Raw genomic sequence first — 55,763 nt, 5'->3', positions numbered from 1 at the left:
GTTGTCTTCACCGTTGGTGCTCAGCGGACGTCCCAGCACCAGATAGGACAAGGCCTCTTCCTGACTCATGACCGGCTCGGAGAAGATCTGTGTGGTCGGCTGCTCGGCGCTGCCGCTCAGGCGAATGCCGGCGATCACGTCGTCGGTCTGGCGAATCGCTTCGATGTCCAGATACGGCTGGTCGATCGGGCCGGCAAACAGCAAACGCGCCCGGCGCACCGTCAATCGCTGACCGTAGGCGCGATAACGCCCATCGTTGAGCCAGAGCTCGCCGCGGGTGTCCATGTTGTCGCCGATGTGCACATGACCTTGCAGGTTGGCGGTCAGGCCAAACCCGGCAAAGCTGAGTTTGTCCTGACCGACCACCACATCGATGTCCATCGCCATGGCCATCGGGGGTTTGCCCTCTTCGGTCTGCTGACCGACGATCACCGTGTCATCGGACACCTTGACCGTCGAGGGCGGCAACTCGCGCACGGTGATCTCGCCTTTTGGCACCAGCACCTTGCCGGCGATCGCCAGTTTGTCGTCCTTCATCGAAATCTTCAGGTCCGGCGCCATTTCCAGCTTGGCGTACGGCTCGACGGTAACTGGCAATTGCGTGCCTTTGAGCGCCAGGTCCACCACCAGCGCCTGACCCCAGGCGATGTTGCCGCTCAAGGTGCCCTGCCCGGTCTTGCCACTTTTCCAGCCGCCGTTCAACTGCACGGTTTCGCCGGCAATTACGGCTTGAAGTTGCAGCGCTTCAAGGTCCATCGGCAGTTCAGGCCCGGAAATCTCGCCATCGCTGAGCAGCAGATTGCCGTTGACCTGCGGCGCCAGCAGCGTACCTGCGAGCGTGCCACTGCCATTCAAGCGTCCGGTCAGTTTCTCGACCATCGGCACAAACGGCCGCGCTACCGACAGGTCCAGCCCATTCAAACGGAACGAGCCGGTCAGTGGTTTGTCCTTCGGCAACGGATTGATCTGCGCCTGGAGCATAAGCTCACCGAGCTTGCCGCCGACGAAATTGAGGTCAGTGTCGATGCGCTTGGGCGTGAGTTTGCTGTTCAGTTTCAGGGTCTGGTACGGGAAGTCCAGCCACTGGTCCTTTTCCTTTATGCGCAACGTGCCGCCGCTGGCATCGACGCTGATCTGGCCGTTCGGGCCACTGGCCGGCAGATCCAGTTGCAGGTCGGCGTTGAGTCGTCCCTTCCAGGCGAAATCCTTGGGCAACCACTGCGCCAGGCTGTCGATCGGGAATTGCTTGAGGTGATAACGCAGCTTCGGCTCAGGCATCAGGCGCTGATCCTCACCGCACAGGCTGGCCGGGCCGGACGTCCAGCAGTGAGCGCCAAAATTGATCTTGCCGTCCGCCAGCCGCTCCAGCTTCGCCGGACCTTGCAGCTTCCAGTCTTGACCGCCGGCCTGGATGTCGCCGCTGGCCAGGCGCCCACGCCAATTGCCTTTGTCCAGATTGCCGTCGAGGCCGAGCGCGAGCTTCAGCTTCGGTCCTTGCAGGTCGAGGGCGAGTTTCTGGTTTTTGATATCGCCCTGGCCGCTGGCAGTCAGCGTGCCCAGCGACGTTTCACCGGCCTGAATGCCGCTGCCTTTGAGGTCAATTTTTGCCCGTTGCGCGCTGTCGAGGGTGGCGTCCAGATTCAGGCTTTGCAGGCGATTGTCTTCGAAGGCCAGTTGCGTACCTTGCAGCCCGAGCTTGCCTTGCGGGACCTTGAGTGTCCCGGCGACATCGACGCGACCATTGAGCTGACCGCGCAGTTGCGGCCACAGCTGAGCCAGGCGCGGCAGCTTGATATCGATCTGACCGGCGAGCTTCTGTTGCAGGCTGCCCTTGCCGTTGATGCTGTTGTCGCCGAGGCGAATTTGCAACGCGCTGAGATTCCATTGCTCGCCACCGCCATCGGCTTTGGCCTGGATCACTGCCGGTTGGCCGCGCAGTTTGCCTTTCAAGTCGAGATCAGCGGTCAGGCTGAGTTTTTCATTCTTCATCTCGCCTTTGCTGCGCAGCGGTCCGGCCAGGGTGCCCGGCAACTCAGCGACCCAATACGCCGGGTTGATCGCCGACAGGTCCAGCGCGGTGTCCCAGGCAATGCCGTCGGCGAACTGCAGGTTCAGGTGCCCTTCGGCCTTGCCCTGCCCGGCTTCAAGTTGAATTTGTTGCAGGTAGATTTTCGTCAGGTCACCGCTGAACGGGCTGGTCAGGCTGAACGCCCCGGCCGGGCCGTCGAGTGCGGCTTTGAAGTTGCCGAGGTATTTACCGTCGGTGTAGGAGACTTCACCGTTGAAGCTGCGCAACGCCACTTCTGGCTCGTCGATCAGCGGATAGAGGCTGTGCCACGGGAAATCCAGCCAGTCGATTGTGACATCGGCGCTCAGGCCTTTGCTCCAGTCGAGGTTGCCGGTGAGTTTCAGACTTTGCTTGTCGTTGGCCGTCAGATCCAGTCCGGCAATCTGCGCGCCATTGGCGTCGACCTTGCCTTGCAGCAACAACGCGACGGGGCCTTTTTCGCCAGGCAACGTGGCTTTGCCAAGCAACTGGTAACCGTTTTTCAGGTCGCCGTCGCCGGTGAGTTCCAGTTGGTTGAGTTGCAGGGTGTCCGGCAGATCGGCGCCGGGCTTGAAGCCGTCAGCGGTGATCCGCACCTTGGCCGGCAGGTTTTCCACCAGCGGTTGCAGTTCACCGGTCAATTGCCCGTTCAAGTAACCGCTGCTGTCGGCTTTCAGGTTCAGGGTTTTCAGCAGGTCGCCGTCGATCTTCAGGGCCAACGCCCAAGGCTCGGGGGCCCGCAACGTCAGGTTGCCTTCAGCCTTGAGCGGCCAGTTGCCGCGGGGTTGCAGCAGGCCGGTAAGATTCAGGCTGAGCTCATCACGCTGCAACTTCACCGAGTCGATCTGCAACCCTTGCGCCGTCCAGTGCGCGGCCAGTTGCAACCCCTTGAGTGCTTCGCTGCCGTTGAACAGCAGGCTGCCGACCTGGACATCGCCCAGTTCGATGGCCAATGGCAAGTCCAGGTCCGGAAGCTCGATCGAACCGCTGCTGTCTTCATCCGTGCCCGGTGGAAACTGCAGGCTGACTTGATCGGCCTTCAGTTGCTCGATGCACAGTGCCATGCGCGTCAGGCACAGTGGCGACCAGGCGAAAATGACCTTGTTCAACTCGACTCGACTGGCGTCTTGCTGCCACAACACCCGGTCGGCGCTCCACTGCCCGGCCAAGCGGCCCTGGAAGTTTTCGAGGGTCAACCCCGGGACGAAACCCAGTGCCCAGCGACTGCCCGTTGCCGTGCCCAGCACTGTGGCCACGGTCAGGACGACCAGCATCAGCAGCGCCAGAATCGCCAGCAGCGTTATTTTCAAACCACGATTCACAGCTCAGGCCCCATGGAAAAGTGCAGTCGAATGCCGCCGTCGTCGTCCATCGCATGGGCCAGGTCGAGGCGTATCGGTCCTACCGGAGAAACCCAGCGCACACCGATGCCGACGCCGGTCTCGAGGTCCGGCAGTTCGAGGGTATTGAAGGAGTTGCCTTGGTCGATGAAGGTCGCGACCCGCCATTTTTCGGCGATGGAGTACTGATACTCGACGCTGCCGGCGATCATGTAGCGGCCACCGATGCGGTCGCCTTCGGAGTTTTCCGGGGACAGGCTCTGATAGTCGTAACCGCGCACGCTCTGATCGCCACCGGCGAAGAAGCGCAACGACGGCGGTACCGATTTGTAGCCGTTGGTGGCGCTGCCGCCGACCTGCACCCGACCGAGGAAGCGGTGTTTGTCGAAGACCGTGGTCAAGCCTTTCACCAACGCGGTGCCGTAAAGCAGGTTGGTGTCGGAGCCCAAACCTTCCTTGGCCACTTTGGTCTCGAATTCCAGGCGATAACCGTTGTGCGGGTCGATGCGGTTATCACTTTTAAGATAGGAATAGCTGACGCCAGGCATCAGCAACGTGCTGAGCCCCGAGTCGTCGCCGAGCCTGTATTCCTCGCGCTGCCATTTAAGCGACACCACCCGCTGCCAACCGCTGGGCAGCTTGCTGTGCCACTCGGGGCCGATGGTCAGCAGTTTGCTGAGGGAGTCCTTGTCGGCGATTTCTTCATTCTGATAGCCACCGGCGAACCGCAATTTGTCGGTCAGCGGCGGGTCCAGGGGAATGTCGTAGAACACACCGACGTTCTGCCGGGGCGCCGAAACTTCGGTCTCCCAGCCATAGCTGTGCCCCTGAGGGTTGACCCAGTGCCGGGTCCAGTTGGCCTTGACCCGTGGGCCGACGTCGGTGGAATAACCCAGCCCCAGACCCATGGTCCGTGGTTTGCGCGTTTCGAGTTTGACGTCCACCGGGATCACGTCGTTCTTGGACGCCGTCGGCGCCGCATCCACCCGCACGCTTTCGAAATAGCCGCTCGATTGCATGGCTTGATTGAGCTCCGCGATCAGTTCGGAGTCATAAGGCGCGCCCGCCTTGAATGGCACCATGCGCCGCAGCAGGTCTTCGTCGAACGGCGTGTCGCCTTCGAAACTGACTTTGCCCAGGGAGTAACGCGGGCCGCTGTTATAGATGAGTTCGATGTCGGCGACGCCGGCCCGCGGGTCGACCGACAATTTCTGGCTGCTGAAGTAACCGCTGAAAAAACCGTAGCGCGAGGCCTGGTTCTGAATCAGGCGCTTGGCGTCTTCGTAATGGCCGTGGTTGAGCACTGCGCCGGTTTTCAGTGCAGCGCTTTTGGGTACACGAAAGGATTTGAGGGCGGCGGCCGGGCCGTCGATGCGAATAGTGACGTTGCGCAAATGCACCGGCTCGCCGGGATCGATATTCAGCACCAGACGCGGCGTCTTGCCGCCCTTCACCTCCGTGTCGATCTGCGGCTGGTAATAACCCAAGGCCTGGGCGGCCTTGCGTGCCTGTTCTTCGGCGCCACGACTGAAGCGCAGCAAGGCTTCTTCGTCTCGATCGCCGAGGCTGCCGATATAGCCCTCTATATTGGCCTTCAGTTCATCGTTGGACGGATTGATCCGCACATCCAATTCACTTTGCGCCAGCGCCGCGCAGCTGGTAATCAGCATCAGCACGCCGCTGGTAATTCTTCCTGGAAAATTCATAGGCGCGGATGCTATCACGAGCTTGGGAGCGTGATAGAGCCTGGCGTGCGGTGAAAGTTCTACCTTTATGCCGTTGCTGTTTGTAACACCTGCGGATTGGCGTGGAAAAATACGTGCTCGCGAATCGGTCCTACGGCGACCTCACCAATTTCCTCATAGCCCTGACGCTTATAGAACTCCAGATAACGAGGATTCCCGGTATCGAGGATCACGCCCTCGGAGTGTTCATCCACCGCGCACCAGTTGTGCACCGCTTGCAGCAATTGTTCGCCAAAGTGTTGGCCCTGGAATTGCGGATGAACCCCCAGCAACGGCAGCAGGTGCACCGAATCGGACGGCACGCAAGCCATCACGGCATCGTGATACTCGAGATAGCGTCGGGTGCAGCGAAAACCGGTGCTGAGCACCATGCGCAGACGCCAGGCCCAACTTTCAGTGATGCCCAGGCGACGTTGCGGCGGCGCGATCAGCGCGATGCCGATCAACCGGTCGTTGACCAGCAGGCCGATGGCCGGCAAGTCCTGAAGAAAGTGTTGTTTGACCAGCTCGCGAACGGTGGCGCGGACCCGCTGTTCATAACCGGGACGCTCCGCTTCGAACAGGTAACCGAACGTCGGCTCATGCCGGTAAGCCTGGTACAACAGCGAACGTGCTTCGCGGGAATAGCCGTTGTCGAGCATGTGAATATCGGCGATGACGGTCGAGGTTTCGGGCATAACGGTAGATCTCCCCGGGCGCAGCTCAAAATGGCGGCGCTCTTATTGGTACGAGCCTTTGGGTGGTAATACAGTTCCCCCACAGGTATAGACCAAGGCTGGATCTTCATCGACTGGACTGGCCCCCTTCCTACATGTCAGCTAGCATCGCCCTTTTGCCAGGACTGCCGACCATGAAGATCGTCTCCTTCAACATCAACGGGCTGCGCGCTCGCCCCCATCAGCTGTCGGCGCTGATCGAAAAGCATCAGCCAGATGTGATCGGACTGCAGGAAACCAAGGTTCACGACGACCAATTCCCGCTGGCCGAGGTTCAGGCGCTGGGCTATCACGTGTATTTCCACGGTCAAAAAGGTCACTACGGCGTCGCCCTGCTCTCGCGTCAGGAACCTGTCGCGTTGCACAAAGGTTTCTCCAGCGATGAAGAAGACGCTCAGCGCCGCTTCATCTGGGGCACGTTCACCGACGCCAATGGCGTGCCGGTGACCATCATGAACGGCTATTTCCCACAGGGCGAAAGCCGCGATCACCCGACCAAGTTCCCGGCCAAGGAACGCTTTTACAGCGATCTGCAGCAACTGCTGGAAAGCCAGTTCAGCAACGATCAGCCGGTGGTGGTGATGGGCGACGTGAACATCTCCCCGGAAGACTGCGACATCGGTATAGGCCCGGACAACATGAAACGCTGGCTGAAAACCGGCAAATGCAGCTTCCTGCCGGAAGAACGCGAGTGGATGGCCCGTTTGAAGAACTGGGGCCTGGTGGACAGCTTCCGTCACTTGAACCCGGAGGTGGCCGACCGTTTCAGCTGGTTCGACTACCGTAGCCGCGGTTTTGAGGATGAGCCCAAGCGTGGGCTGCGGATTGACTTGATCATGGCGTCCCACGGGTTGTTGCCACGCGTGAAGGATGCGGGTGTGGATTACGAATTGCGCGGGATGGAAAAGCCGTCGGATCACGCGCCGATCTGGCTTGAACTGAGCTAAAAGCAAAAGATCGCAGCGTTGCGCAGCTCCTACAATGGGTCGGCGTACCCCCTGTAGGAGCTGCGGAACGCTGCGATCTTTTGATCTGTCATCTTTCAGAAACCTTACTGACTTATTCTCCCGGCACTTCCTTTGGCTTATAAGGTGCCGGCATGACGCTGCGCGTGTTGTTCCTGTTGATGCTGTGCGCCTGCCTGCCGCTGACGGCGTCGGCTGGCGCTTTGCCGACGCCCGAGGCTGGCCCGGTGCTGCGCATCCAGGGTTCCAACACCATTGGCGCGGCATTGGGCCCGGCGCTGGTTGAAGGGTTGATGAGCGAACAGGGCCTGCTCAAGGTTCACAGCGAGGCTCCGGACAAAGCCAACGAACTGCGCGTCATCGGCGAAACCGTTCAGGGCCGCCGGGTCGCGGTGGACATCGCGGCCCACGGTTCCAGCACCGGTTTCACCGCCCTGAAAACCGCCACCGCCGACCTCGCCGCCTCCTCGCGCCCGATCAAGGACAGCGAACGGGCAGACCTTGCACGCTTGGGCGACTTTAAAAGCGCCGGCGCCGAGCAAGTCATCGCCATCGATGGCCTGGCGATCATTCTTCATCCGCAAAATCCGTTGAGTGAACTGAACACCGAACAACTGGCGCGAATCTTCAGCGGCGAGGCAAAAACCTGGGAAGAACTCGGCGGCAGCGGTGGGACGATTCATCTCTATGCGCGGGATGACCAATCGGGCACCTACGACACGTTCAAGGAACTGATCCTCAGCCGTCGTGGGAAAACGCTGAGCAACGCTGCGAAACGTTTCGAATCCAGCGAACAATTGTCCGATGCGGTCAGCCTCGACCCGCAAGGTATTGGCTTCATCGGCTTGCCTTACGTGCGTCAAGCCAAAGCCGTGGCGATTGCCGATGGCCAATCCCAAGCCATGTTGCCGCTCAATAGCTTGATTGCTACGGAAGACTATCCGTTGTCGCGCCGGCTGTTCTTTTACCTGCCGCCCAACGGGAAAAATCCTTGGGCCGAAGCACTGGTGGCGTTCGCCCAAAGCAGTAAGGGTCAGGCGATTGTCGCAGCCAATGGCTTTATCGCCCAGACCATCCAGGCCATGACCGTCACACCGAACGCGCTGATGCCCGAGGGTTATCAGGCGCTCAGCCGTCACGCCCAACGACTGACGGTGAATTTCCGTTTCGAAGAAGGCAGTGCGACGCTGGACAACAAGGCCCGGCAGGACCTGTGGCGGGTACTCGACTATATAAAGCAGCACGAGAAAACCAATCGCCAGGTGGCGCTGGTGGGGTTTGGCGACGCCAAAAGTGATCCGGCGCGGGCCGATCTGCTGTCGAAACTGCGCGCCATGGCGGTGCGGCGGGAACTGGTGAAAAGCGGCGTGGTAGTTCGCGAGATTCGTGGTTTTGGCGCCGAGATGCCAGTGGCGGCCAATAGCGCGGATGAGGGGCGAATCAAGAATCGGCGTGTTGAGGTGTGGGTGTACTGACGCCGTGTGTAGCAGCTGTCGAGCTTGCGAGGCTGCGTTCGGCTGCGCAGCAGTCGTAAAACCTGTATGTGCTGTCTCCCTGAAACACCGCATCGTCTGATTTCACGACGGCTTCGCCGCCGAACGCAGCCTCGCAAGCTCGACAGCTGCTACACGGCGGAGATCAGCCGAGCAGTTTCTGCAACTGCGCCGTGGTTTCCACCGCGCCCATGGTCTTGGCGGCATCCAGCGCAGAGACGCCATTGGCGTCCTTGGCTTTCGGGTCGGCGCCCTTGCTGATCAGGTAGTCGACGATCTCCACGCGATTGAACATCGCCGCCATCATCAGCGCAGTGCGACCGTCGAAGGACGAACCCTCCACTTGCGCGCCGCCTTCAACCAGTGCCTTGACCACCGCCAGATCACCCTTGAACGCCGCGCCGGCAATCGGGCTCTGGCCGTTGTCGTTGCGGATTTCCGGGTCGGCCTTGTGTTCGAGCAGGACTTTTACCGTCTCCACATGGCCGTGGTACGCAGCCAGCATCAGCAACGTGTCGCCCTTGTGGTTACGCAGGTTCGGCGGCAGGCCCTTGGTCAATAGCGCTGCCATCATGGCCGCATCGCCCTCGCGCGCTTTGTTGAATACCTGTTCGGCAAATTCAGCGGCTTCTTCGGGGGTCATCTGGCGGCTTTGGTCTGACATTGGGCACTCCACGTTCTGTTATTTGCAAAGCCGACAGTTTCCCGAGCAGCCCCGAGGCTGTCACTTCTTTTTTCTCATGGAAGGCCATAGCCACATTCAATAGCGCTGCATTCAATAACGAAAAGCGCCGCCGTGAATATCCGCCAGCAACTGCGGAGTGACCTGCACGTAAGTCTGGGTCCCCGGCAGCCAGGCGTAGATCGGATCATCGCCGGTTTTGCCGGGGTCGAAGGCTTCGTCCCTGAGGCGGGTCTTCTGGTATTTGAACGTGCCGGTGGTCTCCATTTTCACCTTCACTCGCAAGAACAAAGGCACCGCATAGGCCGGCATTTGCTCACGGGCGAAGGCCAGCAGCTCACTGAAATCCAGGGTCGCCAGGGATTCGGCTGGCGTAATCGCCGCCATCCCGGCACGCCCGTTGGTGTTGCGGATTTCCACGCCGTAGGCCACGGCTTCGGAAATATTCGGGTGTTGCAGAAGGATGTTCTCGACCTCGGTGGTCGAGACGTTTTCGCCCTTCCAGCGGTAGGTATCACCCAACCGGTCAACAAACTGCGCGTGACCAAAACCGATGTTGCGCAGCAGGTCACCGGTATTGAAGTAACGGTCGCCCTTCTCGAACACGTCGTGCAGCACAACCTTTTCGGTCTTCTGCGGATCGGTGTAGCCGTCGAGCGGTGCCTTGTCGTCGATCTTCGCCAGCAACAGCCCCTGCTCGCCCTTGGCGACTTTGCGCATGAAGCCCTTGGCATCCCGAATCGGCGCACCGCTGTCGTGGTCGTACGCCGCCAACTCCCATGACATCAGGGAAAAACCGACGGTGTTATCAAAATTGAGGATGTTGGTGAAGCCGATGTTGCCGTCGCTGGCGGCGTAGAGCTCGCAGATGTGATTCACCGCAAAACGTGTCTTGAACTCGCCCCACGCGCCGGGGCGCAGACCATTGCCGATCATCTTCGTCACGCGGTGCTTGCTGTCGTCGGCGCTGGGCGGTTGATCCACGAGGTAGCGGCACAATTCGCCGACGTAACCGAGGGTAGTCGCGCGGTACTTGCGCACATCGTTCCAGAATTGACTGGCGCTGAACTTGCGGCGAATGGCAAAGCCCGAGGCGCCACTGATCGCCGAGCCCCAGCACACGCACAGCCCGGTAGCGTGATAGAGCGGCAAGGTGCAATAGACGACATCCTCCGGGCGCATATCCAGTGCGATCATCCCGAAGCTCGCGGAGCTGCGCATCCAGCGACCGTGCTTGAATACCCCGGCCTTGGGCAAGCCGGTGGTGCCCGAGGTGTAGATATACAAACAAGGGTCGTCGAAAAAAACCTGCTGACTGCTGGCGGGGTTGGCGCTGGAGCTGTCGGCACTGGCGGTCATCAGGTTGATGAACCCGTCGGGCGCAATGCCCGGATGGCTGAAGGTGTCTCGATCAGCGACGAACCAGGTGCGCGCCGCCTCGATCGACACCCGTTCGCGCACCGCCGAAAACGCCGGTACCAGTTCTTCTCCGACAATGATCGCCGCGGGTGCCACCAGGTTCAGGCTGTGAGCCAGGGTATCGCGGGTCTGCGAAGTATTGAGCAAGGCACTGATCGCGCCGACCTTGGCCACCGCCAGAATCGTCACCAGCAGTTCCGGGCGATTCTCGATAAATACCGCCACCACATCGCCCTTGCGGATGCCTTGGGCAATCAGATGATGGGCAATGCGATTGGCCCATTGATTGACCTGAGCATACGTCAGCGCCACCTCGCCCTGCAGCAATGCCTGGCCATCGGGATTGCGCAACGTCGCTTGCTCGAAGCTCCAGCCCAGGCCGCACGGTTGGGTCGGGTCCTTGACGTTGGCGGCTTTCATACCTTTCACCACGCGAGGAATGGCTTTGGCGATGGAAGGCAGCTTGCGGAGCATCATGCCCCAGGTAATCGTGTCGTTCGGCGTGCGGCTCATGGTTGCTCCCGGTCGATCTTTTTATTGTTCGGGCGGCGTTGATTGAGGCCGAAAATACGTCAGCGGTTCCTGAGCTGTACACGCGGTTTTTGAAATGATTTGTATCCACGTCTGCGGCATTCGAAATCGTGAGCTTGCGCCGGGCAATTGGTTCCATCGAATCGATGTCGACCACGCAAAATGCAGGATGCACGATGGCCATTCATGCAGATTGCACGAAAGTGCAAAAGCACTGAAAACCCAACTTATTGATATGTAAGGATTTTTTAAAAATCAGGTGCTGGCACAATCACTGCAACTACCTCTGCATGCTTGCCATTCAAGAGCTAACGGAGCTGATAGACATGAGCCTGATCCAAGAAAAATTTTCGTCCCTGTTCTCCAACTTCGAAGTGACCACCCAGCCACGTCCGGACGGCGGCATTCTGCTGACCTTGAGCAGCACCGACGGCAAAGTCTTCAAACGCTCGATTTCGTACCAGCAATTGCATGCTGGCGATCAGCTGTCCTGGGTGATCAGTGCCATTCGCCGTGACATCGCCGAACAAGCCAGCGAACTGCCGCAGATTTCCATGCTGCAAAGCCAGCAGCGGTTTGCCCTGCCGACGTATCACTCGGTTTAAATCCTAAAACACTGTGGGAGCGAGCTTGCTCGCGATGGCGGCTGAACATTCAACACTTGTGTTGACTGACAGACCGCTATCGCGAGCAAGCTCGCTCCCACAGGTTTGTGCTATATGCCTTAAAACGTCGAAGGATCGATCCGCTCAAAGCTGTCGACAGTCACATGCCCTGTCAACTCCCCGCCCTCTCGGGCCAGCCCGCACGTCGCCATTCCCGCCGTGCGCGCCGCGTCCAGTTCCTCGACGATGTCGGACAGAAACAAGATCTGCGAAGCGTCCAGGCCAATAGTCTGGGTAATGCGCTCGTAGGACTGCGCATCACGCTTGGGCCCCGAGGTGGTGTCGAAATAGCCACTGAACAGTGGTGACAGATCCCCCGCTTCCGAGCAGCCAAAGATCAGCTTTTGCGCCTGAATCGAACCGGACGAATAAACAAACAGTTTGAAGCCGTGCTGATGCCAGCGTTTGAGCGCGTCAACGGCGTCCGGATAAATGTGGCCTTTCAACTCTCCGGCCTGATAGCCCTGCCCCCAGACCATGCCTTGCAACGCTTTCAGCGGCGTGGCTTTGCGGTCTTCGGCGATCCAGCCCAGAAGGATGTCGATCATTCGCTCGACGTCGGCGTTCGGCTCGTTGGTATCCCGGCGAACGGCACCCAGTTGCTCGGCAACATCCGCACGCTCAGCGTTCTGGCGAACAAAATCCGGCAAGTGTTTGGCCGCGTAGGGAAACAGCACGTCGAACACAAAACTCACCGCGCTGGTGGTGCCTTCGATGTCGGTGAGAATCGCTTTGATCGGCATCGCCTCAGTCCTCAAGACGCGGGAAGCGGCTGGCGATGTCTTCTCCGGTGAAATTGGCCACCCAGCCTTCAGGGTTGTTGAACAGACGGATCGCGACGAAATGCGGATGCTCGCCCATGTCGAACCAGTGCGGCGTGCCGGCCGGCACCGAGATCATGTCGTTTTTCTCGCACAGCACGGCATAGACGTAATCGTCGATGTGCAGGGTAAACAGCCCACGGCCAGCGACGAAAAATCGTACTTCGTCTTCGCCATGGCGATGTTCGTCGAGAAACTTGGCGCGCAATTCGGCTTTTTGCGGGTGATCGCTGGTCAGGCTGATGACGTCGACGGTGATGTAACCGCGTTCGGTCATCAGTTGGTCGATTTGCTCCTGATACGCGGCGATCACTTCTTCCTGACTGGCGCCGGGCTGGATTTTCGCCGTGGCTTGCCAGCGGTCGAAGCGCACACCTTGTTCGGCCAGGGTCGAGGCGATGTCTTCGAAATGCGTCAGCACCTTGTTAGGCAAATCAGGGCTTGAGACGTGGTAAACGGACAGGCTGCTCATCAGGGCAACTCCTTAACGGTTCATGCTTTATGGTTCGAGAGCGAGCGCATCTTCAACTCGCACTCGAACAAAAATTCAAAGGCCTCGATCTGCCGCAGTGCATCGCTCATGCGCGCGCCCCAAGTGTAAAGACCGTGGCCGCGGATCAGGTAGCCGACGCAATCGGGATGGGCCTGGAGCCAAGGCTGCACCTTGGCGGCGAGGCGCGCAATGTCCTGGTCGTTATCGAAAATCGGCACACGTACCCGGGATTCGTGGGTCGACACACCGCTAAAGGCTTTTTGCAGTTCATAGTCTTCGAACTCGATGAAGTCTTGCGGCGTCAGGCGCGACAGCACCGTGGCGTTCACCGAATGCGTGTGCAGCACCGCGCCGATCTCCGGGCGCCAGCTATAGAGCTGGGTGTGCAGCAGGGTTTCGGCGGACGGTTTTTTGCCCGGTTCCAGGCTATAGCCGGACAGATCGGTGGCCAGCACATCGTCGAGGCCGAGCTGGCCTTTATGCTTGCCGGACACCGTCAGCAGCGCTTCAGTCGGCGACAGGCGCGTCGAGTAGTTGCTGCTGGTGGCCGGCGACCAGCCGCGGCCATACAGAAAACGCCCGGCATCGATGATTTCCTGGGCGAGGTGCTCACGGGTGAGGCTCATGGCCTGTCCTCTTGCATACGTGTGGCAATGATACCGGCAGCCGCCAGGGCTGCGAGACTGGCAATACTAAAGGTCAATGCAGGGCCGAGGGCATTCCAGCTGTAGCCGGAATACAGCGCGCCCAGTGCGCCGCCGGTGCCGGCCAGTGCGGCGTACAACGCCTGGCCCTGCCCTTGCTGACGCGCGCCGAAGCTACGTTGCACGAACTGGATGGCAGCCGCGTGAAAGCTGCCGAATGTCGCCGCGTGCAGTACCTGGGCAAACAACAGCACCCAAAGGAATTCAGCAAACGAACCGAGCAACAACCAACGCAACGCCGCCAGCAGAAAACTCGCCAGCAACACCCGACGCACGGAGAAGCGCGCGAGGATCTTGCTCATGGCCAGAAACATCAAGACTTCGGCGACCACGCCGACCGCCCAGAGCACGCCGATCAGCCCACGGCTGTACCCGAGCCGTTCCAGATGCAAGGTCAGAAAGGTGTAATAAGGGCCGTGGCTCATCTGCATCAGCGCCACGCAACCGTAAAACGCCAATACGCCAGGATTGCGCAATTGCTTGAGAAACCCATCTCCCGCTATTCGATTGCCCTGAGCCGGTTGGGCGTTCGGCACCCACAAACTGCTGACCACGATCCCGGCCATGATCAACACCAGCGCCACCGGATAGATATCCAGACTCAACCATTCGAACAACCGGCCAAGCGCGACCACGGTGATGATAAAACCGATGGAACCCCACAGGCGGATCTGACTGTAACGGTTAGTCTGGCCCTGCAAGTGCGCCAACGTGATGACTTCGAACTGCGGCAACACCGCGTGCCAGAAAAACGCGTGCAAGGCCATGACCATCGCCAGCCAGGCGTAGGTCTTGCTGACGAAGATCAGCGAAAACGTCAGTAGCGTCCAGACCGCACCGAAGCGCACGATGGCCAGGCGTCGGCCGGTGTAATCACCGAGCCAGCCCCAGATGTTCGGCGCCACGCAGCGCATCAGCATCGGGATCGCCACCAGCTCGCCGATCCGTGCGCTGGAAAAGCCCAGGTGATCGAAGTACAGCGCCAGAAACGGCGCTGTCGAACCGAGCAAGGCGAAATAGAACAGATAGAAACTGGAGAGCCGCCAGTACGGGAGCGCCGCCACAGTCGTCAGGCCGCAGCGGCTGTGAGGTCAGCCATTAAAGCTGACCCAGCACCGGCGTGCTCACGCGCACGTCCAGGTTCTGCCCACGGTGACGCAGCAGGTGATCCATCAGCACGATGGCCATCATCGCTTCGGCGATCGGTGTGGCGCGGATGCCGACGCACGGGTCATGACGACCCTTGGTGACGACTTCCACCGGGTTGCCATGGATGTCGATGGAACGGCCCGGCGTGGTGATGCTCGAGGTTGGCTTGAGTGCCAGGTGCGCGACGATCGGCTGACCCGACGAAATGCCACCCAAAATGCCGCCCGCGTTGTTGCTGAGGAAACCTTGCGGGGTCATTTCATCGCGGTGCTCGGTGCCGCGTTGGGCAACGCTGGCGAAACCGGCGCCGATTTCCACGCCTTTGACCGCGTTGATGCTCATCAGCGCATGAGCGAGTTCGGCATCGAGACGGTCGAAGATCGGCTCGCCAAGGCCCGGCATCACGCCTTTAGCGACCACGGTGATCTTCGCACCGACCGAATCCTGATCACGGCGCAACTGGTCCATATAGGCTTCCAATTCCGGGACCTTGTCCGGATCAGGGCTGAAGAAGGCGTTCTCATCCACCGAATCCCAGGTCTTGAACGGAATTTCGATCGGGCCGAGCTGGCTCATGTAGCCACGAATGACGATGCCCTGAGTGGCCAGGTATTTTTTCGCAATCGCACCGGCGGCCACGCGCATGGCCGTTTCACGGGCCGAGCTGCGACCGCCGCCGCGGTAATCGCGCTCGCCGTACTTATGGTGATAGGTGTAGTCGGCGTGGGCCGGGCGGAACAGATCCTTGATCGCCGAGTAATCCTTGGACTTCTGGTCGGTGTTGCGGATCAACAGACCGATGGAGCAACCGGTGGTGCGTCCTTCGAACACGCCGGAGAGGATTTCGACTTCGTCGGCTTCCTGGCGCTGGGTGGTGTGGCGGCTGGTGCCGGGTTTGCGGCGGTCCAGGTCACGCTGCAGATCCTCCAGAGAGATCTCCAGGCCCGGCGGGCAGCCGTCGACAATGGCGACCAACGCCGGGCCATGGCTTTCGCCCGCGGTGGTGACAGTGAACAGCTTGCCGTAGGTATTGCCGGACATGCAGGACGCTCCGTGAATTCGAACCAAATACGTAATGCGCGCCAGTATACGCAGGCTACCCAACTAGTTCATCCTCGAACCTTATGGGTGCCTGCGAGTCCAACCGGCATCTTGTTCATGATGGCGTGATGATGCTGCGAGTTATAGCCTTGAGCCTTACCCTGTTTACCGGCTTTGTACAGGCCACTGTCCTGCAACGCCCGATCAGTCTGGAAACCGGCACCGGCGAGCTTTTCGGCTCGTTATTGCTGCCCAAGTCCGACACGCCGGTACCGGTTGTCCTGATCATTTCCGGCTCCGGTCCTACAGATCGTGACGGAAACAACCCCGACGGCGGACGCAACGACAGCCTCAAGCGTCTCGCTTGGGTACTGGCCAAACACAACATCGCCAGCGTGCGTTATGACAAACGCGGCGTGGCGGCGAGCCTTGCGGCGACCCCGGATGAACGCAATCTGTCGGTGGAAGCCTATGTGGCCGACGCCGAGGCCTGGGGCCAGAAGCTCAAAACCGACCCGCGCTTTGGCCAACTGATCCTGCTGGGCCACAGCGAAGGCGCCTTGATCGCCAGCCTCGCGGCGCCGAGCCTGGATGCCGCCGCGGTCATCTCCATGTCCGGCAGCGCCCGGCCGATCGATCAGGTGCTGCGCCAGCAATTGAGCAATCGCCTGCCGCCACCGCTGATGTTGCGCAGCAATGAACTACTCGACAGCCTCAAGGCCGGCCGCACCGACGACAACGTGCCGCCGCAGTTGCAGGTGATTTTCCGTCCGAGCGTGCAGCCGTATCTGATTTCATTGTTCCGCCAGGACCCGGCGGCGGCGTTCGCCAAGTTGAAGATGCCGGCGCTGATCATCCAGGGCAGCAACGACATCCAGGTAGGTGTCGGTGACGCCAGGCTGTTGAAGGCCGCCAAACCGGACGCCGAGCTGGCGCTGATCGAAGGCATGAACCACGTGATGCGCATCGTGCCCAACGATGTAAAACGGCAATTGGCCTCTTACAAAGATCCGCAATTGCCACTGGCGGCCGAACTCGGCACGCGAATCCTCGGGTTTATTGACGGACTTCGCCCCAGTTAAGCGGTGTCAGAGGGCGTGAAAACCAGTTGAGAACGCCCCCTGGCCCTCCAGTCCTGAAAAAAACGGCCGATAAGCCTTTGTCGCCAGCGCTATGACTGGCGGCAAGCAGAGCTTGGACAGGATCTCGCCGTTATGACTGATACCCAGACTTCACCCGACACCACTGCTGAAAAAGACGCACCACCAGTGGTCGAGCTGCCGTGGGCGGACGTCCACGCCGAGCACCACAAGATGCTCCGTCTGGCGCCATTGCAAACCGACCGCAACACCGGTGGACGGCCGCTGCGCTTTGTTGAGTTCGGTTACGCCGAACGCAACAACAAGGAACACAGCCTGATGCGCATGAGCATTTCGCTGCCCGGCCAGCGCGTGCGCAAGGAACAGAATCATCTGGACGTGTGGGTCGATCACGCCACCAAGCGCGTGCATTTCGGGCCTGACAGCGGTTTGCAGATCGAACCGATGAACCGTGGCATCGGCCGATTCATGGCCGCTCAGGGCATTACCTGGGCGAAAAAGAGATGGCCCGGCTACACCGTCGACGGCACAGACCTGAACAACAAGGATGCGCTGAACGAAGACACTCGTCTGCGCCGCGATCACTTTTTGCGGATGCATGGTTTCGATGTGATCTACGCCGACGCCCAGCATTTGAAGGGCAGCGTCAAAGAAGTGCAGGTCGGCGACCTGTTGGGTGACTGGAGTACGGAAAAATTGCAGGTCGTGGAAATTCTTGAGGCGGCGCAGATGCTCCAGCAAGCCGAGCAAAATCTCGCCGAGCAGGAAGTCAAACTCAAGAAACACGAAGAAAAGGTCAGCAAGTACAAGCGCGAAGACGCCGGGCTGCGTTTTACCATTACCTGTCTGGTGGCGTTTGCGGTGTTTCAGGCGGGGTTGTTGATCTGGATTGCCACGCACCGGTAATCGGTGTCGAACCCAATTGTGGCGAGGGAGCTTGCTCCCGCTCGAGCGCGAAGCGGTCGCAAAACAGGCAACCGCGGGTTATCTGGAAATTATGTGGTATCAGGTTTTAGGGCTGCTTCGCAGCCCAGCGGGAGCAAGCTCCCTCGCCACAATGATCGCAGTTAAACGCGGGAAGCGAACAGCGCCTGATGATCGCGGCACTGCTCCGCCGTCAGCATGAACACGCCATGTCCTCCGCGCTCGAAATCAAGCCAGGCGAAGTCGACTTCGGGGTACAGCGCCTCAACGTGAACCTGGCTGTTGCCCACTTCGACAATCAGCAAGCCCTTCTCGGTCAGGTGATCCGCCGCTTCGGCGAGCATGCGACGCACCAGGTTCAAACCATCATCACCGCAGGCCAGGCCCAGCTCCGGTTCGTGCTGGTATTCGTCCGGCATGTCGGCGAAATCTTCCGCATCGACGTAAGGCGGGTTCGACACGATCAAGTCGAAACGCTGACCCGGTAAACCATCAAATCCGTCGCCCTGCACCGTGTACACCCGCTCGTCGACGCCATGGCGCTCGATGTTCTGGTTCGCCACTTCCAGTGCTTCGAACGACAGGTCGGCCAGCACCACTTCGGCGTTCTGGAACTCGTAGGAACAGGCGATACCGATGCAGCCGGAACCGGTGCACAGGTCGAGAATCCGCGCAGGCTCGGCGCCCAGCCACGGCTCGAAACGCTTTTCGATCAGTTCGCCAATCGGCGAACGCGGGATCAATACGCGCTCATCGACAATGAACGACATGCCGCAAAACCACGCTTCACCCAACAGGTATGCGGTAGGAATGCGCTCTTCGATACGGCGCTTGAGCATGCGTTGCAGCTTGACCAGCTCGTCTTCTTCAAGATTGCAATCAAGATAGCTGTCGGCGATTTCCCACGGCAAGTGCAAGGCACCCAACACCAGCTGACGCGCTTCGTCCCAGGCGTTGTCGGTCCCATGGCCGAAAAACAGATCCTCCCCATGGAAGCGGCTGACGGCCCAACGGATATGGTCACGCAGGGTACGAAGTCGGGAAGTGATCACGGGGGCAAACTCCAAAAAAAACGACTGGCGATTCTAACAGCCAAAACGCGTCTCGACGACGCGGGAAAACTACCGGCGCAAATGTAGGACTATTCTATTTTTTCGAATGGCTATTGAACAAAACGAGCCTATTGACAAGGCTGCGAGCCAGCAAAGACGGCGCCTACGATGGTAGCGATTCACAGAAGCGCTCAGCCAGAGGACAATGTCGCAAAAGCCCCACTCGAAGGAGCCCCAGAATGTCCGTTCCAAAAACGATGTTTCAACTCAGCGGCCGCGGTTATGCAGCTGCCGTTCTGAGCCATGCGACCCTTGTCATCATCGATGCCCAGAAAGAATACCTCAGCGGCCCGTTGGCCTTGAGCGGCATGGATGCTGCCGTCGCGAACATCAAGCAACTGGTGGCCGCTGCCCGTGCAGCAGGCCGGCCGATCGTCCATGTCCGCCACCTCGGCACCGTCGGGGGGCTGTTCGATCCACAAGGTGAGCGCGGTGAGTTCATCCCGGGCCTGGAACCACAGGGCGACGAAACCATCATCGGTAAATTGCTACCGAGTGCGTTCCACGGCACCGAACTGCTGGAACGCCTGCAAAATCTCGGTTCGCTGGACCTGATCGTATGCGGTTTCATGAGCCACTCCAGCGTCAGCACCACGGTGCGCGCCGCGAAGAACCTGGGCTTTCGTTGCACGCTGGTGGAAGACGCCTGCGCGACTCGCGACCTGCCTTACAAGGGCGGCGTATTGAGCGCAGACCACGTTCAGCAGACCGAAATGGCGATCATGGCGGACAACTTTGCCACCCTCGCGCTGACTCACGAACTGATCTGATCGACGCTCGATGAGCGGTCCATGCCGCCGCTCATCCGCAAAAGCCTATCATTTGCTGTAATTGTCTTAGCCTCAGGAACATCCCGGTCAACTCCCGGTCGAAGGGCCGATACCCATTGAGGAAGGTCGGAATGAAGTTATCCGATGGTTTTGACGCTCGCCGCTTGCGGCCCAAAGGCCAACGCAACTGGCGTTTTCGAATCGGCGCGGCATTTGCTGCCTTGCTGTCGATGTGCGGTGTGTTGCTGGCGATGGCAGGCATAGCCAGCCTGCTTGGCCACGCACCCGCCCTGGGCGAGTTGAATACCAACCGGGTCGGTTCGGCAGTGATTCTGGCGATTGGCCTGTTCGTGCTGTATCTCGGCGTGTGGCTGTGGCGTCGCTGCCGTCGCCGCTCGCGGCAGTCGCAAGAGCTGAACATCTCCCCGCATTTGATGAAAAAGCACGACTGAGCCGAGCGTTGCGCGTTTTCTCGCGCCCCATTCGCCTCGAGTTGGGTAAACTGGCCGCCCTTCGCGGAGGCTGACATGCAAGACGACGATTTTTCCCTGTTCAAAAGCGCGATCCAAGGCGTCAAGCCGATCAAACACGATCGCGCCGAAACCGGTAAACCCAAAGCTGACCGCGCGCAAATCGCCAAGTTGCGTCAGGCCGCCACTGTGCGCACCGATGCCACTACCGTTGACGGGCTGTCCGATCAGTTCGTCATCGATGTTGGCCCGGAAGACGAGCTGATGTGGGCGCGTGACGGTGTTCAGGAAAGCCAGATGCGCAAGCTCAAGATCGGACAGATCCCGTTCGAAGGCAGCCTCGACCTTCATGGCATGAACGTGGAAAAGGCTCGGGAAACCCTCTGGGCGTTTCTGGCCGAAGCGACCAAATTCGAAATCCGCTGCGTGCGCGTCACCCACGGCAAGGCTGTGCGTCTGGACGGCAAGCGACCGATGATCAAAAGCCACGTCAACACCTGGCTGCGTCAACATTCGCAGGTACTCGGCTTCACCTCGTGCCAAGCGAAACACGGCGGCGCCGGAGCGGTTTATGTGATGCTCAAACGGACCATGATGGAAGGTCGCGACGAGTAAAGCGGTCGCCTTGTAAATAGCACTCATAACACCCAATACGGGAATATCCATAGCAAGTTATAGACATAACGATTTGCAATGATATGGGAGCTCCCGTAATACTCCGCAGATGGAATTTAAAGAACGACTCAAAGCAGCCCGCCAACACGCCAAGCTCAATCAGACCGAGCTTGCCGAGCGCGCCGGCCTGACGCAAACCTCTATCTCCGACCTTGAGCGCGGGAAATCGAAGGCAACAGCCTTTGCTGCCCAGATCGCTTCAGCGTGTGGCGTTTCACCGATGTGGCTGGCTGAAGGTGTCGGCGACATGCTTAAAGGGGTGTCCGAGGCTGTTCCGTTGAATCGCATCCCTCCAAGCGTTTCAATGTCAGACATCCAGCCTTGGGACGACAGCACGCCCCTGGATGACGACGAGGTTTATGTCCCCTTCCTGCGTGAAGTTGAGCTGGCGGCCGGTTCAGGCCGTTTCGTGATCGCAGAAAACAACAGCGCCAGGCTGCGTTTCTTCAAGAAAGACCTGCGTCACAACAACGTGCAGTTCAACAACGCCAAGTGCGTCGTGGTGAGCGGAAACAGCATGCTCCCGGTACTGCGCGACGGCGCTACCGTTGGCATGAACGTCGGAAAGAACTCGCTGGGCGACATCGTCGACGGCGACATGTACGCGATCAACCACAACGGCCAGCTCCGCGTGAAACAGGTCTACCGACTGCCCAGTGGGATCCGCCTACGCAGTTTCAACCGTGACGAGCATCCGGACGAGGACTACACGTTCGCCGAGATTCAGGAGCAGCAGATTGCGATCCTGGGTCATGTCTTTTGGTGGGCGATGTATTCGCGGTGAACTGAGTTGCGGTGATTCGGGAGTGTCCAGTGCCATGACGTACAATACGGCAAATCGACGCCCATCCAAGAGAAGCCCGCCAAGCGCGGGCTTTTTTTGTACTGAAATATAGGCACGGAATAAAATACGGGAATACCCATTGACACAAAATATAGGAAAACCCATATTTGTATTCAAGCCAACGGCAAATCGATCGGAAGCTGCCAAGCATCACTTCTGCCCATTCACCGAGTTGGCAGTGGGATGCAGGCCTGCATCAAACGCAAGGCTCACCAGAGCAAAAAGCGATATCAATGGACTGAGGCAAAAACCATGACTGTAGACATCAGCAACTTCACCATCGCTACCCCGCTTCCAATCTCCGACACCAACCCGATTGCGCTTGAGCTCATCGGCTGGCGCGCACTGATCGAATGCCCCGACGTCATCTCAATGCTTGACGATGGTTCGCTGCAGATGACGGCGCCGACACTTGGAGCCTCGAGCAAGAGCACGAAACGAACTCGCTGCGAGTGGAAAGAACCAGGTTACTGGTTGTTCTCCAGCGCAGCGGACCACTGGAACCGACAGGAAATGCGACTGACGAAGGTCAACTCGCTGCAGAAAGTCGTGATCGGCCAGATTCATGTGAAAGGTTCAGAACGACCTCCGGTAAAGGTGTTCTGGAACAAAGGAAAAATTACCATGGGGTTCCGAACGAGTTACCTCCAAGACGATCCGGTTAATTCGACCGTGTTGGAGAACGTGCCGCTCGGTGCACTTTTCAAGATCAACATTCACGCCAATTCGAGCGGCGCCGTCTCTGTATCGGCTAGTTGTAACGGCGTCAAATCCACTTCCGCGATCATGCGCCTCGACAACACCTGGGACACGAAAACACTCGCCTTTCACGGCGGCGTGTACAACCAGATCGATTACTCCGACACCACCGACCCGCTAGACGGTTCTGTCTGCGTCATCAGCGATCTGTCTATCACTCACGCCTGATACGACCTGCTCGGCCTGATGAGCAATACGGGCTTCAGGAAAGCATCACTGCTGCACCTTGGCGACAGGGTGTAGCGGGATGCGCAAACCCGAAATGACCGATTTGGGGCTTCGCGCCCGCCGGCAATACAACTGCCGGCACACATACGCTACCATGTGCCCCATGTCGGGGATGAACCCTGCGTTTATTGCCACTCAGCTCGGTCATAGCGTTCAGATAGTGCTATTGACCTACGCCCGATGGATCAACGCCAGCACTGACTGGTGTGAGCTCGGGACGCTTGAAAAGAGCTTGATTGGTACACAATTGGTACAGACAGAAACAGTACCCCTCTGAAACCCGTATGGAATCAGCCTCTGTGACACTGGAACAGAATTACACCGCGATTCTCGGCCAATTGGGCGAGGACATCTCCCGCGAGGGCCTGCTCGACACGCCAAAACGTGCCGCAAAAGCCATGCAGTACCTCTGCCGCGGTTATGAACAGACACTGGAAGAGGTCACCAACGGTGCCTTGTTCAGCTCCGACAACAGCGAAATGGTGCTGGTGAAGGACATCGAGCTCTACTCGTTGTGCGAACACCACCTGCTGCCGTTTATCGGCAAGGCTCATGTCGCCTACATCCCGAGCGGCAAGGTTTTGGGCCTGTCGAAAGTCGCGCGGATCGTCGATATGTACGCCCGCCGCCTGCAAATCCAGGAAAATCTCAGCCGCCAGATCGCCGATGCGGTCCAGCAAGTCACCGGCGCTCTTGGCGTTGCGGTGGTGATCGAGGCCAAGCACATGTGCATGATGATGCGCGGTGTGGAGAAACAGAATTCGTCGATGATCACTTCGGTGATGCTGGGTGAGTTCCGCGAAAACGCGGCCACCCGCAGCGAGTTTCTCAGCCTGATCAAGTAACTCGCAGCATAAGAAAACCGGCATTCATCGCCGGTTTTTTTTCGTCTGTGAAAAATCAGGTAAGCTGCGCGCCTTCTGTTTGCCCCTGTGAGGCTTATACCGTGTTCGTTAAAGCGCTTCGTGTCGGCCTTGGCCAACTGATCATCTTCATCGACTTCATTACCCGCCCAGGCAAAAAGCAGCGCCCTGCCGCCGCTCAGGCTCAGGTCGAAACAGCCGCCAAGGACCTGACCCTGTATCAGTTCCACGCCTGCCCGTTCTGCGTGAAAACCCGCCGTACCCTGCGCCGTTTGAACGTGCCGGTGGCGTTGCGCGATGCGAAGAACAACGAACAGGATCGCCAGGCCCTGCTGGAACAGGGCGGCAAGATCAAGGTGCCGTGCCTGCGCATCGAAGAGAATGGCCAGACGACCTGGATGTACGAGTCCAAGGTGATCATCGATTATCTGGACAAGCGTTTCGCTGCTGCCTGATGGTTTTGTGCTGGGGCTGATGGCCTCATCGCGAGCAAGCTCGCTCCCACAGTGGTATGTGGGGTGACGGAGATATGTGATCAACACTGATCCCCTGTGGGAGCGAGCTTGCTCGCGAAGAGGCCGGCCCAGGCGCCACAAAATCCAGACCAAAATAAACCGGCCCTAGAGCCTAATGCCGATCAGTTAAGCAATTTCAGCTGCAACGCACTTCCTTGTAGCAGCTGCCGAAGGCTGCGTTCGGCTGCGCAGCAGTCGTGAAATCAGACGATGCGGTGTTTCAGGAAGACCGCAAACCCAGGTTTTACGACTGCTGCGCAGACGAACGCAGGCTTCGCCAGCTGCTACGGATTGTGTCGTTCCTTAACTGATCGGCATTAGCCCTAGAGCCGGTTTATTTGTTTCTGCCCTCAGGCTGCTTGCGCTGCCTGGGCCTGACGCACCACCGCTGCCAGCCGTTTGAGCCCTTCGTCCAGCCGTGCCGCGTCGATGTGGCTGAAGTTCAGGCGCAAATACCCAGGATTGTTGTCCGGTTCGGGGAAGAACGGCTCGCCCGGCATAAACGCCACATCCGCTGCCAGTGCGGCCTTGAGCAACGTACGCGTGTCCAGCGGCTGCTTGAGAGTCAGCCAGAAAAACAGCCCGCCCTGCGGCACGTTCCAGTCCGCCACATCCGCAAAATGCGTTTCCAGGGCTGACTGGAACGCGTCCCGACGAACCCGGTAAAAGTCCCGCAGCTCGCTCAAGTGATGCTGGAATTTGTCGGTGCCGATCCACTGCAGCGCTTGCCACTGGCCCACGCGATTGGTGTGCAGGTCGGCCGATTGCTTGAGTTTCAGCAAGTGCGGAAAGAGATCCGGACTGGCGATCAGATAGCCGACTCGCAGCCCGGGCAACAGGGTTTTCGACACGGTGCCGGTGTAGATCCAGCTGGCCTTTTTCAAGCGGCTGACAATCGGTGTGGCGCTGCCACCGTCGAAAGTCAGCTCGCGGTAAGGCTCGTCTTCGATCAAGGTCACGCCGAACTCATCCAGCAAGGCTGCCACGGAATCGCGCTTGGCTTCGCTGTAGCGCACGGCCGAAGGATTCTGAAAAGTCGGGATCAGGTAGATGAACGCTGGACAGTGTTTTTCCAGACGAGTACGCAGTTGCGCCAGGTTCGGGCCATCAGCTTCCAGCGAGACAGTGATGCATTCGGCGCCGAACAGCTGAAAAATCTGCAACGCCGCCAGATAAGTCGGCGCTTCGAGCAAAATCTCGGTGCCTTTGTCGATGTACAGCTTGGCCGCCAGATCGAGGGTTTGCTGGGACCCGCTGACCACCAACACCTGACTCGCCTCGCAGGGTACGCCCAACGCCCGTGACTCTGCTGCCAGCGCTTCACGCAGCGCAGGCTCACCTTCGCTCATGCCGTATTGGCCCGTCGACAGCGGCATGCCGGCCCACTCGACTTTCGGCAGCATGGCTTCGGCCGGCAAGCCGCCAGCGAACGACATCACTTCCGGGCGCTGGGCGGCGGCGAGGATTTCACGGATCAAAGAACTTTTAAGGCGCGAGATACGTTCGGAAAATGCCATGGGGTCACCGGTAGCGAGGCCTGAATAAAATGAGTCAAACTGGTTGACCGAAATTACGACAGACCGAACGGATACGTCAATATGCTTGACCTTAAAAACCCCGCGACTCAGCAACAGGCGATGGAAGCGTTTTTCTTCGGTTATCAGGCGTTCACCGCGAAAGCCGACGAAATGCTCGAGCGTCGTGGCTTGAGCCGGGTGCATCAACGCATTGTGTTTTTCATCGCGCGCTACCCGAACTTGAGTGTCAAGGAACTGCTGGCATTGCTCGGGGTGACGAAGCAGGCGCTGAACATTCCGCTGCGTCAGTTGGTGGAGGTGCATCTGGTAAACAGTGTCGCGTCCGAGACCGACAAGCGTAAGCGGTTGCTGGAGCTGACCGACGATGGTGCTCGGTTTGAGCAGTCGTTGCGGCGTGAGCAGGTGAAATTGCTGGAGCGGGTGTTTGCCGAGGCTGGGGAGACGGCGGTGAATGGGTGGCTGGCGGTGAATCTGGCTTTAGGAAAAACCCAAGTCCTCGCAGACTGATCGTCTATAGCCGATATATCCCGATCAACAAACTTTTCGTCTACAAAATCAAAAACATTATTTGCTTTATTTGTATACAAAAGCATAATCCACTTCGTGCGAGTTCCTGACCAAGCGGTCAACAAATTCGCAAGTGCCTCAAAGGGCCGCTGCCACCCTCATGGGTCCGGCCCTGGAAATAAAAATAAAACTCTTGAGGAGTACTCGCTGTGGAAAGCCGCAAATCCGAAGCCCCGACGCTGGACCTCTCGCCGCCATTACGCAATGGCTGGCTGGAACGCCTCTTCAAACTCAGCTTGCATGGCACCACGGTGAAGACCGAGTTGATTGCCGGTCTGACAACCTTCATCACGATGGCTTACATCATCTTCGTCAACCCGAACATCATGGCTGACGCCGGCATCGATCACGGCGCCGCGTTTGTCGCCACCTGCATCGCTGCCGCGCTGGGTTGCCTGTTGATGGGCCTTTACGCCAACTGGCCGGTCGGCCTGGCGCCGGGCATGGGCCTCAACGCCTTCTTCACTTACACCGTGGTCGGCACCATGGGCTACAACTGGGAAACCGCCCTTGGCGCGGTGTTTGTTTCCGGTGTGTTGTTCATGTTCCTGACTTTTTCCCGGATCCGCGAATGGCTGCTCAATAGCATCCCGGTGAGCTTGCGCTTTGCCATGGGCGCCGGTGTGGGCCTGTTTTTGGGGCTGATCGGCTTGAAAACCGCGGGCATCGTGGTCGACAGCCCGGCTACCCTGATCAAGCTCGGCTCCCTGCGCGAACCTGGCCCACTGCTGGCAGCCATCTGCTTCCTAATGATCGCCGTGCTCAGTTACCACAAAGTGTTCGGTGCGATCCTCATCAGCATCATCACTGTGACCCTGGCCGGTTGGGGCCTGGGCCTGGTGAATTACGGAGGGATCATGTCGGCCCCGCCGAGCCTGGCTCCGACCTGGATGGCCATGGATGTCGCCGGCGTGTTCAACATCAGCATGATCAGCGTGGTGCTGGCCTTCCTTTTCGTGCACATGTTCGACACCGCCGGCACCTTGATGGGCGTCGCTCAGCGCGCTGGTTTGGTGAACGCTGACGGCAAGATCGAAAACCTTTCCCGCGCCCTCAAAGCCGACAGTGCATCCAGCGTGTTCGGTGCGGTGGTCGGTGTTCCGCCGGTTACCAGTTACGTGGAAAGTGCCGCTGGCGTAGCCGCGGGTGGTCGGACTGGTCTTACTGCCGTGACCGTAGGTGTGCTATTTATTGCCGCCATGTTTTTTGCACCACTGGCTGGCATGATTCCCGCGTATGCAACCGCCGGTGCACTGATTTATGTGGCGATGCTGATGATGGGCGGCATGGCTCACATCGAATGGGACGAAGCGACCGACAGCATTCCGGCGATCGTCACCGCGATCATGATGCCCCTGACCTTCTCGGTCGCCGACGGTATTGCGCTGGGCTTTATCACTTACGTGGTAATGAAAGCCTGTACTGGTAAGCACAAGGAAATTTCCATCAGTCTGTGGGTGCTCTGCGCGATCTTCATTGCGAAGTTCGTTTTCTTGTAAGCCGTCTACGTTTCAAAACAGTGTTTCAAAACAGCCTCACCCCGTCGGGTGGGGCTTTTGTGCAAATGGAGGAAAGTGATGAGTCTGGAAACCTGGCTGCTGTTCAGCGGCGCTGCGCTGGTGGTGATCCTGATCCCGGGGCCATTGTCTTTGCTGATGATAAGCAACAGTCTGAATTACGGTTTGCGTCGTTCTTACCCGGCGTTTCTGGGTGGCGTGATTGCGTCGATCTGCTTGCTCAGTGCGTCGGCGCTGGGATTGGGAGCCTTGCTGCTGGCATCGGAACAGTTGTTCAGCGCCCTGAAGATCGTCGGGGCGCTGTACCTGTTCTACCTGGCCTGGCAGAGCTGGCAGCAATCGCGCCTGCCCTCCCACGGCGCTGAAGTGCCCCAGGCTGCGCCAGGGCCACGCTTTCGCGCACTGTTCGGGCGCGCGTTTATGTTGGGCGCCAGCAACCCGAAAGACATTCTGTTCTTCGCCGCTTTCCTCCCGCAGTTCCTCAGTGCCGAGCAGCCGTTCCTGCCGCAGTTGCTGGTGATGATTGCGACCTGGACCGTGCTGGATTTGCTGTGCAAGTTGGCGTATGGGCTGGGTGCCCATGGTGCAGCGCGGTATCTGCGCAGCGGCAAGGGTCAGAGCTGGTTTAACCGGGTGAGTGCGGGATTGTTCAGTGGTGCCGGCGCTGCGTCTCTGTTGAGCCGATAACAGCAAGATCAAAAGATCGCAGCCTTCGGCAGCTCCTACAGGGAAACGCATTCCAATGTAGGAGCTGCCGAAGGCTGCGATCTTTTGCCTTATCTACAGGCAAAAAAAAGCCCGCAGTGTGAGCGGGCGAAAGACCAAAGAAGCTATATGCGCAGGATTTTTGGGGGGAAAGTCCTAGCTTCCTCTGTAGGTCGAATAGCTGTACGGCGAAATCAGCAATGGCACATGGTAGTGATCCTGTTCCGCAGAGATGCCAAAACGCAGCACCACCACATCCAGGAACGCGGGCTCTGGCAGCTGAACGCCACGGGCGCGGTAGTAATCGCCCGCATGAAACTGAACCTGATAGACCCCGGAACGGTAGTCATCGCCTTGCAGCAGCGGTGCATCGACCCGGCCGTCGCTGTTAGTGACTGCTGTGGCCACCAGTTCCAGCTGAGAACCTTCAACGCGATACAACTCGACCTTGATCGAGCTGCCCGGGCAACCATGTGCAGCGTCTAAAACGTGAGTAGTCAAACGTCCCATTGATTCTGCGCGCCTGCCTGCGTGGAGCAGTCAGACCTCGCGCCTCCCGAAGTCAGTTGAAAAGGAGACCGCACCGATTCGGAGCACGAAACGCTGCGGCGAGCGACTGATTAAGACACTTTTCAAAAAAATTGTACACAATAAAAACAACATATTTACCACTAGACCCGTCATTCAGGGATTCCCGCCGAATCTGCCACCGAGCCATAGGATCAAAGGACCTTCCATCCATTAGCTGACCAATCAGGCAGGTTTCTTGCAATAACATGTGAAGATGACAGTCAGTGAAAAATGCAAAAAAACAGGCTTACAAAGTGTATGTAAAGTTGTATACAATCAGCCCATCGCTGTGACGCCAGCCTGTCATCACACTGCAGGCCGCCACACAAACTGTTACCACGAATAAGAAGGAAGACTGCAGTGAGCGCTGACTACCCACGCGACCTGATCGGTTACGGCAGTAACCCTCCTCACCCACACTGGCCGGGCAATGCCCGCATCGCCTTGTCCTTCGTGCTCAATTACGAAGAAGGCGGCGAGCGCAATATCCTGCACGGCGATAAAGAATCCGAAGCCTTCCTTTCGGAAATGGTCTCGGCGCAGCCGCTGCAAGGCGCGCGCAACATGAGCATGGAATCCCTTTACGAGTATGGCAGCCGTGCCGGCGTCTGGCGGATTCTGAAACTGTTCAAGGAGTTCGACATTCCTCTGACCGTCTTCGCCGTGGCCATGGCCGCCCAACGTCACCCGGACGTGATCCGCGCGATGGTCGATGCCGGCCACGAGATCTGCAGCCACGGCTATCGCTGGATCGACTACCAGTACATGGACGAAGCGCAGGAACGCGAGCACATGCTCGAAGCGATCCGCGTCCTCACCGAAATCACCGGTGAGCGCCCACTGGGCTGGTACACCGGCCGCACCGGCCCGAACACTCGCCGACTGGTGATGGAAGAAGGCGGTTTCCTCTACGACTGCGACACCTACGACGACGACCTGCCCTACTGGGAACCGAACAACCCGACCGGCAAGCCGCACCTGGTGATTCCGTACACGCTGGACACCAACGACATGCGCTTCACCCAGGCCCAGGGTTTCAACAAGGGCGACGATTTCTTTGAATACCTCAAAGACGCATTCGACGTGCTGTATGCCGAAGGCGCCGAAGCACCGAAGATGTTGTCGATCGGCCTGCACTGCCGTCTGATTGGCCGTCCGGCGCGTCTGGCCTCGCTCAAGCGCTTTATCGAATACGCTAAAAGTCATGAACAGGTGTGGTTCAGCCGTCGCGTCGACATCGCTCGCCACTGGCACGAAACCCACCCGTACCAAGGGGCCGCGAAATGAGCCACTTCCAAACCCTGAAGCCCTCGACCCTGAGCCGCGACGCGTTTGTCACTACCTTCGCCGACATCTACGAACATTCGCCATGGGTGGCCGAAAAGGCCTTCGACCTGGGCCAGGACGCTTCGATCGACGAGATCGAAACCCTGCACCAGCGCATGAGCGACATCCTGTTGAGCGCCGATCACGAAAGCCAATTGGCACTGATCAACGCTCACCCGGACCTGGCCGGCAAAGCTGCCGTCCAGGGCCAGCTTACCGCAGCCAGCACTGAAGAACAGTCTGGCGCGGGTATTCACCAATGCACGGCCGAAGAGTTCCAGCGCTTCACCGAGCTGAACGACGCCTACAAAGCCAAGTTCAAGTTTCCCTTCATCATGGCGGTAAAAGGCAGCGACCGGCATCAGATCCTCGCAGCGTTCGAAACGCGCATTCACAACCCGGAAGACACCGAGTTCAAGTGCGCGCTGGCGGAGATCAACAAGATCGCCCTGTTCCGATTACTGACCCTATAGCGAGCAGCCCTTGTGAAAAGCCCGGGCGTTTAAAACGCGAGAACCAAGGGCACTGCAAGCATCATCCCAAGCCAACTAATTAAAGGCAGACAAGAAGAATGAAAGCTTACGCCGTACCTTTCGAGAAGTTCGTCAACCTGGCCGACGCCCGCCTGGGCACCAAAATCATCTCGGTCACCGATGACTGGTTCGCTGATGCCAACCGCCTGTTCCAGCCGACCCCGGCTGTGTGGAAGGAGGGCGTGTTCGATGACAACGGCAAGTGGATGGACGGCTGGGAGTCGCGCCGCAAGCGCTTCGAAGGCTACGACAGCGCGGTGATCCGCCTGGGCGTACCGGGTTCGATCAAAGGCGTGGACATCGACACTTCATTCTTCACCGGCAACTTCCCGCCGTCGGCCTCCCTGGAAGCCTGCTTCCTGGCCTCGGGCGAGCCGGACGAAAACACTCAGTGGACTGAAGTGCTGTCCGCCGTCGAGCTGCAAGGCAACAGCCACCACTACCACGAAATCAACAACGACCAGGCGTTCAGCCACCTGCGCTTCAACATCTACCCGGATGGTGGCGTGGCCCGTCTGCGTGTTTACGGTATTCCGTTCCGCGACTGGTCCGCTGTGGGCGACAACGAGCAAGTTGACCTGGCAGCAGCCCTGAACGGTGGCCGCGCCCTCGCCTGCTCCGACGAACACTTCGGTCGCATGAGCAACATCCTCAACCCAGGCCGTGGCATCAACATGGGCGACGGCTGGGAAACCGCACGTCGTCGCACGCCAGGCAATGACTGGGTCATTGTCGCGCTGGGTCATGCCGGCGAAATCGAGAAAGTCATCGTCGACACCCTGCACTTCAAGGGCAACTACCCGGACACGTGCTCGATCCAGGGCGCGTTCGTGAAGGGCGGCACCGACAGCCAGATCGAAACCCAATCGCTGTTCTGGCGCGAATTGCTGCCGGCGCAGAAACTGGAAATGCACGCCGAACACACCTTCGCCGAGCAGATCAAGGCACTGGGCCCGATCACCCACATCCGCCTGAACGTGTTCCCGGATGGTGGTGTTAGCCGCCTGCGGGTATTGGGCAAGGTCGCTAAATAAGCGCTGAACCCAATCGCGAGCAAGCTCGCTCCCACATTTGACCGCGTTTCCCTGTGGGAGCGAGCTTGCTCGCGATAGCGTCAGAACAGACAACAACGAATTCAAGGTAAGAAGACCAGCATGCGCACATTGACGATTGAACCGCTGACCAAAGAAGCCTTCGCCCCTTTCGGTGACGTGATCGAAACCGACGGCAGCGATCACTTCATGATCAACAACGGTTCGACCATGCGCTTCCATAAACTGGCGACGGTGCAAACCGCCACGCCAGAGGACAACGCGATCATCAGCATCTTCCGCGCCGACGCGCAGGACATGCCGCTGACCGTCTGCATGCTGGAGCGTCACCCGCTGGGCAGCCAGGCTTTCATTCCGCTGCTCGGCAACCCTTTTCTGATCGTGGTCGCGCCACTTGGCGATGAACCTGTATCAGGCTTGGTCCGCGCCTTCGTCACCAACGGCAGGCAGGGCATTAATTACCATCGCGGCGTTTGGCACCATCCGGTGCTGACGATCGAAAAGCGGGATGACTTCCTGGTGGTTGATCGCAGTGGTACAGGCAATAACTGCGATGAGCATTTTTTCAAAGAGGATGAGCGTTTGATCCTCGCCCCCCACCAATAAGAGAAGGTCTGATCACTCGACAACAGAGTGACAGGCGAGAGGTAAAGACTGTGGAAGCACATCTGTTGGAATGGCTGAACCTGAGCGTGCGCTGGGTTCACATGATTACTGGCGTGGCCTGGATCGGCGCGTCGTTCTATTTCGTCTGGCTGGAAAACAACCTCAATCGGGTCAACCCGAAAAGTGGCTTGGCGGGCGATTTGTGGGCGATCCACGGCGGCGGTATCTATCACCTGGAAAAATACAAACTGGCCCCACCGACCATGCCGGACAACCTGCACTGGTTCAAATGGGAAGCCTATTTCACCTGGCTGTCGGGGATCGCGCTGCTGTGCGTGGTGTTCTACTCCAACCCGACGCTGTACCTGCTGGCACCGGGCAGCAGCCTGACCGGCCCTGAAGGGGTCGCACTGGGCATCGCTTCGTTGTTCGTCGGCTGGTTCGTCTACTCCTTCCTCTGCGACTCGGCCCTGGGCAAACGCCCTGCCCTGCTCGGCTTCATCCTGTTCGTGCTGATCATTGGCGCCGCTTACGGCTTCAGCAAAGTGTTCAGCGGTCGTGGTGCGTACCTGCACGTCGGCGCGATCATCGGCACCATCATGGTCGGCAACGTGTTCCGCATCATCATGCCGGCGCAACGCGCACTGGTTGCCGCGATTGCCGAGAACCGCACGCCGGATCCGGCGCTGCCGGCCAAAGGCTTGCTGCGTTCGCGTCACAACAACTACTTCACCTTGCCAGTGCTGTTCATCATGATCAGCAACCACTTCCCGAGCACCTACGGCAGCCAATACAACTGGCTGATCCTGGCCGGGATCGCGGTGTTGGCGGTGTTGGTGCGTCACTACTTCAACACCCGTCATGACAGCCACAAATTTGCCTGGACCCTGCCCGCTGCGGCAGTGGGCATGATCTGCCTGGCTTACGTGACTGGCCCGGCGCAGATGCCGAGCGCTCCTGAAGTGGCCAAGGCGCCCGGCACCATCGAGTACCAACCGTTGCCGGAGACTGCCCTCGGTGGTGGTGCCAAACCTCAAGCGGCGAAACCTGCTGCACCTGCCGCTGCACCGGCTCAGGCGTCCAACGCCGGCCCCGGTTTCGACAAGGTTCACGACGTGATCCAGGAACGCTGCACGGTCTGCCATTCGGCCAAACCGACCAGCCCGCTGTTCAGTGCCGCACCGGCCGGCGTGATGTTCGACACCCCCGAGCAGATCCGCCAGAACGCGGCGCGCATCCAGGCGCAAGCCGTCACCAGCCAGATCATGCCACTGGGCAACATCACCCAGATGACCCAGCAGGAACGTGACCTGATCGGTGCGTGGATTGTTCAGGGAGCTCCCACCAATTAACCGTTGAAAAGCTTCGCGGGCAAGTCTCGCTCCTACAGGGTCCACGCTGACCTGTAGGAGCGGTGCTTGCCCGCGAATGGCCGCACTGCGGTCAACCTGATGCACAAAATCACAAGAATAAAAAAGATCCGAGGTGTTGCATGTCCGAGCTATCCAAAGCGCGCATCCCCGACGCACCCGCCATTCAGCGTTTACCCCTTTTGCAATTGATCCTGGTCGGTCTGCAACACGTTTTGCTGATGTACGGCGGAGCCATCGCGGTGCCGCTGATCATCGGACAGGCCGCTGGCCTGAGTCGTGAAGAAATCGCCTTCCTGATCAACGCCGACCTGCTGGTGGCCGGGATCGCTACCATCGTGCAGTCGCTGGGCATCGGCCCCATGGGTATCCGTATGCCGGTGATGATGGGCGCCAGTTTCGCCGCTGTCGGCAGCATGGTCGCCATGGCCGGCATGCCGGGCATCGGTCTGCAAGGGATCTTCGGCGCGACCATCGCCGCCGGATTCTTCGGCATGATCATCGCGCCATTCATGTCCAAAGTCGTACGCTTCTTCCCGCCTCTGGTGACCGGCACAGTCATCACCTCGATCGGTTTGTCGCTGTTCCCCGTGGCCGTCAACTGGGCCGGCGGCGGTGCGGGCGCCGAGCAATTCGGCTCACCGATTTACCTGGCCATCGCCGCACTGGTGCTGGCAACCATTCTGCTGGTCCATCGCTTCATGCGCGGTTTCTGGGTCAACATTTCCGTGCTTATCGGCATGTGCCTGGGTTACGTACTCTGCGGCCTGATCGGCATGGTCGACTTGAGCGGCATGGCTCAGGCGCCTTGGCTGCAATTCGTGACCCCGCTGCATTTCGGCATGCCGAAGTTCGAACTCGCACCGATCCTTTCCATGTGCCTGGTGGTGGTGATCATCTTTGTCGAGTCCACCGGGATGTTCCTGGCGCTGGGTAAAATCACCGGCCAGGACGTCTGCCCACGAATGCTCCGTCGCGGCTTGTTGTGTGATGCCGGCGCCTCGTTCTTCGCCGGCTTCTTCAACACCTTCACCCACTCTTCTTTCGCGCAGAACATTGGCCTCGTGCAGATGACCGGCGTGCGTTGCCGCTCGGTGACCATCGTCGCCGGCGGTTTGCTGGTGGTGTTGAGTTTGTTGCCGAAAGCGGCGTTTCTGGTGGCATCGATTCCGCCCGCCGTACTGGGTGGCGCAGCGATTGCGATGTTCGGCATGGTCGCCGCCACCGGCATCAAGATTCTTCAGGAAGCCGACATCGGTGACCGTCGCAACCAGTTGCTGGTGGCGGTGAGCATCGGCATGGGGCTGATCCCGGTGGTCCGTCCGGAGTTCTTCGCCCACCTTCCGATGTGGATGAGTCCGATCACTCACAGCGGTATCGCCATGGCCACGCTCAGTGCGCTGTCGCTGAACCTACTGTTCAACATCCTCGGCGGCGCTGAACGCGCGGCCATCAACGACTGCCACGCTCACCCGCACTGACCCACCAACACCAAAAACCTTGTGGGAGCAGGCTTGCTCCCACAGTGGAAACTCCTGCGCCTCAAACAATAAAAACAAGAGGGAGCAACAGATGATTCGGACACAGACAACCCTGCTGTTGGGCGGTGCTCTCCTGGCCGCCAGCCAGGCCATGGCCGGCGATTTGCTGCTGTGGCAGACCAACAGCCTGAGCTATCTGTATGGCAAGGATTTCGCGGTCAACCCGTCGATCCAGCAGACGATAACCTTTGAGCACGCCGACCGCTGGAAGTACGGCGACAACTTCCTGTTCGTCGACAGCACGTACTACAACGGCGAGAAAGACCGGAACAAAGGCGTTCACGCCTATTACGGCGAGTTCAGTCCGCGCCTGTCTTTCGGAAAAATCCTCGACCGCCGTTTCGAATTCGGCCCGATCAAGGACGTGTTGCTGGCCATGACCTACGAGAATGGCGAAGACGACACCGAGGCCTATCTGATCGGCCCCGGTTTCGACCTCGCGGTACCGGGCTTCAATTTTTTCACCTTGAACTTCTACTATCGCCAGACCGAAGGCTCGCGTCCCGGCGACGATGTCTGGCAGATCACGCCGGCCTGGTCCTACACCCTGCCATTGGGCAACTCGAACCTGTTGATCGACGGCTACATCGACTGGGTCGTGGATAACGACCAGAACTCACAGGGCACCTACCACGCCAACCTGCACTTGAACCCGCAGATCAAATATGACCTGGGGAAGGCCTTGGGCTGGCGGGAGAAACAGGTGTACGTCGGCGTCGAATACAGCTACTGGAAAGACAAATACGGCATCGAAAACAACGCCAAACTCGACACTAATGAGAACACCACCAGCCTGCTGGTGAAGGTGCATTTCTAGATGATCCGCAACCGTGCTCCAAACCTGTCATCGGTGCGCTGTTGCGGGGCACTTGAGACCTGGCCAAGGAGTCAGTATTCTCCGCGGCCGCCCGAATTTGGTCTAAAAAAAAGCCCGGATTTAATTCCTGACCATAAAGCCAACTTATCCCGGCACTGGACGGTACCAAGGCACTCCAAAACCACTCTCAATCGACTGCTCTTGAGCCGCCGAACGGGAGTTTTTTGGCTTTTCAAAAGCCTTGGCTCAGCTCTTGCTAACAGCACTGAAGCTGACCGATTGGATGATTTTTTACAGCTAAAGAAAAAGGCGCCACACCAGAGCGCCGACCTTAGAAAAATAACGTGGAACCACCTACTTTTTGGGAGCAACCGAATGAAACGTACGTGCACTAGCCTGATGCTGGCGGGATCGTTGCTGGCTGGGGGCCAGGCCATGGCCGGCGACTTGCTGCATTGGCAGAACAACAGCCTGACCTACCTGTATGGCAAGGACTTCCAGGTCAACCCGCGCATTCAGCAGACGGTGACCTTCGAACACGCCGATGGCTGGAAATACGGCGACAACTTCGTGTTCGTCGACAAGATCTTCTACAACGGCAAGGAAGATTCCTTCGCCGGTGAGAACACTTACTACGGTGAAATCAGCCCGCGCCTTTCGTTCGGCAAGATCTTCGATCAGAAACTCGAGTTCGGCCCGATCAAAGACGTGTTGCTGGCCATGACTTACGAGTTCGGTGAAGACGACACCGAGTCCTACCTGATCGGTCCCGGTTTCGACCTGGCGATCCCGGGCTTCGACTACTTCCAGCTGAACTTCTACAACCGTCATACCGAAGGCGACCGCCCAGGTGACAATATCTGGCAGGTCACTCCGGTCTGGTCCTACACCATCCCGGTGGGCGATTCGAACATCCTGATCGACGGTTTCATGGACTGGGTGGTCGACAACGACGTCAACAAAAAAGGCGAATACCACGCCAACCTGCACTTCAATCCACAGGTCAAATACGACTTGGGCAAGGCGCTGAATTTCGGTGAGAAGCAGTTGTATGTGGGTGTGGAATACGACTACTGGTCGGACAAGTACGGAATCAAAGACAGCCAGGTCTTCAAGACCGATCAGAGCACCACGAGCTTCCTGGTGAAGCTCCACTTCTGATTCAGCGGCGTCTGCAATGACGCCATCGCGAGCAAGCTCGCTCCCACAGTTGATCAGTGGTGATCACAAATAATGTGTTCACAGGAGATCGAATGTGGGAGCGAGCTTGCTCGCGATGGTCGCGCCGCCGATCTCAAGCCGAAACCACAGGCTCCCCCAACCCGAGAAACCGGCACAACTCCCCGCGCTTGGCCAACGCATCCCGCCGCCCCAAATCAATCAATTCGCTGCAATACCCCGCCTCGAACAGCAGATAACTCAGCACCCCCGCCCCGCTCGTCTTGGTCGCCCCCGGCCCGCGTAGAAACAAACGCAGCGCCGCCGGCAACTCCTGCCGATGCCGCGCCGCAATCTCATCGATTGGCTGACTCGGCGAAATCACCAGCACATCTACCGGCGCCACACCCAGCGCGCGCGTCTGCGTGCCGTCCGGCAGCAGATGACTGAACTGATTGAGCCGCTGCAGCAACTCGATGTCGCTTTCCAGGCTGTCAATGAACGTGCTGTTGAGCATGTGCCCACCGATCTGTGCCAGGCTCGGCTGCTGGCCGGTGTAGGCGCGTTGTAGCGGTTGTTCCGGGTCGAGGCCGCGGGGGTTGCCGCTGACGCCCACTACCAGCACTCGGCTGGCGCCCAGGTGCAACGCCGGGCTGATCGGTGCCGACTGACGTACCGCGCCGTCGCCGAAATACTCTTCACCGATTTTCACTGGCGCGAACAGCAGCGGAATGGCGGAGCTGGCCAGCAAGTGGTCGACGGTCAATTGCGTGGGGACGCCGATTCGCCGATGGCGCAACCAGGCATTGATGGTGCCGCCGCCCTGATAAAAGGTCACCGCCTGACCGGACTCGTAGCCGAACACGGTCACCGCAACCGCCTGCAACTGCTTCTGTGCAATGGCCTCGGCAATCCCGCTCATCTGCAGTTTGTCGTCGAGCAATCCGCGCAGCGGCGAACTGTTGAGCAAAGCCACAGGCACCTGAGCGCCAATCCCGAGCAAACTGTGGCTGACAAAACGGCTGGCCTGGTGGATCACGCCCGGCCAGTCGCTGCGCAGCACCAGATGACTGCGAAAGCCCTGCCAGAAGGCTGTCAGACGTTGAATCGCACCACGAAAATCCATCGCCCCACTGGCGAGGCTGACCGCGTTGATCGCCCCGGCCGAGGTGCCGACGATCACCGGAAACGGATTGCTCGCACCCACCGGTAACAGCTCGGCAATTGCCGCCAGCACACCCACCTGATAGGCCGCCCGGGCCCCGCCGCCGGAAAGAATCAACCCTGTAACCGGTTCAGCAGGACTCATCGCAACACTCCATGGTGCTTATAAGGACGGTGGTTCAAGCGCGTTTTGCGTACAGCTTCGGCTCACCCGGCGGACGGCTCTTGAAGCGGCGATGAGCCCAAAGGTATTGCTGCGGACATTCGCGCAGGACGCCTTCGATCCATTGGTTGATCCGCAGGCAATCGGCTTCTTCGGTTTCGCCGGGGAAACCTTCGAGCGGTGCATGAATCACCAATCGATAACCGCTGCCATCCGCCAGACGTTCCTGAGTGAACGGCACCACCAGCGCCTTGCCCAACCGCGCAAACTTGCTGGTGGCGGTGACGGTGGCGGCCTGAATCCCGAACAGCGGCACGAAGATACTTTGCTTGGCGCCATAGTCCTGATCCGGTGCGTACCAGATTGCCCGGCCTGCGCGCAGCAATTTGAGCATGCCGCGCACGTCGTCGCGCTCCACCGCCAGCGAATCGACGTTGTGCCGCTCGCGCCCCAGGCGCTGGACGTAGTCGAACAACGGATTTTTGTGTTCGCGGTACATGCCATCAATGGTGTGCTGCTGGCCGAGCAACGCCGCGCCGATTTCCAGCGTGGTGAAATGAACGGCCATCAGGATCACGCCTTTGCCTTCGCGCTGGGCTTTTTTCAAATGCTCCAGCCCTTCGACGTGAGCCAGCTTCGCCAGACGCTCGCGCGACCACCACCAGCTCATGGCCATTTCGAAAAACGCGATGCCCGTTGAGGCGAAGTTTTCCTTGAGCAGGCGCTTGCGTTCGGCAGCGGTTTTTTCAGGGAAACACAGTTCGAGATTGCGCTTGGCAATGCGCCGTCTGTCGCCCGCTACTCGATACATCAATGCACCCAGGGCGCGACCGATCGACAGCAACGCCGGATACGGCAACTGGACAATCAGCCACAACAGCCCCAAGCCACACCACAGCGGCCAGAAACGCGGAGAAAGAAATGCTGTTCGAAAACGCGGGCGATCCATTAAAGGTTCCGGAAAGACAATGGCCGCGCATTCTACATCGTTCGACCCGGCTTGCGGCTCGCGGGCGTTCTCGTTATAAGTCTCGGCACTTTTAGTGACAAGTCGTTGTATGCCGACCATGAGCCAAACCGAACCGCTAGACAAAGATCCCGTGTTCCAGCTGAAGGGCAGCATGCTCGCCATTACGGTGCTGGAACTGGCCCGTAACGACCTCGAGAACCTCGATCGTCAACTGGCCGCCAAGGTTGCCCAGGCGCCTAACTTCTTTAGTAACGCGCCATTGGTGCTGGCCCTGGACAAACTCCCTGCCAGCGAAGGAGCAGTCGATCTGCCGGGCCTGATGCGCGTCTGCCGCCAGCATGGCCTGCGCACCCTGGCAATCCGTGCAAGCCGCATCGAAGACATCGCCGCGGCCATCGCGGTCGACCTGCCGGTGCTGCCACCGTCCGGCGCCCGGGAACGTGCGCTTGACCCGCTCGAAGGCCAAGTCAAGAAAAAACCGGAAAAACCGCCGGAGCCGACTATCAAGCCAACGAAGATCATCACCTCGCCCGTACGTGGTGGCCAGCAGATTTATGCCCAGGGCTGCGATCTGGTGGTGATCTCGTCGGTCAGCCCGGGGGCGGAACTTCTCGCCGACGGGAACATCCATGTATACGGCCCGATGCGTGGTCGAGTGTTGGCCGGCGTCAAAGGCGACACGAAAGCCAGGATTTTCTGTCAGCAAATGAGCGCTGAACTGGTCTCCATCGCAGGCCACTACAAAGTTTCGGAGGATCTGCGTCGCGACCCTTTGTGGGGCGCGGGCGTACAGGTCAGCCTGTCGGGCGATGTGTTGAACATCATTCGGCTTTAACGGATACTGCCGCATTTTCCAAACATCTCTAAAACGTAGCGAAAACGGCTCAAACGAAGTAGGAAAAAGGCCATAGGCAGTGTTTACCCGAGGTAAGCGCCGTTCTGGACCGAATTCCAGCCAAGGCTGTCCGACTGCAGTAGTTTTTCTAGAGATGTTTTTCAGGGGCTAAATGTCCTTTTTCCTTAGGGGTGAAACACCTTGGCCAAGATTCTCGTGGTTACATCCGGCAAGGGTGGTGTGGGTAAGACCACCACCAGTGCTGCTATCGGTACCGGCCTCGCACTGCGCGGTCACAAAACAGTTATCGTCGACTTCGACGTCGGTTTGCGTAACCTCGACCTGATCATGGGTTGCGAGCGCCGCGTGGTGTATGACTTCGTCAACGTGGTAAACGGCGAAGCTAACCTGCAACAAGCCCTGATCAAAGACAAACGCCTGGAAAACCTTTACGTACTGGCCGCCAGTCAGACCCGCGACAAAGACGCGCTGACCGTGGAAGGCGTGGAAAAAGTGTTGATGGCGCTGAAAGAAGACTTCGAATACGTGGTCTGCGACTCTCCAGCCGGCATCGAAAAAGGCGCCCACCTGGCCATGTACTTCGCCGACGAAGCGATTATCGTGACCAACCCGGAAGTGTCCTCGGTTCGTGACTCGGACCGCATGCTGGGCCTGCTGGCCAGCAAGTCCCGCCGCGCGGAAAAGGGCGAAGAGGCGATCAAGGAACACCTGCTGCTGACCCGCTACAACCCGCAACGAGTCAGTGACGGCGAGATGCTCGGCGTCGAAGACGTCAAAGAGATTCTGGCGGTCGCCCTGCTGGGTGTCATTCCGGAATCCCAAGCGGTACTCAAAGCTTCCAACTCGGGCGTGCCGGTCATTCTCGACGACCAGAGCGATGCCGGTCAGGCATACAGCGATGCGGTCGATCGTCTGCTGGGCAAAACCGTGGAGCATCGTTTTCTCGATGTAACGAAGAAGGGATTCTTCGAGCGCCTGTTTGGAGGTAGATAATGAATCTTTTTGACTTCTTTCGTGCCAGCAAAAAGGTCAGCACCGCGTCGGTAGCGAAAGAGCGTCTGCAGATCATCGTGGCGCACGAACGCGGCCAACGCAGTACACCGGACTACCTGCCAGCCTTGCAGAAGGAATTGGTCGAGGTCATCCGCAAGTACGTCAATATCGGGTCCGATGACGTGCACGTCGCTCTGGAAAACCAGGGCAGCTGCTCGATTCTGGAACTCAATATCACCCTGCCTGACCGCTAGTCGATCAGACAGGAGCCACGGCGGCTCAGAATCGTTGAGCCCCTGTAGGAGCTGCCGCAGGCTGTGATCTTTTGATTTTGTTTTAAAAGCAGAATCAAAAGATCGCAGCCTACGGCAGCTCCTACAGGGGACAATGAAGGTTCTAAGCCGCCGTTGGCGTTTGTTTCGAGGCTGTTTTAATGCCGCTGTCCAACATCCACATCATCCATCAGGACGCCGCCGTACTGGTGGTGAACAAACCGACCCTGCTGCTCTCTGTCCCTGGCCGGGCCGATGACAACAAGGACTGCCTGATTACCCGCCTGCAAGAAAACGGCTACCCGGAAGCGCGAATCGTCCATCGTCTGGACTGGGAAACCTCCGGCATTATTCTGTTGGCCCGTGATCCGGACACGCATCGCGAGCTGTCTCGGCAATTTCACGACCGCGAAACCGAAAAGGCCTACACCGCCCTGTGCTGGGGACAACCGGAACTGGACAGTGGCAGCATCGATCTGCCCTTGCGCTACGACCCGCCGACCAAGCCACGCCATGTGGTGGACCATGAATTCGGCAAACATGCCCTGACCTTTTGGCGGGTATTGGAGCGTTGTGGCGACTGGTGTCGTGTCGAATTGACGCCGATCACCGGCCGCTCCCATCAGTTGCGCGTGCACATGCTTTCCATCGGCCACCCACTGCTGGGTGACGGGCTGTATGCCCACGAGCAAGCACTGGCCGCCTGGCCACGACTATGTTTGCACGCGAGCATGCTGAGCTTCACTCACCCGCAAAGCGGCGAACGCTTGCGCTTCGAGTGTCCTGCTCCTTTTTAAGCAACCGCCGAACCAAAGAACGCCCTTCCATTGAAGGGCGTTTTTTTTGTTTCTTGTTACAAATCGACGTGAAAACGGCGTGAAAATATTGTCATGAATTTGTAATGAAACGTAAAATAACGGCACTTTGATATCAGGCAGGAAGCCCTCGTGCTCAGCAACAAGACATTCCAAGACGACTATCCGTTCACCTTCTGCCTGTTCAACACCACGCTGCACCTTAGCGAGCAGCCTTCAACCGAAGCACAACAGGCGCTTGAACAGCTCATACACAAACGACGTGCCCACAAGCTCACCCGTGCGAGTGCGCCGCTGGCCTCCGGCGATACGCCACTGTTTGCCAAGGTCCAGCCGCTGGATACCTTGAAGGCAAAAGTGCGGGTCACCTTTGGCAAACCACAGCGTAATGGCCGATTCGACTGGCCGCTGGAAGAGTTGATCAATACGCTCGAAGCACAACGCCGTGGCGTGCAAATGCCGCCGCTGCAAGGGCTCGGTTACACCAAGGACCGACTGGGGCTGACCCAGGAATATTTCATTATCACGCGCCTGCTCGACGATCATACCGACGGCGTGCAATGGCTTAAACGCAACCCGGACAGCGTCGAAACATTCATTCTCGATGCCTTCGAATTGCTGAGCTCCTTGTCGCGCAAGAACATCACGCACATGGATTTCTGGGCCGGCAACATCATGATCCCGGAAACGCCGCGGACCCCACTCAAAGCCATCGACTTTGAAAACTGCTTTGCCGGGCAGACAAACCATCAAAGCGAAACCCTCGGTTTTCAACTGGGCTTCTTCTATCGCCGGGACATCTACAAGCTCATTACCGAAGCTGCCTATGACCGACTGGTGGACGAATACATTCGACAGATCCCGGGTATCTCGAAGGAAAAATTCAACGAGGTATACCTCGCGAGCAAACATGAATATGTGGGCCGCAAGCAACGTCGCGAAGTGTTCCTCAATGGCAAGCTGATCACCGGTTGACTCATCCTTTTCGCCAATCGGCAGCTGGCGTACGTCGAACGGCATTGTCTCTGCAATGCCGTGAGCCAATACGTTAAACTTGCGCCATTGCTGTCTGGAGCTACTTATGCGCGAAGAGTTGAACCAAGGCCTGATCGATTTTCTCAAGGCCTCCCCTACCCCATTCCATGCCACCGCCAGCCTTGTTCAGCGCCTGGAAGCGGCGGGCTATCAACGCCTCGACGAGCGCGAGCCATGGACCACCGAAGCCAACGGTCGTTACTACGTCACCCGTAACGACTCGTCGATCGTCGCGTTCAAGATGGGCCGTCATTCGCCCCTGCACGGCGGCATTCGCCTGGTTGGCGCGCACACCGACAGCCCGTGCCTGCGGGTCAAACCCCAACCGGAACTGCAACGTCAGGGCTTCTGGCAACTGGGCGTCGAAGTCTATGGCGGCGCACTGCTGGCGCCATGGTTCGACCGCGACCTGTCCCTGGCCGGCCGCGTGACCTTCCGCCGTGACGGCAAGGTCGAGAGCCAGCTGGTCGACTTCAAGGCGCCGATCGCCATCATCCCGAACCTGGCCATTCACCTGAACCGTGAAGCCAACATGGGCTGGGCGATCAACGCCCAGACCGAACTGCCGCCGATCCTCGCGCAATTTGCCGGTGACGAGCGCGTGGACTTCCGTGCCGTGCTCACCGATCAACTCGCCCGCGAACATGGCTTGAACGCCAATGTGGTGCTCGACTATGAGCTGAGCTTCTACGACACCCAAAGCGCTGCGGTCATCGGCCTGCATGGCGACTTCATTGCCGGGGCGCGCCTGGACAACCTGCTGTCGTGCTATGCCGGCCTGCAAGCTTTGCTGACCACCGAAACCGACGAAACCTGCGTGCTGGTCTGCAACGATCACGAAGAAGTCGGTTCCTGCTCTGCCTGCGGCGCCGACGGCCCGATGCTGGAGCAGACGCTACGTCGCCTGCTGCCTGAAGGCGATGAGTTCGTGCGCACCATTCAGAAATCCCTGCTGGTCTCGGCTGACAACGCCCACGGCGTGCATCCCAACTACGCCGACAAGCACGATGCCAATCACGGCCCGAAACTCAACGCCGGCCCGGTGATCAAGGTCAACAGCAACCAGCGCTACGCCACCAACAGCGAAACCGCCGGGTTCTTCCGCCACCTGTGCATGGCCGAAGAAGTGCCGGTACAGAGCTTCGTGGTGCGCAGCGACATGGGTTGCGGCTCGACCATCGGCCCGATCACCGCCAGCCACCTGGGCGTGCGCACTGTGGACATCGGCCTGCCAACCTTCGCCATGCACTCGATCCGTGAACTGTGTGGCAGCCATGATCTGGCGCACCTGGTCAAAGTGCTGAGCGCGTTTTACGCCTGCCGCGAGCTGCCGTAATCCTGTAGGAGCTGTCGAGTGAAACGAGGCTGCGATCTTTTGATCTTGTTTTTAAATAGCAAAGTCAAAAGATCGCAGCCTCGTTTCACTCGACAGCTCCTACACTTTAATTACCCCTTTCGACAAGGCAGTCGCTCATGATCTCGTTGTCTTCGTTCCACGCCATGCTGATTCCGATTCTTGCCGGGATGATCATGCTGGCTATCGGCTTCAATTTTCGCGACAAGAACGTCGGCGTGTTCGCGATGTGGATCGGCATGTTGATGATCCTCGCCACCGTGATTTTCAAGATCCTCGCCAAACTCAACGAATAAATCCTCACCCCTGGCTCGCATTGATTTTGACGGGCTCGTACACTCGGTCGATCCGCTCATCCCGAGGTTGACCGCCTAGTGTTCGCTCGTCTTTTTGCCCTGCCGTGTTTGTTCCTTGTCTGCCTCATGACGCTGCTGCCGATGGCGCCCGCCCAGGCGGTCGGCTTGCCCAGCCTGCTCAACAGCTCGGCAAAACAGCCAGAGGCGCAAGAGCCCTTGGGGCAATCCCTGGACGAAGTCATCAAGTCGCTGGAGAACGATCAGCAACGCACCAAATTGCTGGCGGATTTGAAGAAGCTGCGCGATGTCACCAAAAAGGCCCAGCCGGTCACCGAAGTAGGCGTCCTGGGACTGATCGGTGGCACCCTGGCCAGTTTCGAAAAGCAGTTTTCAGGAGCGGACAGCCCTCTCACTCGCTGGTCCGAAGAATTCAAACTGGCTGAGGATGAACTGACAGCGCTGGTGCTGCCGGCCAATGAATGGCTGCCGATCATCTTTGCCTTTGCCATGATCCTGATGGTCTGGAGCTTGCTGGCCGCCGCGCTGATCTGGGTCAGCCACCGGGTGCGGATGCGCTTCGGCCTGACCGAAGAACTGCCGCAGCACCCCAAGGCCCTGGACATGTTGCGTTTCGCCCTGCGCAAACTCGGGCCGTGGCTGATTGCTTTGGTCATGACGGTCTACATGAGCTACGCCCTGCCCTCGTCATTGGGCAAAAGCCTGGCCATGGTGCTGGCTTATGCGCTGGTGGTCGGCACCTGTTTTTCGGCGATCTGCGTGATCGCCTTTTCGGTGCTCGACGGCCCACACCGCCACCGCGCCTTGTACATCCTGCGGCATCAAGCCTTTCGACCGCTGTGGCTGATCGGCAGTTTCGCCGCCTTCGGTGAAGCCCTGAGCGATCCGCGACTCGTTGAAAGCCTTGGCAGTCATCTGGCGCACACCGCCGCGACCGTAGCCAACGTATTGGCTGCGCTTTCCACGGGGCTGTTCATCCTGCGGTTCCGTCGCCCCATCGCCCACTTGATTCGCAACCAACCGCTGTCCCGGCGCCTGACTCGCCGCGCCCTCAGCGACACGATCGAGATTCTCGGGACCTTCTGGTACATGCCGGCGCTGGTGCTGGTGGGTATTTCCCTGTTCGCCACGTTCGTCTCGGCCGGCGATACCAGCACCGCGCTGCGTCAGTCGCTGATCTGCACTGTGCTGCTGGTGTTGTGCATGGTCATCAACGGTTTGGTGCGCCGCCATTCACTCAAACCGCAGCGCAGCGTGAAACGTCATGCGCTGTATTCGGAGCGCCTGAAAAGCTTCTTCTACACACTCGCTCATTTGGTGGTGTGGCTGGCGTTCATCGAACTCGGCCTGCGGGTCTGGGGCATGTCGCTGATCCGCTTCACCGAAGGCGAAGGCCATGAAGTCAGCGTCAAACTGTTCAGCCTCGGCGGCACGCTGATTTTTGCCTGGCTGATCTGGATTCTCAGCGACACCGCCGTGCACCACGCCCTCACCCGCTCGCGCAAAGGCCTGGCAAATGCCCGCGCGCAGACAATGATGCCGCTGATCCGCAACGTATTATTCGTGACGATTTTCATCATTGCGCTGATCGTCGCCCTGGCGAACATGGGCATGAACGTCACACCATTGCTGGCCGGTGCCGGCGTGATCGGTCTGGCCATCGGTTTCGGTGCACAGTCGCTGGTGGCGGACTTGATCACCGGGCTGTTCATCATTATCGAAGACTCGTTGGCCATCGACGACTACGTCGACGTCGGCGGCCACCTGGGCACCGTCGAAGGGCTGACCATTCGTACCGTGCGCCTGCGGGACATTGACGGCATCGTCCACACCATTCCGTTCAGCGAAATCAAAAGCATCAAGAACTACTCCCGGGAATTCGGCTACGCGATTTTCCGGGTGGCGATACCTTCCAACATGGACATCGATAACGCGATCAAACTGATGCGCGACGTCGGCCAGAAGATGCGCACCGACCCACTGCAACGGCGCAACATCTGGTCGCCACTGGAGATTCAGGGTGTCGAGAGTTTCGAGTCGGGCAACGCGATTCTTCGCGCCCGGTTCAAGACCGCGCCGATCAAGCAGTGGGAAGTGTCCCGAGCGTTCAACCTGTCACTCAAGCGACACCTGGACGAAGCCGGGCTCGATCTGGCGACGCCACGCATGAGCGTGCAAGTGATCACGGCGGGGGGCGGTTCGGTGACGGAGTAACCCTTCCCTCACCAGAGCCCTCAAGACTCGACCCGGTATAGCAGCTGCCGAGCTTGCGAGGTTGCGTTCGGCTGCGAAGCAGTCGTGAAATCAGACACCGCAGTCTTGCTGATTCACCGTGCATACAGGGTTTACGACTGCTTCGCAGCCGAACGCAACCTCGCAGGCTCGGCAGCTGCTACAGACAAAAAAATCCCCGAACCAGTCGGGGATTTTTTATGTTCGATCAATCAGCCCGAGAGCGGATCAATCTTCGCGATAGCGACGCAGCTTCAACTGCTTACCAGCAACGCGAGTGTCCTTCAGCTTGGTCAGCAGACGCTCCAGACCATCTTCCGGCAGCTCAACGAGGCTGAAGCTGTCACGCACCTGGATGCGACCGATTGCTTCGCGAGCCAGACCACCCTCATTGAGGATAGCGCCCAGCAGGTTCTTGGCAGCGATACCATCACGCGCACCCAGCGCGGTACGGCAACGAGCACGACCTTCGGCCAATGGAACCGGAGCACGACGCTCACGATCACCACGGTCCGGACGATCACCGGTACGTTCTGGACGATCGCCACGCGGTGCGTTGTTCGGCACCAGTGGACGTTCTTTCTCGATCGCGGCCAGGGTCAACGCTTGAGCGTTGGTTGCCTTGCGCAGCAGAGCAGCGGCCAGTGCACGCGGGGTGCAACCGATGTCGGCAGTCAGACGATCCAGCAGATCACCGTGGGTCGATTCGGCATCAGCCACCAGCGGCGACAGGCTGTTGGTCAGTTTCTTGATGCGGGCATCAAGAACGGCCTGAGCGTCCGGTAGGCGAACTTCGGCAACTTTCTGACCGGTTACACGCTCGATCACTTGCAGCATGCGGCGCTCACGCGGAGTCACCAGCAGCAGTGCACGACCTTCGCGACCGGCACGGCCGGTACGGCCGATACGGTGAACGTAGGATTCCGGGTCGTACGGCATATCAACGTTGAACACGTGAGTGATGCGCGGAACGTCCAGACCACGAGCAGCAACGTCGGTCGCCACAACGATGTCCAGACGGCCATCCTTGAGGGATTCGATCACGCGCTCACGTTGGTTCTGAGCAATGTCACCGTTCAGCGCAGCGGCTTTGTAGCCTTTGGCTTCCAGGGCACTGGCCAGGTCCAGGGTCGCTTGCTTGGTGCGCACGAACATGATCAGGGCATCGAAGTCTTCAACTTCCAGCAGGCTCAATACAGCCGAGGTCTTCTGGTCAGCGTGAACCAACAGGTGAGCCTGTTCGATCGCGGTAACGGTCTGAGTCTTGGTCTGGATCTTCACGTGTTGCGGATCGCGCAGATGGCGTTCGGCAATGGCACGGATCGACTGCGGCAAGGTGGCCGAGAACAATACGGTCTGACGGGTTGGAGGCAAGGCCTTGAAGATAACTTCGAGGTCGTCCATGAAACCCAGTTTGAGCATTTCGTCCGCTTCGTCGAGAACCAGGTGGTTCACGGTCGACAGAACTTTTTCGTCGCGACGCAGGTGGTCGCACAGACGGCCCGGAGTGGCGACAACGATCTGTGCGCCATTACGGATTGCTTTCAGTTGTGGACCCATAGGGGCGCCGCCGTAAACGGCCACAACGGTAACGCCCGGCATTTGCTTGGCGTAGGTTTCGAAAGCGGTTGCTACTTGCAGCGCCAACTCACGGGTTGGCGCCAGGATCAGGGCTTGCGGCTCGCGCTTAGCAGGATCGATGCGATGCAGGATCGGCAGGGCGAACGCAGCGGTTTTACCCGTACCGGTTTGCGCCTGACCAATCATGTCGTGACCGGCCATGATGATCGGGATCGATTGCTGCTGAATAGCCGAAGGTTCTTCGTAGCCAGTCGCGATGACGGCTGCAAGAATGTTCGGATTAAGATTAAAAGCGGCGAAGCCGCCGGTTTCCTGGGTCATGGGTCTGCCTCTAAGTGCATCCGCAAAGACCCATGCTCCAAAGCTGCGCATGCCGTGTAAGACTCAAGAGTCGCCCTGGCTGCTTTGTCGGCGGGGATTTGCGAAAACGAATGAATGAAAAAGATTCGTCAAGGGAGAGTCCGCTGTGCGGACGTGCAGCCGAAGCTGACTTCGGGGAATTGCGCTACCTAAACGCGGCCCGGTTAAAGGCCGGCGCGCACTATACCGGAATTCGCTCAAAAAGGGAGCTTTATTTGTCGGAAAACTGCCGTGTATAGCGTTCTGTCACACGCTTTGCGGACAATCGGGCAACAGTCTATTTTTCAAAGGCCCAGCCCTGCTGACGATCGCGCTAAAACGGTTCACCCTTGTGACGTAGACCTGCTGTCTGACACCCCCCCTTCCCCGCCCGAGGAAATGCACAATGAATCAGCCCTGCTCCAGTCGTGTGAGCCGTGAACGGCACGGTCATGTCCTGATGATCGGCCTGGATCGGGCGGCCAAACGCAATGCCTTCGATCTCGATCTGCTTAACGAACTGAGCCTGGCCTATGGCGAGTTCGAGGCCGACAGCGAGGCGCGGGTGGCGGTGGTGTTCGGCCATGGTGAGCATTTCACCGCAGGGCTGGATCTGGTCAGTGCCAGCGCGGCCCTGGCCGAAGGCTGGCAGGCACCGCCCGGCGGCTGCGATCCATGGGGGGTGTTCGCCGGCCCCAGAGTCAGCAAACCGGTGATTGTCGCCGCGCAAGGCTACTGCCTGACCGTCGGGATCGAATTGATGCTGGCCGCCGATATCAACCTGTGCGCCAGCAACACCCGCTTCGCCCAGAAAGAAGTGCAACGCGGGATCTTCCCGTTCGGCGGCGCCACGTTGCGCCTGCATCAGGTCGCTGGCTGGGGCAATGCCATGCGCTGGCTGCTGACCGGCGATGAATTCGATGCCCATGAGGCGTTGCACCTGGGGTTGGTGCAGGAAGTCATGGCCAGCGAGGATCTGCTGCCACGGGCGATGGAGTTGGCTGAGCGAATTGCCCGGCAGGCGCCGCTTGGGGTTCAGGCGACGTTGATGTCTGCAAGGCAGGCGCGTTATGAAGGGGAAACAGCGGCGGCGCAGGGATTGCCGCCGCTGGTGAAGAAGCTGCTGGCTAGCGAGGATGCCAAGGAGGGTGTGCGGTCTATGATCGAGAAGCGACCGGGGGTCTTCAAAGGACTCTGAGGCATGTGTTGACTGGAAGATGGCCATCGCGAGCAAGCTCGCTCCCACATTGAAATGCATTCCCCTGTGGGAGCGAGCTTGCTCGCGATGAGGCCCTGACAAACAACACTTATGTCGCCGGGCGGATCGCCTTGATCAACGACTGCAACGAATACCCCAAACGCGGCGCCAGCCCTTCGGCCCGTGCGGTCAAGCCGTCGATGTCCAGTTCCTGATCCAGCTCCGAAGGCACGAGCAGAATCACATTGCCCTCCTTCACCGGCAGTTCCCAGTAATGCCGGTGATAGAGCCCGCGAAACAATGCGGCGCCCAACGGCTTGCCATCGTCGGTGGCCCACTGATTGATCACCAGCCAGCCACCCGGGTTCAGACGTTTCTGACAGTTTTCCAGGAAATTCCACGCCAGATGCCCGACACCCGGCCCGACATCGGTATAGAGGTCGACGAAAATAAGATCCGCCGGCTCAGCGGTATCGAGCAACTCCAGCGCATCGCCCACCCGGATATACAGCCGCGGATCGTCATCCAGCCCAAGGTATTCAATGGCCAGGCGCGGTACGTCGGGGCGCAGCTCGATGGCTTCGACGTCTTCCAGCGGCAGGAACTTGAGGCAGGCCTGGGTCAGGGTGCCGGCTCCGAGACCGAGGAACAGCGCGCTTTCCGGCTGCTCGTGGCACAACGCGCCAATCAGCATCGCCCGGGTGTAATCGTATTCGAGCCAGCTCGGGTCAGCCGTGAACACGCAGCTTTGTTCGATGGCATCACCGAACTCGAGAAAACGGTAATCGGCCACTTCCAGCACGCGAATCACGCCGAACTCATCCTGTACCTCGGCGAGCAGATGCTCGACGCGCTCCTCAGTCATTTCGTCTCCTGATCGTCGCCGTGCCCGGCAACGTACTAAAACCGCGGAGTGGCGCGGCAAAAGCGCGATTGTCCGCGAAGCGACGGGAACAGGTCACGCACTAATTGCTGATAACATGACAGTCCGAGCGTAAAACACTAGAGACCGTGATGAGCCAACCCTGGAGCCCTGACAGCTGGCGCGCCCTGCCGATCCAGCAACAACCCCATTACCCCGACGCAGCGCATTTGCTGCACGTCGAGCAAACGCTGGCCAGTTATCCGCCGCTGGTGTTTGCCGGTGAAGCCCGGGAGTTGCGCCGTCAGTTTGCCGAAGTGACCCAGGGCCGCGCGTTTCTGCTGCAGGGCGGCGACTGTGCTGAAAGCTTCGCCGAGTTCTCCGCCGCGAAAATCCGCGACACCTTTAAAGTCCTGCTGCAAATGGCGATCGTCATGACCTTCGCCGCCGGTTGCCCGGTGGTCAAGGTCGGGCGCATGGCCGGGCAGTTCGCCAAACCGCGCTCGGCCAATGACGAAACCATCGACGGCGTCACCCTTCCGGCCTACCGTGGCGACATCGTCAACGGCATCGGTTTCGATGAAAAAAGCCGCGTGCCGGACCCGGAGCGCTTGCTCCAGTCCTACCACCAGTCCACCGCGACCCTGAACCTGTTGCGCGCCTTCGCCCAGGGCGGTTTTGCCGACCTGCATCAGGTGCACAAGTGGAACCTGGACTTCATCGCCAACTCGGCGCTGGCCGAGAAGTACAGCCACCTGGCCGATCGCATCGATGAAACCCTGGCGTTCATGCGCGCCTGCGGCATGGACAGCTCGCCGCAACTGCGCGAAACCAGTTTCTTCACCGCCCACGAAGCGCTGTTGCTGAACTATGAAGAAGCCTTCGTGCGTCGCGACAGCCTGACCAACGATTACTACGATTGCTCGGCGCACATGCTGTGGATCGGCGACCGCACCCGTCAGCTCGACGGCGCTCACGTCGAGTTCCTGCGTGGCGTGAACAACCCGATCGGGGTCAAAGTCGGCCCAAGCATGAACCCCGAAGACCTGATTCGCCTGATAGATGTGCTCAACCCGGACAACGATCCGGGCCGTCTGAACCTGATTGCGCGTATGGGCGCGAACAAGGTCGGCGATCACCTGCCGCAACTGATCCGTGCCGTGCAGCGCGAAGGCAAGCAAGTGCTGTGGAGTTGCGACCCGATGCACGGCAACACCATCAAGGCCAGCAGCGGCTACAAGACCCGCGACTTTGCGCAGATCCTTGGTGAGGTGAAGCAGTTCTTCCAGGTTCACGAAGCGGAAGGCACATATGCCGGCGGCATCCACATCGAGATGACCGGGCAGAATGTCACTGAGTGCATTGGTGGGGCGCGGCCGATTACCGAAGACGGGTTGTCGGATCGGTATCACACCCATTGTGATCCGCGGATGAATGCCGATCAGTCGCTGGAGTTGGCGTTTTTGATTGCCGAAACCTTGAAGCAAGTCCGGCGCTAAACCGAGTCGCTCCCTTCGCGAGCCTGCTCGCGAAGGCGTCCGCTCAATCACCGCCGATGCTAGCCAATGCCACCCGCAACCGCGCCGCACTCGCCCGCGGGCAATTCAACTGAACCCGCTCAAGCCCCAGCCAATCCGCCATTCGCCGCAGATTGACCGCCAACGCCAGCATCCCCTCGTCATCCAGCCCCGGCTCTTCCTCATGCACAGCGTGCACCGCCAGCCTGCCCTGCGCCCGCTCGGCGCGCAGATCCACCCGAGCGGCAATCCGTTCATTGTGCAAAAACGGCAACACGTAATACCCGTAGACCCGCTTGTCCTGCGGCGTATAGATCTCCAACCGATAGCGAAAATCGAACAGCCGCTCGGTGCGACTGCGCTCCCAGATCAGTGAGTCGAAGGGTGAAAGCAAGGCGCTGGCCTCGACCTTGCGTGGCACTTTCGGCTCTGGCAGACAATAGGCCGGTTGCCGCCAGCCCTGGACTTCACAGCTTAGCAATTCACCCGCCTCCACCAGTTCCGCCAAGCGCGGACGGGCATCACCGGGACTCAGACGAAAGTAATCCCGCAGGTCTTTTTCTGTTCCGACGCCCAACGCTGTCGCGGCATGCAGCAACAAGCCGCGCTGGGCCTCGGCCTCACTCAGCAGCGGCTGCGCAAGAATCGCCGAAGGAATCACCCGCTCCGGCAGATCATAAAGCCGCTCGAACCCGCGCCGCCCGGCCACGGTCACTTCACCGGCGGCGAACAACCATTCCAGCGCATGCTTTTCCGCGCTCCAGTCCCACCAGGGCCCTGCCCGCTCCTGACGGGTCGACAGGCTTCCGGCCCCCAGCGCGCCCAACTCCTGAACTGAGGCCAGTACCCGGCGAATCGTGCCCTGCTGCTCCCGACCGAAACGTGCCAATTGCTGATAGATATCTTCGCCGCGGGTCGCGCGCAGCATGCGCCAGCGCATCAACGGGTACATCGACAAGGGCAGCAACGAGGCTTCATGCCCCCAATACTCGAAGAGCGTGCGCCGCCGGCCCGAACTCCAGGCAGCCTGGTCGAGCAAGTCGGATGAGTAATTGCCGAGGCGGGAAAACAGGGGAAGGTAGTGCGAACGCACCAACGCATTGACCGAATCGATCTGCAGAATGCCCAGCCGCTCGATCAGACGATTGAGCTGAACCGGTTTGATCGCCGCTGGCGGCTGGCGCCCGTTGAACCCTTGGGCGGCCAGCGCCAGACGCCGAGCCTGTTTGATGGCAAAGGACAGTGTTGCGGGCATGAGCATCTCCTTGTCTGCTCGCAACCTACCTCACCGGGAGACGGTTTGTGTAGTTGTGTATGACTCATTTGTGCATCGGGTCATTCCAGAACGGTTTGACCGACTCGAACTCTACATCCGCACGACTCATGCCAATGTCCTTCAGCGCTTCGTCGCTCAGACTCGCCAGCAGCTCGCGCTCCCGGTGAAGTTCGTACCAGCGGCTGAATTTGTGCAGCAAATCGGATACCAGGTGGATCGAGTGTTTTTCTACGGCTGGATGTTCATGTTGACCTTTCATCTTGTTGCCCTCCGTTTGGATGGCTCAAGTGTCGCGCCGGGGCTAAGATCAATCCAACGAATGTTTCTGATGTAACACATCTCGGAGATTGATGAATGTCTGCCTACCCAAGTATCGACACCGAAGTGTTGCGCACCTTTGTCGCCATTGCCGACCAGGGCGGTTTTACCCGTGCCGGCGAGTTGGTCAATCGCACTCAGTCCGCCGTGAGCATGCAGATGAAGCGGCTGGAAGAGGATGTGTTGCAGCGTCAATTGTTCCAGCGCGACGGGCGGCAGGTGCGGCTGACGGCTGAGGGTCAGGTGCTGCTCGGCTATGCCCGGCGCATCCTCAAGCTGCACAGTGAGGTGTTCAATACGTTGCGCGAGCCGCACATGGTCGGCATGGTGCGCATTGGCACGCCGGACGATTACGTGATGCGTTTTTTGCCGGGGATTCTGCGGCGATTTGCCCAGACGTATCCGCTGATCCAGATCGAGGTGCACTGCGAATCATCAAAACAATTGCTGCTGCGCCAGGACCTGGACTTGACCATCGTCACCCGCGAACCGGGCAACGAGATCGGCCAATTACTGCGCAAGGAGCATTTTGTCTGGGCCGAGGCGCAATGTTTCAGCGCCCATGAGCAAACGCCGCTGCCGCTGGCGATGTTCAACAGTGATTGCTTCTGCAGGCTGTGGGCCTGCAATGCGCTTGATGCCATGGGTCGCGATTACCGCGTGGCGTACAACAGCGACAGCCTGTCGGCGATCATGGCGGTGGTCAGCGCCGGACTGGCCGTCACCGCGCAACTCGAAAGCCTGATCACGCCCGACATGCGCATACTCGGTGAGGCCGAGGACCTGCCGATCCTGCCCGAGGCCAGCATCATGCTGGTGCGCAACCTGCACAACCCGTCGCCGATCACTGAGTGCCTGGCCGAACACATCGTCGAAGGCTTCAAACTTTAAGGGCGAGCATCACCGCGCAGAGCACCAGAAAACCACAGAACAACCCGCGCAGCAGCCGTTCCGGCAGTGCGTGGGCGATCCTCACGCCCCAACTGATGCTCATCAGACCACCGACCGCCAAGGGCAAGCCGATCATCCAGTCGACCTGATGGTGCACCGCGTAAGTCACCAGCGTAACGCCCGTGCTCGGCAGCGCCAACGCCAGCGACAAACCCTGCGCAACCACCTGACTGGTGCCGAAC

General features: G+C 59.2%; 54 protein-coding genes and 1 pseudogene. 35 read left to right on the top strand and 20 right to left on the bottom strand.

From position 1 onward, the window contains the following. The 3 genes from WLY71_RS09720 to WLY71_RS09710 form a co-directional block, all read right to left on the bottom strand. Positions 1-3,369 (bottom strand): translocation/assembly module TamB domain-containing protein (locus tag WLY71_RS09720; protein ID WP_347803387.1); only part of this gene is annotated, 3,369 nt, incomplete at its 3' end. Beyond that, a complete protein-coding gene (locus WLY71_RS09715) occupies positions 3,366-5,093 on the bottom strand; it encodes an autotransporter assembly complex protein TamA (protein WP_347803386.1) in 1,728 nt (575 codons plus the stop codon). The genes WLY71_RS09720 and WLY71_RS09715, both read right to left, overlap by 4 nt. A gap of 65 nt (positions 5,094-5,158) precedes the next feature. Then, complete coding sequence (locus tag WLY71_RS09710) at positions 5,159-5,809, bottom strand: GNAT family N-acetyltransferase (RefSeq protein ID WP_223432571.1); 651 nt, start codon at positions 5,807-5,809, stop codon at positions 5,159-5,161. 173 nt (positions 5,810-5,982) lie between these two features. On the opposite strand from WLY71_RS09710, the gene xthA reads away from it, so the two are divergent. Both xthA and WLY71_RS09700 read left to right on the top strand, forming a co-directional pair. After that, the gene (gene xthA, locus WLY71_RS09705; RefSeq protein WP_347803385.1) at positions 5,983-6,795 is read left to right on the top strand and encodes an exodeoxyribonuclease III; all 813 of its coding nucleotides are present in this window, start codon (positions 5,983-5,985) and stop codon (positions 6,793-6,795) included. Between the two features lie 152 nt (positions 6,796-6,947). Beyond that, positions 6,948-8,288, top strand: a complete 1,341-nt coding sequence (locus WLY71_RS09700) for a substrate-binding domain-containing protein (RefSeq protein WP_347803384.1) — start codon at positions 6,948-6,950, stop codon at positions 8,286-8,288. Between the two features lie 163 nt (positions 8,289-8,451). Here WLY71_RS09700 and WLY71_RS09695 read toward each other — a convergent pair whose 3' ends face one another. Together WLY71_RS09695 and WLY71_RS09690 are read right to left on the bottom strand one after the other, a co-directional pair. Then, the gene (locus WLY71_RS09695; protein ID WP_347803383.1) at positions 8,452-8,970 is read right to left on the bottom strand and encodes an ankyrin repeat domain-containing protein; all 519 of its coding nucleotides are present in this window, start codon (positions 8,968-8,970) and stop codon (positions 8,452-8,454) included. A gap of 111 nt (positions 8,971-9,081) precedes the next feature. Next, positions 9,082-10,920 carry a long-chain-acyl-CoA synthetase gene (locus WLY71_RS09690; protein ID WP_347803382.1) on the bottom strand — a complete coding sequence of 613 codons (1,839 nt, stop codon included), beginning with the start codon at positions 10,918-10,920 and terminating at the stop codon, positions 9,082-9,084. A gap of 344 nt (positions 10,921-11,264) precedes the next feature. On the opposite strand from WLY71_RS09690, the gene WLY71_RS09685 reads away from it, so the two are divergent. Further along, on the top strand, positions 11,265-11,543 hold the full coding sequence (locus tag WLY71_RS09685; protein WP_347803381.1) for a DUF3509 domain-containing protein: 279 nt from the start codon (positions 11,265-11,267) through the stop codon (positions 11,541-11,543). A 119-nt stretch (positions 11,544-11,662) separates the two neighbouring features. On the opposite strand, the gene mtnC is transcribed toward WLY71_RS09685, so the two are convergent. Genes mtnC through aroC form a run of 5 tightly spaced genes read right to left on the bottom strand, consistent with a single transcriptional unit; the run spans position 11,663 to position 15,811 of the window. After that, positions 11,663-12,346: an acireductone synthase gene (mtnC, locus tag WLY71_RS09680; protein WP_347803380.1), complete on the bottom strand. Its 684-nt coding sequence runs from the start codon at positions 12,344-12,346 to the stop codon at positions 11,663-11,665. Positions 12,347-12,350: 4 nt separating this feature from the next. Further along, entirely contained in the window at positions 12,351-12,896 is a 546-nt protein-coding gene (locus WLY71_RS09675) for a 1,2-dihydroxy-3-keto-5-methylthiopentene dioxygenase (protein ID WP_347803379.1), read from the bottom strand. A 20-nt stretch (positions 12,897-12,916) separates the two neighbouring features. Then, positions 12,917-13,543 (bottom strand): methylthioribulose 1-phosphate dehydratase, encoded by a 627-nt coding sequence (locus WLY71_RS09670; RefSeq protein WP_347803378.1) that lies wholly within the window; start codon positions 13,541-13,543, stop codon positions 12,917-12,919. Beyond that, positions 13,540-14,685: an MFS transporter gene (locus WLY71_RS09665; RefSeq protein ID WP_347803377.1), complete on the bottom strand. Its 1,146-nt coding sequence runs from the start codon at positions 14,683-14,685 to the stop codon at positions 13,540-13,542. Before WLY71_RS09665 ends, WLY71_RS09670 begins: the two co-directional genes overlap by 4 nt. Positions 14,686-14,719: 34 nt before the next feature. Further along, positions 14,720-15,811, bottom strand: a complete 1,092-nt coding sequence (aroC, locus tag WLY71_RS09660) for a chorismate synthase (protein ID WP_347803376.1) — start codon at positions 15,809-15,811, stop codon at positions 14,720-14,722. 83 nt (positions 15,812-15,894) lie between these two features. Between aroC and WLY71_RS09655 the strand changes: the two genes are divergently transcribed. Beyond that, positions 15,895-16,893: an alpha/beta hydrolase gene (locus WLY71_RS09655; protein WP_347803375.1), complete on the top strand. Its 999-nt coding sequence runs from the start codon at positions 15,895-15,897 to the stop codon at positions 16,891-16,893. Between the two features lie 132 nt (positions 16,894-17,025). Next, positions 17,026-17,817 carry a hypothetical protein gene (locus tag WLY71_RS09650; RefSeq protein ID WP_347803374.1) on the top strand — a complete coding sequence of 264 codons (792 nt, stop codon included), beginning with the start codon at positions 17,026-17,028 and terminating at the stop codon, positions 17,815-17,817. Positions 17,818-17,978: 161 nt separating this feature from the next. Here WLY71_RS09650 and prmB read toward each other — a convergent pair whose 3' ends face one another. Next, entirely contained in the window at positions 17,979-18,887 is a 909-nt protein-coding gene (gene prmB, locus WLY71_RS09645) for a 50S ribosomal protein L3 N(5)-glutamine methyltransferase (protein ID WP_347803373.1), read from the bottom strand. Between the two features lie 239 nt (positions 18,888-19,126). Here prmB and WLY71_RS09640 point away from each other — a divergent pair, with 239 nt between their 5' ends. The 8 genes and pseudogenes from WLY71_RS09640 (at position 19,127) to WLY71_RS09605 (ending at position 24,011) form a co-directional block, all read left to right on the top strand. Next, positions 19,127-19,717 (top strand): cysteine hydrolase family protein, encoded by a 591-nt coding sequence (locus tag WLY71_RS09640; RefSeq protein WP_008146122.1) that lies wholly within the window; start codon positions 19,127-19,129, stop codon positions 19,715-19,717. 131 nt (positions 19,718-19,848) lie between these two features. Then, on the top strand, positions 19,849-20,169 hold the full coding sequence (locus WLY71_RS09635) for a hypothetical protein (RefSeq protein ID WP_033057147.1): 321 nt from the start codon (positions 19,849-19,851) through the stop codon (positions 20,167-20,169). Positions 20,170-20,244: 75 nt separating this feature from the next. Further along, entirely contained in the window at positions 20,245-20,802 is a 558-nt protein-coding gene (locus WLY71_RS09630; RefSeq protein ID WP_056740389.1) for a Smr/MutS family protein, read from the top strand. A gap of 109 nt (positions 20,803-20,911) precedes the next feature. After that, positions 20,912-21,646: an XRE family transcriptional regulator gene (locus tag WLY71_RS09625; protein WP_347803372.1), complete on the top strand. Its 735-nt coding sequence runs from the start codon at positions 20,912-20,914 to the stop codon at positions 21,644-21,646. Between the two features lie 312 nt (positions 21,647-21,958). Further along, positions 21,959-22,633 (top strand): polysaccharide lyase family 7 protein, encoded by a 675-nt coding sequence (locus WLY71_RS09620; protein WP_347803371.1) that lies wholly within the window; start codon positions 21,959-21,961, stop codon positions 22,631-22,633. Between the two features lie 94 nt (positions 22,634-22,727). Beyond that, positions 22,728-22,970: pseudogene (locus tag WLY71_RS09615) on the top strand (site-specific integrase); the annotation flags it as partial. 22 nt (positions 22,971-22,992) lie between these two features. Continuing rightward, complete coding sequence (folE, locus tag WLY71_RS09610; protein ID WP_347803389.1) at positions 22,993-23,538, top strand: GTP cyclohydrolase I FolE; 546 nt, start codon at positions 22,993-22,995, stop codon at positions 23,536-23,538. A gap of 101 nt (positions 23,539-23,639) precedes the next feature. Beyond that, entirely contained in the window at positions 23,640-24,011 is a 372-nt protein-coding gene (locus tag WLY71_RS09605; protein WP_129436949.1) for a glutathione S-transferase N-terminal domain-containing protein, read from the top strand. A gap of 410 nt (positions 24,012-24,421) precedes the next feature. Here WLY71_RS09605 and WLY71_RS09600 read toward each other — a convergent pair whose 3' ends face one another. After that, a complete protein-coding gene (locus WLY71_RS09600; RefSeq protein WP_347803370.1) occupies positions 24,422-25,588 on the bottom strand; it encodes an aminotransferase-like domain-containing protein in 1,167 nt (388 codons plus the stop codon). 81 nt (positions 25,589-25,669) lie between these two features. Between WLY71_RS09600 and WLY71_RS09595 the strand changes: the two genes are divergently transcribed. From WLY71_RS09595 to WLY71_RS09585, 3 genes are all read left to right on the top strand, one after another. Further along, positions 25,670-26,116 (top strand): MarR family winged helix-turn-helix transcriptional regulator, encoded by a 447-nt coding sequence (locus WLY71_RS09595; protein ID WP_347803369.1) that lies wholly within the window; start codon positions 25,670-25,672, stop codon positions 26,114-26,116. Between the two features lie 209 nt (positions 26,117-26,325). After that, positions 26,326-27,675 carry an NCS2 family permease gene (locus tag WLY71_RS09590; RefSeq protein ID WP_403141619.1) on the top strand — a complete coding sequence of 450 codons (1,350 nt, stop codon included), beginning with the start codon at positions 26,326-26,328 and terminating at the stop codon, positions 27,673-27,675. A gap of 78 nt (positions 27,676-27,753) precedes the next feature. Further along, a complete protein-coding gene (locus tag WLY71_RS09585; RefSeq protein ID WP_347803368.1) occupies positions 27,754-28,380 on the top strand; it encodes a LysE family translocator in 627 nt (208 codons plus the stop codon). Positions 28,381-28,554: 174 nt separating this feature from the next. Here the strand turns inward: WLY71_RS09585 and uraH are convergent, their stop codons facing one another. Then, a complete protein-coding gene (gene uraH, locus WLY71_RS09580) occupies positions 28,555-28,908 on the bottom strand; it encodes a hydroxyisourate hydrolase (protein WP_111449004.1) in 354 nt (117 codons plus the stop codon). Positions 28,909-29,328: 420 nt separating this feature from the next. Between uraH and puuE the strand changes: the two genes are divergently transcribed. The 8 genes from puuE to WLY71_RS09540 all read left to right on the top strand — a co-directional run bounded on the left by puuE (position 29,329) and on the right by WLY71_RS09540 (position 37,374). Then, a complete protein-coding gene (gene puuE / locus WLY71_RS09575) occupies positions 29,329-30,255 on the top strand; it encodes an allantoinase PuuE (protein WP_347803367.1) in 927 nt (308 codons plus the stop codon). Next, positions 30,252-30,767, top strand: coding sequence for a 2-oxo-4-hydroxy-4-carboxy-5-ureidoimidazoline decarboxylase (gene uraD / locus WLY71_RS09570; RefSeq protein ID WP_347803366.1), 516 nt, complete (start codon positions 30,252-30,254; stop codon positions 30,765-30,767). The genes puuE and uraD overlap by 4 nt, the downstream gene beginning before the upstream one ends. Before the next feature lie 98 nt (positions 30,768-30,865). Then, positions 30,866-31,861 carry an allantoicase gene (gene alc, locus WLY71_RS09565; protein ID WP_017339775.1) on the top strand — a complete coding sequence of 332 codons (996 nt, stop codon included), beginning with the start codon at positions 30,866-30,868 and terminating at the stop codon, positions 31,859-31,861. Between the two features lie 120 nt (positions 31,862-31,981). Beyond that, positions 31,982-32,485 carry an ureidoglycolate lyase gene (locus WLY71_RS09560; RefSeq protein ID WP_109628737.1) on the top strand — a complete coding sequence of 168 codons (504 nt, stop codon included), beginning with the start codon at positions 31,982-31,984 and terminating at the stop codon, positions 32,483-32,485. 50 nt (positions 32,486-32,535) lie between these two features. After that, positions 32,536-33,837, top strand: a complete 1,302-nt coding sequence (locus tag WLY71_RS09555; protein ID WP_347803365.1) for a urate hydroxylase PuuD — start codon at positions 32,536-32,538, stop codon at positions 33,835-33,837. 140 nt (positions 33,838-33,977) lie between these two features. Further along, a complete protein-coding gene (locus tag WLY71_RS09550) occupies positions 33,978-35,336 on the top strand; it encodes a nucleobase:cation symporter-2 family protein (RefSeq protein WP_347803364.1) in 1,359 nt (452 codons plus the stop codon). A gap of 91 nt (positions 35,337-35,427) precedes the next feature. Next, positions 35,428-36,213: an outer membrane protein OmpK gene (locus WLY71_RS09545; RefSeq protein ID WP_347803363.1), complete on the top strand. Its 786-nt coding sequence runs from the start codon at positions 35,428-35,430 to the stop codon at positions 36,211-36,213. A gap of 375 nt (positions 36,214-36,588) precedes the next feature. After that, entirely contained in the window at positions 36,589-37,374 is a 786-nt protein-coding gene (locus tag WLY71_RS09540; RefSeq protein WP_347803362.1) for an outer membrane protein OmpK, read from the top strand. A 133-nt stretch (positions 37,375-37,507) separates the two neighbouring features. Here WLY71_RS09540 and WLY71_RS09535 read toward each other — a convergent pair whose 3' ends face one another. After that, on the bottom strand, positions 37,508-38,680 hold the full coding sequence (locus WLY71_RS09535) for a patatin-like phospholipase family protein (protein WP_347803361.1): 1,173 nt from the start codon (positions 38,678-38,680) through the stop codon (positions 37,508-37,510). Between the two features lie 34 nt (positions 38,681-38,714). Beyond that, positions 38,715-39,647, bottom strand: a complete 933-nt coding sequence (locus tag WLY71_RS09530; RefSeq protein WP_347803360.1) for a lipid A biosynthesis lauroyl acyltransferase — start codon at positions 39,645-39,647, stop codon at positions 38,715-38,717. A 118-nt stretch (positions 39,648-39,765) separates the two neighbouring features. On the opposite strand from WLY71_RS09530, the gene minC reads away from it, so the two are divergent. From minC to WLY71_RS09490, 8 genes are all read left to right on the top strand, one after another. After that, entirely contained in the window at positions 39,766-40,503 is a 738-nt protein-coding gene (gene minC / locus WLY71_RS09525; RefSeq protein ID WP_347803359.1) for a septum site-determining protein MinC, read from the top strand. Between the two features lie 201 nt (positions 40,504-40,704). Further along, the gene (gene minD, locus WLY71_RS09520; RefSeq protein ID WP_131062423.1) at positions 40,705-41,517 is read left to right on the top strand and encodes a septum site-determining protein MinD; all 813 of its coding nucleotides are present in this window, start codon (positions 40,705-40,707) and stop codon (positions 41,515-41,517) included. Next, positions 41,517-41,771, top strand: coding sequence for a cell division topological specificity factor MinE (gene minE / locus WLY71_RS09515; protein ID WP_007898843.1), 255 nt, complete (start codon positions 41,517-41,519; stop codon positions 41,769-41,771). The genes minD and minE overlap by 1 nt, the downstream gene beginning before the upstream one ends. A 179-nt stretch (positions 41,772-41,950) precedes the next feature. Next, positions 41,951-42,586 (top strand): RluA family pseudouridine synthase, encoded by a 636-nt coding sequence (locus WLY71_RS09510; protein ID WP_046037585.1) that lies wholly within the window; start codon positions 41,951-41,953, stop codon positions 42,584-42,586. Between the two features lie 150 nt (positions 42,587-42,736). Beyond that, a complete protein-coding gene (locus WLY71_RS09505) occupies positions 42,737-43,579 on the top strand; it encodes a protein kinase family protein (protein WP_347803358.1) in 843 nt (280 codons plus the stop codon). Positions 43,580-43,685: 106 nt separating this feature from the next. Continuing rightward, positions 43,686-44,975 (top strand): M18 family aminopeptidase, encoded by a 1,290-nt coding sequence (locus tag WLY71_RS09500; RefSeq protein ID WP_347803357.1) that lies wholly within the window; start codon positions 43,686-43,688, stop codon positions 44,973-44,975. Positions 44,976-45,112: 137 nt separating this feature from the next. Then, positions 45,113-45,289, top strand: a complete 177-nt coding sequence (locus tag WLY71_RS09495; RefSeq protein ID WP_165353224.1) for a hypothetical protein — start codon at positions 45,113-45,115, stop codon at positions 45,287-45,289. A 78-nt stretch (positions 45,290-45,367) separates the two neighbouring features. Then, positions 45,368-47,521, top strand: coding sequence for a mechanosensitive ion channel family protein (locus WLY71_RS09490; RefSeq protein ID WP_347803356.1), 2,154 nt, complete (start codon positions 45,368-45,370; stop codon positions 47,519-47,521). Positions 47,522-47,767: 246 nt separating this feature from the next. Here the strand turns inward: WLY71_RS09490 and WLY71_RS09485 are convergent, their stop codons facing one another. Continuing rightward, complete coding sequence (locus WLY71_RS09485; RefSeq protein WP_008146183.1) at positions 47,768-49,441, bottom strand: DEAD/DEAH box helicase; 1,674 nt, start codon at positions 49,439-49,441, stop codon at positions 47,768-47,770. Positions 49,442-49,865: 424 nt separating this feature from the next. Here WLY71_RS09485 and WLY71_RS09480 point away from each other — a divergent pair, with 424 nt between their 5' ends. Continuing rightward, on the top strand, positions 49,866-50,657 hold the full coding sequence (locus WLY71_RS09480; protein WP_347803355.1) for a crotonase/enoyl-CoA hydratase family protein: 792 nt from the start codon (positions 49,866-49,868) through the stop codon (positions 50,655-50,657). A 109-nt stretch (positions 50,658-50,766) separates the two neighbouring features. Here the strand turns inward: WLY71_RS09480 and WLY71_RS09475 are convergent, their stop codons facing one another. After that, positions 50,767-51,522 carry a spermidine synthase gene (locus WLY71_RS09475; RefSeq protein ID WP_347803354.1) on the bottom strand — a complete coding sequence of 252 codons (756 nt, stop codon included), beginning with the start codon at positions 51,520-51,522 and terminating at the stop codon, positions 50,767-50,769. Positions 51,523-51,671: 149 nt separating this feature from the next. Between WLY71_RS09475 and WLY71_RS09470 the strand changes: the two genes are divergently transcribed. Continuing rightward, a complete protein-coding gene (locus tag WLY71_RS09470) occupies positions 51,672-53,018 on the top strand; it encodes a class II 3-deoxy-7-phosphoheptulonate synthase (protein WP_076027974.1) in 1,347 nt (448 codons plus the stop codon). 43 nt (positions 53,019-53,061) lie between these two features. Here the strand turns inward: WLY71_RS09470 and WLY71_RS09465 are convergent, their stop codons facing one another. Together WLY71_RS09465 and WLY71_RS09460 are read right to left on the bottom strand one after the other, a co-directional pair. Then, positions 53,062-54,291 carry a winged helix-turn-helix domain-containing protein gene (locus WLY71_RS09465; protein ID WP_347803353.1) on the bottom strand — a complete coding sequence of 410 codons (1,230 nt, stop codon included), beginning with the start codon at positions 54,289-54,291 and terminating at the stop codon, positions 53,062-53,064. Between the two features lie 64 nt (positions 54,292-54,355). Further along, entirely contained in the window at positions 54,356-54,571 is a 216-nt protein-coding gene (locus tag WLY71_RS09460; protein ID WP_129436970.1) for a DUF1127 domain-containing protein, read from the bottom strand. 95 nt (positions 54,572-54,666) lie between these two features. On the opposite strand from WLY71_RS09460, the gene WLY71_RS09455 reads away from it, so the two are divergent. Then, positions 54,667-55,521 (top strand): LysR substrate-binding domain-containing protein, encoded by an 855-nt coding sequence (locus tag WLY71_RS09455; RefSeq protein ID WP_283180922.1) that lies wholly within the window; start codon positions 54,667-54,669, stop codon positions 55,519-55,521. Here WLY71_RS09455 and WLY71_RS09450 read toward each other — a convergent pair. After that, a partial coding sequence (locus WLY71_RS09450) for a TSUP family transporter (RefSeq protein WP_347803352.1) occupies positions 55,511-55,763 on the bottom strand: 253 nt, incomplete at its 5' end. The genes WLY71_RS09455 and WLY71_RS09450 overlap by 11 nt on opposite strands.

Origin of the sequence: Pseudomonas rossensis (assembly GCF_039888995.1) — a bacterium.
Lineage (GTDB): Bacteria > Pseudomonadota > Gammaproteobacteria > Pseudomonadales > Pseudomonadaceae > Aquipseudomonas > Aquipseudomonas rossensis.
Note: the sequence above shows the minus strand (reverse complement) of the source record. Positions and strands in the feature narration are given on the sequence as shown.

Bases quoted from the DNA above. Each gene is read 5' to 3' on its own strand.
- WLY71_RS09715 (WP_347803386.1), bottom strand. From the start codon at position 5,093: ATGAATTTTCCAGGAAGAATTACCAGCGGCGTGCTGATGCTGATTACC.
- WLY71_RS09710 (WP_223432571.1), bottom strand. From the start codon at position 5,809: ATGCCCGAAACCTCGACCGTCATCGCCGATATTCACATGCTCGACAAC.
- xthA (WP_347803385.1), top strand. From the start codon at position 5,983: ATGAAGATCGTCTCCTTCAACATCAACGGGCTGCGCGCTCGCCCCCAT.
- WLY71_RS09700 (WP_347803384.1), top strand. From the start codon at position 6,948: ATGACGCTGCGCGTGTTGTTCCTGTTGATGCTGTGCGCCTGCCTGCCG.
- WLY71_RS09695 (WP_347803383.1), bottom strand. From the start codon at position 8,970: ATGTCAGACCAAAGCCGCCAGATGACCCCCGAAGAAGCCGCTGAATTT.
- WLY71_RS09690 (WP_347803382.1), bottom strand. From the start codon at position 10,920: ATGAGCCGCACGCCGAACGACACGATTACCTGGGGCATGATGCTCCGC.
- WLY71_RS09685 (WP_347803381.1), top strand. From the start codon at position 11,265: ATGAGCCTGATCCAAGAAAAATTTTCGTCCCTGTTCTCCAACTTCGAA.
- mtnC (WP_347803380.1), bottom strand. From the start codon at position 12,346: ATGCCGATCAAAGCGATTCTCACCGACATCGAAGGCACCACCAGCGCG.
- WLY71_RS09675 (WP_347803379.1), bottom strand. From the start codon at position 12,896: ATGAGCAGCCTGTCCGTTTACCACGTCTCAAGCCCTGATTTGCCTAAC.
- WLY71_RS09670 (WP_347803378.1), bottom strand. From the start codon at position 13,543: ATGAGCCTCACCCGTGAGCACCTCGCCCAGGAAATCATCGATGCCGGG.
- aroC (WP_347803376.1), bottom strand. From the start codon at position 15,811: ATGTCCGGCAATACCTACGGCAAGCTGTTCACTGTCACCACCGCGGGC.
- WLY71_RS09655 (WP_347803375.1), top strand. From the start codon at position 15,895: ATGGGTGCCTGCGAGTCCAACCGGCATCTTGTTCATGATGGCGTGATG.
- WLY71_RS09650 (WP_347803374.1), top strand. From the start codon at position 17,026: ATGACTGATACCCAGACTTCACCCGACACCACTGCTGAAAAAGACGCA.
- WLY71_RS09640 (WP_008146122.1), top strand. From the start codon at position 19,127: ATGTCCGTTCCAAAAACGATGTTTCAACTCAGCGGCCGCGGTTATGCA.
- WLY71_RS09635 (WP_033057147.1), top strand. From the start codon at position 19,849: ATGAAGTTATCCGATGGTTTTGACGCTCGCCGCTTGCGGCCCAAAGGC.
- WLY71_RS09630 (WP_056740389.1), top strand. From the start codon at position 20,245: ATGCAAGACGACGATTTTTCCCTGTTCAAAAGCGCGATCCAAGGCGTC.
- WLY71_RS09625 (WP_347803372.1), top strand. From the start codon at position 20,912: ATGGAATTTAAAGAACGACTCAAAGCAGCCCGCCAACACGCCAAGCTC.
- WLY71_RS09620 (WP_347803371.1), top strand. From the start codon at position 21,959: ATGACTGTAGACATCAGCAACTTCACCATCGCTACCCCGCTTCCAATC.
- WLY71_RS09600 (WP_347803370.1), bottom strand. From the start codon at position 25,588: ATGGCATTTTCCGAACGTATCTCGCGCCTTAAAAGTTCTTTGATCCGT.
- WLY71_RS09595 (WP_347803369.1), top strand. From the start codon at position 25,670: ATGCTTGACCTTAAAAACCCCGCGACTCAGCAACAGGCGATGGAAGCG.
- WLY71_RS09585 (WP_347803368.1), top strand. From the start codon at position 27,754: ATGAGTCTGGAAACCTGGCTGCTGTTCAGCGGCGCTGCGCTGGTGGTG.
- uraH (WP_111449004.1), bottom strand. From the start codon at position 28,908: ATGGGACGTTTGACTACTCACGTTTTAGACGCTGCACATGGTTGCCCG.
- uraD (WP_347803366.1), top strand. From the start codon at position 30,252: ATGAGCCACTTCCAAACCCTGAAGCCCTCGACCCTGAGCCGCGACGCG.
- alc (WP_017339775.1), top strand. From the start codon at position 30,866: ATGAAAGCTTACGCCGTACCTTTCGAGAAGTTCGTCAACCTGGCCGAC.
- WLY71_RS09560 (WP_109628737.1), top strand. From the start codon at position 31,982: ATGCGCACATTGACGATTGAACCGCTGACCAAAGAAGCCTTCGCCCCT.
- WLY71_RS09550 (WP_347803364.1), top strand. From the start codon at position 33,978: ATGTCCGAGCTATCCAAAGCGCGCATCCCCGACGCACCCGCCATTCAG.
- WLY71_RS09545 (WP_347803363.1), top strand. From the start codon at position 35,428: ATGATTCGGACACAGACAACCCTGCTGTTGGGCGGTGCTCTCCTGGCC.
- WLY71_RS09540 (WP_347803362.1), top strand. From the start codon at position 36,589: ATGAAACGTACGTGCACTAGCCTGATGCTGGCGGGATCGTTGCTGGCT.
- WLY71_RS09535 (WP_347803361.1), bottom strand. From the start codon at position 38,680: ATGAGTCCTGCTGAACCGGTTACAGGGTTGATTCTTTCCGGCGGCGGG.
- WLY71_RS09530 (WP_347803360.1), bottom strand. From the start codon at position 39,647: ATGGATCGCCCGCGTTTTCGAACAGCATTTCTTTCTCCGCGTTTCTGG.
- minC (WP_347803359.1), top strand. From the start codon at position 39,766: ATGAGCCAAACCGAACCGCTAGACAAAGATCCCGTGTTCCAGCTGAAG.
- minE (WP_007898843.1), top strand. From the start codon at position 41,517: ATGAATCTTTTTGACTTCTTTCGTGCCAGCAAAAAGGTCAGCACCGCG.
- WLY71_RS09510 (WP_046037585.1), top strand. From the start codon at position 41,951: ATGCCGCTGTCCAACATCCACATCATCCATCAGGACGCCGCCGTACTG.
- WLY71_RS09500 (WP_347803357.1), top strand. From the start codon at position 43,686: ATGCGCGAAGAGTTGAACCAAGGCCTGATCGATTTTCTCAAGGCCTCC.
- WLY71_RS09495 (WP_165353224.1), top strand. From the start codon at position 45,113: ATGATCTCGTTGTCTTCGTTCCACGCCATGCTGATTCCGATTCTTGCC.
- WLY71_RS09485 (WP_008146183.1), bottom strand. From the start codon at position 49,441: ATGACCCAGGAAACCGGCGGCTTCGCCGCTTTTAATCTTAATCCGAAC.
- WLY71_RS09480 (WP_347803355.1), top strand. From the start codon at position 49,866: ATGAATCAGCCCTGCTCCAGTCGTGTGAGCCGTGAACGGCACGGTCAT.
- WLY71_RS09475 (WP_347803354.1), bottom strand. From the start codon at position 51,522: ATGACTGAGGAGCGCGTCGAGCATCTGCTCGCCGAGGTACAGGATGAG.
- WLY71_RS09470 (WP_076027974.1), top strand. From the start codon at position 51,672: ATGAGCCAACCCTGGAGCCCTGACAGCTGGCGCGCCCTGCCGATCCAG.
- WLY71_RS09465 (WP_347803353.1), bottom strand. From the start codon at position 54,291: ATGCCCGCAACACTGTCCTTTGCCATCAAACAGGCTCGGCGTCTGGCG.
- WLY71_RS09460 (WP_129436970.1), bottom strand. From the start codon at position 54,571: ATGAAAGGTCAACATGAACATCCAGCCGTAGAAAAACACTCGATCCAC.
- WLY71_RS09455 (WP_283180922.1), top strand. From the start codon at position 54,667: ATGTCTGCCTACCCAAGTATCGACACCGAAGTGTTGCGCACCTTTGTC.